The organism is Sorangium sp. So ce836 (genome assembly GCF_028553905.1).
GTDB classification, from domain to species: Bacteria; Myxococcota_A; Polyangia; order Polyangiales; family Polyangiaceae; genus Sorangium; species Sorangium cellulosum_D.
In genome coordinates this window covers 4330001-4387671 of record NZ_CP102233.1, presented here as the reverse complement: position 1 = coordinate 4387671, position 57671 = coordinate 4330001, and the positions used below count along the sequence as shown (strand labels likewise).

Below are 57671 nucleotides of genomic sequence, written 5' to 3'. Positions count from 1 at the left end.
GCGCGTCCCGGAGCGGAAGGGGCGTACGTCGCCGACCCCGCGGAAGTCGACGCGGTCGTCGTAACGAACGCGCCGGCTTCCCCGGCCGGCATCCGCGGGCCACCGACCGCAGGCTGCCGTCAGCACCGGAGAGGTCCTGGACGCGCTCGCCCTGCGTGTGCGCGCATCGGCGCGCCCTCCCCGCGCGGGGCGACTGCTGCTCGGCACGCATGCTCGAACCTTCTGCCGTCGCGCCTTACGCGCGTGCGCGAGCCCCCTCATTGACACGGCTGCGCGCAGAGCACAGAGAGCACAGGGAAGGTCCGAGCCAGAACGAATGCGCTGCCATGGTGCCCCGGCGGGGGCGATCCGGCGAGGCGGAGCGGCCGCTGATCGCCCCCCGCAGCCTCGATCGCCCGGCCCGCGCAGGAGGACGTGTTCATGCGTGTTGCCAGCGATATCGGCGGGACGTTCACCGACCTCGTCGCCTTCGATGAGGAGACAGGAGAGATCTCGCTCGCCAAGGTCCCCACCACACCGGACGATCTCACGCGAGGTGTCCTCGAGACCCTCGATCCGGCGCGGATCGACGCCGCCCGCATAGGGTCCTTCATCCACGGCACCACCCTGATCATCAACGCCCTCACCGAGCGCAAAGGCGCCCGGACCGGGCTGCTCACGACGCGGGGCTTTCGCGACGTCCTGGAGATCGGCCGGGCCAACCGGCCGGACATCTACAACTTCTCATTCCACAAACCCGAGCCCTTCGTCCCCCGAGATCTCCGCCTCGAGGTCACCGAGCGGCTGAACCACAAGGGCGAAGTGCTGACGCCGCTCGACGAGGACAGCGTGCGGCGCGGCGTCCGCGCGCTCCTCGACCGGGGCGCCCGCGCGATCGCGATCTGCTTCCTGCACGCCTACCGGAACCCGGCCCACGAGCGCCGCGCCGCCGAGATCGCCCGGGCAGAGGCCCCCGCCACGCCGGTGACCGCGTCGTCCGAGATCACACGGGAGTGGCGCGAGTACGAGCGCACGAGCACCGCGGTGCTGAACGCCTACGTCCAGCCCCTCGCCGCCGCGTACCTGAGCGGCCTGGAGAGCAGATTGACCAGGCGCGGCGCGGCCGGTTCATCGCTCCATGTCATGCAGTCGAGCGGCGGCATCACGACGTTCACCGAGGCGAGCGCCGCGCCCATCCGCCTCGTCGAGTCCGGGCCTGCAGGCAGCGTCCTCGGCGCCATCGCCCTCGGGCAGCTCCTCGGGGAGCGCGACATCATTTCCCTCGATATCGGGGGCACGACCGCCAAGTGCGCCGTCCTCCAGGGCGGAGAGGCGCGCGTCACCACCGAATACAAAGTGGAGTGGACCCCGACGTCCCCCGGATACCCCCTCATGATCCCGGTGATCGATATCGCGGAGATCGGCGCAGGCGGCGGCTCGATCGCCCGTATCGACGAGGCCGGACGGCTGGAGGTCGGCCCGCGATCGGCAGGCGCTGTGCCGGGGCCGGCCTGCTACGGTCGAGGTGGAGAGGAGCCGACCACCACCGACGCGAACCTCCTGTGTGGCCGCATCAACCCCGCGTACTTCCTCGGCGGCCGCATCCTGCTCGACGTGCAGGCCGCCCGCAGGGCGATCCACCGCATCGCCGCGCCCTGCGGCGTCACCGAGGCCGAGGCCGCGCGCGGGGTCGTCCGCCTGGCAAACGCGATGACGGAGAGCCTGCTCAGGCGCGTGACCGTCCGCCGCGGGCACGATCCGCGGGAGTTCGCGCTCGTCGCCTTCGGCGGCGGCGGCTCGATGCACGCCGCGGCCCTGGCGCGAAGCCTCCGGATCCGACGGGTCATCATCCCGGTCGCACCCGCGCATTTCTCGGCCTGGGGCATGCTCATGGCCGACGCGCGGGCCGACCTCGTGCGGACCGCGCTGGTGCGCGCCGAGCCCTCGCAGTCAGCCGCGCTCGCCGCTCTCCTCCGGGAGCTCGAGCACGAGAGCAGCGCCCTCGTCTGTCGGGGAGGGCTCGATCCGGCCCGCGTCTCCGCGCGCCGCTTCGCCGAGATGCGTTATGCCGGTCAGGAGCATACCGTCAAGGTCCCCCTCCCCGACGGCACGCTGGACAGCGCTGCGCTGAACGAGACCCTGGGGCGCTTCCAGGCCCTCCACGAGCAGCGTTACACGTTTCGCCTGGACGCGGCCGTGGAGATCGTGAGCCTCCACGTCGCAGCCGTCGGCGCCGTGGACAGGCCGCGTCCGGCGCGGCTCGATCGCTCTCCGCCGGATCCCACGCCCGCGCGCAAGGGCGCGCGCGCCATCGACTTCGACGAGCTCGGCGTGCTGGAGAGCCCCGTGTACGAGCGCGCTCGTCTGAGGCCGGGCATGCGCGTCGAAGGACCGGCCGTCGTCGAGGAGCCGGCCGCCTCGACGATCCTGTCTCCAGGAGATCGCCTCACCGTGCACGAGCAGGGCAGCTTCCTCGTCGACATCGACGCCTCCGCCCGGTGAAGCGCGCCTCGACCCCTCAGCCGACGGATTTGTCATGAGCACGAGAACGAGGATCGATCCCTTCACGCTCGAGATCATCAAGAACGAGCTCATCGCTGCGGGCGACGAGATGTTCCACGCGCTGCAGCGGGCCGCCATGAGCCCCATCATCTACGAGGTCCTCGACTATGCCGCCGGGCTCACGGATGCGCGCGGAGACCTCCTCACCCAGGGCAACGGGGTCGCCGACTTCATCGGCGCGCTGAGCTTCGGCGTGGCCCACGTCCTCGACAAGTTCGGGAAAGAGCGCCTGGCCAGCGGCGATGTCGTCCTCCTGAACGATCCCTACGTGGGCGGCGGCACGCACCTCTCCGACGTCGCGCTGATCATGCCGATCTTCCACGAGGGCGAGCTCGTCGCGTTCGCCGTGGACAAGGCGCATTGGACCGAGGTGGGCGGCAAGGATCCGGGCTCCTGGACCACGGACGCGACCGATGTGTTCCAGGAGGGGCTCCAGTTTCCTGGCATCAAGCTCTTCAATGCCGGCAGGCCCGACGAGGGGCTCCTCGAGCTCATCCGGGCCAACGTGCGCACGCCCGACGCGACGCTCGGCGACCTGTACGCCTGCGTGGGCGCGCTGCGCGTGGGCGAGCGCGCGCTGCACCGTATCCTCCGCAAGTTCGGCGAGGGGACCGTCCTCCACGCCATGCAGGAGCTCCTCGGCGAGGGAGAGCGCAGGGCTCGCCTGGAGCTGGAGAGGCTCCCCCGCGGGACGTACGAGGCGACCGACTTCATCGACGACGACGGCGTCGGGAACGGGCCGTTCGAGGTGCGGGTGAAGGTGACGATCGACGACAGCTTCCTCTGCGACTTCACAGGGACGAGCGCGCAGGTGCCGGGGCCGATCAACTGCGGCCGCACCGGCCTGCATTCCGCGGTACGCCAGGCCTGGAAGGCGATCACCGATCCGCTGCTCCCGACCAATGAAGGCGTATTCCGGCTCGTCCGGGTCGTATGCCCTCCGGGGACGATCTTCACGGCCGACAGGCCGGCCCCGGTCTCCACCTACTGGGAGACCATGCAGTACGCGACGGATCTCGTCTGGAAAGCCCTGGCGCACCTCGCCCCGCGCCGCCTGACCGCCGGACACTTCCTCTCCGTCTGCGGGACGATCATCCATGGCATTCACCCCGACGACGGCACCCCCTACCTCCTCGTCGAGCCGCAGGCGGGCGGCTGGGGGGCCGGCGCGGACAAGGACGGCGAGAACGGCCTCGTCTGCGCCGGCGACGGAGAGACCTACATGATCCCCGTCGAGATCTGCGAGGCCCGCTACGGGCTCCGCGTCGAGCAGTATGCGCTGGATATCGTGGACGGCGGGGCCGGCGAGCGGCGCGGCGGGCGAGGCCTAGTGCGCGACTACCGCATCACGTCGGCGTGGGCCAAGGTGACCGCGACCTTCGGTCGGCATCGATTCCCGCCATGGGGCCTGAACGGCGGCCAGCAGGGCTCGCCCAACTACCTGGAGCTCGTGCACGAGGACGGCAGTCGGACCGCGCTGGGCAAATGCGCCCGCCACCTCCTCAAGCGGGGTGAGCTCTGCCGGCTGCACACGGGCACCGGCGGCGGGTACGGCGATCCGGCGCGGCGGAGCCGCGAGCGCGTGCTCGAGGATCTGCGCTGCGGCTACATCACCGAGGAGCAGGCCAGGCGCGATTACGGCCTCGACCCTGCGCATGAGCCAGCAGCCAGGGCCCTCCCCTCCGAGGAGGGATGAGCCTCACGGCGTCCTGCGGAGGTGACCGCTCATGCGCATGGGCATCGACGTCGGCGGGACCAACACCGACGCTGTCATGATGGACGGCAGCGAGGTCGTGGCGAAGGTCAAGGTGCCGACCACGACCGAGGTGAGCTGCGGTGTCCTCGACGCCGTGACGCGCCTGCTGGCGCGAGCGCGGGTACCGGTCGGCCAGATCCACGGCGTCATGGTCGGCACCACCCACTTCACGAACGCGCTCGTCGAGCGCCGCCGGCTGCAGGAGGTCGCGGCGGTGCGGCTCGGGCTGCCGGCGACCGCGGCCCTGCCGCCCATGGTGGACTGGCCTCTCGATCTGCGGAGCGAGCTCGGCGACCACGGCTTTCTCGTCCACGGAGGCCACGAGTTCGACGGTCGCAGGCTGTCATCCGTCGACGCCGACGAGCTGCGCCGCGTCGCCCGGGAGATCGGCCGAAGGGGCGTTTGCTCCGTCGCGATCACGAGCGTCTTCTCACCGGTCAACCCCGAGGCCGAGCTCGAAGCCGCGGCGATCCTGCGCGAGGTGCTGCCGGACGCGTCGCTCAGCCTGTCGCACGAGATCGGCCGGATGGGCCTCCTCGAGCGCGAGAACGCGTCGATCCTGAACGCATGTCTCAAGGATCTGGCGAAGACGACCATCCGCGCGCTCCGTGAGTCGCTGGCGCAGGCCGGCGTCTCGGCGCCGCTCTACCTCGCCCAGAACGACGGCACCCTGATGAGCGCCGACCGAGCGGAGCATTCTCCGGTGAGCGCCCTGTGCTCCGGTCCCACGAACTCGATGCGCGGCGCCGCGTTCCTCACGGGCCTCACGGACGCGATCGTGGTCGATATCGGCGGCACCACCACCGACGTGGGCGCGCTGCGCCGCGGGCTCCCGCGCGAGGCGTCGATGACGCGAAAGGTGGCCGGCGTGCGCTGCAACCTCCGCATGCCCGATGTGCGCTCCATCGGGCTCGGCGGAGGCACTCGCGTGCTCGACGGCCCTCTCCGGATCGGGCCGCGGAGCGTCGGCCACGAGCTGGCTCGCCGAGCGCTGGTGTTCGGCGGCGACACGTTGACAGCCACCGACATCGCCGTGGCCGCGGGGTTCGCCGCGATCGGCGACCGCGCGAGGGTCGCGCATTTGCCAGGCGAGCTCGTCGCGCGCGCGGCCGAGCGGATCCACGAGATGGTCGAGGCCGCCGTCGACCGGGCCAAGCCGGCGGCGGGAGGCATGCCGGTGGTCCTCGTGGGCGGCGGCGCCTCGCTGATTCGCGGGCCGCTCCAGGGGACCTCCGAGATCATCAGGCCTCAGCACGCCGAGGTCGCCAACGCGGTCGGCGCCGCCATCGCGCAGGTATCCGGCGAGGTGGACCGGATCGTCAGCCTGGAACGCGTCTCCCGGGAAGACGCACTGGCCGAGGCGCAGGCGGAGGCGATCGCGAGGGCCTCCGCCGCCGGCGCCGACCCGGCCAGCGTCCAGCTCGTCGACGTCGAGGAGGTGCCGCTCGCCTACCTGCCGTCGAGCGCGACCCGGATCCGGGTCAAGGCGATCGGCGATCTCCGGAGCGCGTGAGGAGGCCGGCATGGGGCTCGTGCTCGAGCGCAAGGACCTGCGCGACCTGTCCCTCGGCGCCGCCTTCCTCGGCACGGGCGGCGGCGGAGATCCCTACATCGGCCGGCTGATGCTCGAGCGCGTGATGGCGGAAGGGCGCCGCGTGGAGATCGTCCCCCTCGGAGAGGTGTCCGACGGAGATCGCGTGATCCCCACGGCGATGATGGGGGCGCCGACCTGCCTCGTCGAGAAGATACCCAGAGGCGACGAGAGCGCGCTCTCGCTGCGCCGGCTGGAGGCGTTCCTCGGCGTCCAGGCGACGTGCACCATGCCCGTCGAGGCAGGCGGGATGAACGCGACCGTCCCGCTCATCGTGGGAGCGCAGCTCGGGCTGCCTGTCGTCGACGCGGACGGGATGGGCCGGGCCTTTCCCAACCTCTACCAGGATACGTTTCATGTCCACGGCGTCCCCGGGACGCCGATGGCCATCACGGACGAGCACGGCGATACGGTGATCCTGACGGCGTGCGACGACTTCCGCAAGGAGTGGATCGCCCGCGGCGTCACGATCCGCATGGGAGGCTGCGCGCACATCGCCGAGTATCCCATGGATGGGCGGACGGCGCGGCGAACGGCCATCGCTGGCACCCTGAGCGTCTGTCTCGCGATCGGGAGGGCGATCCGTGAGGCGAACGAGCAGCACCGCGATCCGTTCGATCGCCTCGTCGGCACCCTCCGCGACACACCCTACCGTCACGCCCGCGTCCTCTGGACCGGCAAGGTGATCGAGGTCTACCGCCGCACCACCGAGGGCTTCGCCAGGGGCTGGGCGCGGCTCCGGGACACCGAGGGATCCGGGGAGACGCTGGACGTGCTGATCCAGAACGAGAACCTGGTCGCCCGCGCCGGGACGCGCGTCCTGTGCAGCGTGCCCGATCTCCTGTGCATCCTGGATCGCGAGACCGCGGAGCCGATCACCACGGAGGCGCTGCGCTACGGGCAGCAGGTGAAGGTCGTGGGCGTCGCCGCGCCGCCGATCCTGCGCGCGCCCGAGGCGCTGGAGGTCTTCGGGCCGCGCGCCTTCGGCATCGATCTCGACTTCGTTCCCATCGAGGAGAGCGCGCCGTGAGCGCGCGCGACGGGCGCGAGGCTCCGCGCGGGAGCCAGCGCCACGGCCGCGGGGCCGCGGCCCGGGCCTCGATCGGGCGCGACGACTTCCCCCTGGCCCGGGTGCCCGAGGCCGAGCGCTACCCGTGGTGGAGCGTGGCCGTCCAGCGGTTCGGCGAGCTCTCCGCGCTATCTCAGCTCCTCCTCGGCGCCACGCTCGGTTTTCACATGACCTTCTGGAACGCCTTCTGGGCGCTGACGCTGGGTGTCGTCCTCCTGGAGATCACCGCGGTGCTCACCGGAGTCGCCGGCCAGCGAGAGGGCCTGTCCACGTATGTCCTCGCCCAGTGGGCCGGCCTGGAGCGTCACGGCTCCTCCCTGTTCGGACTGTGCACGGCGGTGAGCCTGGTCGGGTGGTTCGGTGTCCAGAACGCCATCTTCGCCGAGGGCCTCGCGGCGCTCGCCGGCGCGGGCCTGCCGCTGTGGGCTTATTGCATCATCACCGGCGCCGCCGTCACGCTGATCGTGATCTACGGGTTCCGCTCAATGGCCTGGACCTCGTACATCACGGTTCCCCTCTTCCTGGCCCTGAGCGCCTGGGCCATCCGGAACGCCCTCGCTCGGCACGAGCTGGCCGATCTCGTAGCGATGCCCCCGAAAGGAGAGCCCATGAGCGTCGCGGCCGGCGCGACCCTGGTGGCCGGCGGGTTCATCGTGGGTGCGGTCATCACCCCGGACATGACCCGCTACAACCGTTCGGCGGCCGACGTGGCCAAGCAGACCCTCGTCGGGGTGACCCTCGGCGAGTACACGATCGGGCTCACCGGCGTGCTCCTGGCGCACGCCGTCCAGAGCGCGAATGTCGTCCACATCGTGACGACGGAGGTCGGGGTCGCCGGAGCGGCGATCCTCGTGACGGGCACGTTGAAGATCAACGACTGGAACCTGTACTCGGCTTCCCTCGGCCTGGTGAACACGATCCATCAGACGGTGGGCCGCCACGTCGGGCGGGGCGCGATGACGCTCGCGGCCGGCGCCGCAGGGACGGCGCTCTCGATCGCCGGGATCCTGGAGCACCTCATCGGATTCCTCACGCTGCTCGGGGTCACCTTCCCGCCCGTCGCCGGCATCATGATCGCCGACTACTACGTTGTCCGCCGGCATCGCGCGGCGCTCGAGCGCACCCGGTCCGCCGGCTCGCTTCCCCCGCAGGTGGAACCCCCGAGCCTTCGCCCGCTCCTCGCCTGGGCAGGCGGGGTGGCGGCGGGATACCTCGTCCCTGTCGGCATCCCGGCCATCAACGCGCTCCTGGGCGGCTTCCTCGCCCACGTCGCGTTGAGCCCGGGACGTGGACCTCGATGGCCTCGGGCGCTCGCTGGCCTCGGGCGCGCTACTCGGGCGCGCGATACCTCGCCACGACGATCGTGATGTCGTCGTCCGGGCTCGGGCACCAGCCCTCGACCGCCTCGAGGATCCGGTCGCGGATCACCTCGACGGGCGCCGTCTGGACAGCCTCGATGATGGCGCACAGCCGCTCCAGCCCGAACTGCTCGTGCTGCGCGTTGCGCGCCTCGGTCACGCCGTCGCTGTAGAGCACGAGCACGTCCCCGTCCTCCAGGAAGAGCTCCGCGTCCCGTGTCATCGCCCCGATCTCGGGCAGCGCGCCGATCCAGACCCCGGAGCTCGCGATGCACGTACAGCGTCGGGTGCGTGCCGAACACACGATCATGTCGTCGTGCGCGCCGGCGAACGTCACGCGCCCGCTGCGCTCGTAACGGAGCAAGAGGAGCGTCGCGTGCTCGTCGCGGTCCAGCCGGCCGCGGACGTTCTTGTAAACCGCCTTGTTGAGCGCGACGACGACCCTCGCCGGGCTCGCGCTCGGGTCGTTGGACGTCAGCGCCGACACCATGCTCTGGATCATCAGCATGATGAGGCCCGCCGCGAGCCCGTGCCCGGCCACGTCGCCGATCCCGAGCCAACCGCCTCCGGGGGTCGCGAGCACGTCGTAGTAGTCACCGCCGACCTCGGCCGCCGGCTGCATGGCCGCGCAGAGCTCGAGCCCCTCGATCGAGAGCTGCTTCGGCACCAGCGCGGTCTGGATGCGCGCCGCGACATGGCTCTCCTGGCGCACTCGCTCCTGCTCCAGGCGCTCGCGCAGCTCCACCTCGCGCACGACCTCCCGGTGCAGCGCCGCGGCCTTGACCGCGGAGCCGAGCTGGACCCGCAGCACGTCGTAGCTCATGGCGCTGGCGCGGCTGTCGAGCACCGCGACGCCGAACGTCTCGACGTCGCCGAACGCGACCGGGAGCACGACCATGCTGCTGCGCTCCGCGCCGCCGAGGAACCCCGGCGGCGCGAGGCGGCGCGCCGGGAAGCTCAGGGGCGGCGCCTCGACCTCGCGGCCATGATCCATCAGGAACAGCGGCCGCAGCGAGGCGCGCTGGGCGTCGTCGTAGAGCGACACCGCCACGTGCGAGAGCTGCATCCGCGGCAGCTCCGACGCCAGCAGGCCCTTGAGGACAGGCAGGCTCAAGCACGCGGCGAACCCCCGCGCGCCGTAGATCACGTCGATCGCGGCGAGCTCCACGCGGAGCCGCTGCTCGCCCTCGACGTGCACGGATTCGCTCCCGATCAGGAGCCGCGCGGCGTGCCAGAGCGGCTCCAGGGCCGCCGCGTCGCCGCCCGCGGGGGCCGGCCGAACCCGCTCGCGCAGGAGGGAGATCACGGCCTGGAACTGGTCGAGGAGCACGCCCTCGCGCCTCGCCTCGTCGAGGAGCGCCTGGAGCGCGCGCAGGAAGCGGCCCCGGTCGCCCGCGAGCTCCTCCTCCAGCGCGGTCAGCAGGTCGCCCGCCCAGCCGTCGAGGGCGCCGATCGGGATCGCCACGCTCCTCCTGAGCGCGCTCTCCAGAGGCGCCCGCTGGTCGGAGACCGGGCGCGGATAGCCCTGCACGGGCGGCGACGGCGGGAGGATCGCGTCGCCCGCGCGGTAGCCGCAGCCGCAGGACTCGCGCTGCGTGAGCTCGACCTTTGCGAGCTCCAGCGCCGGGACGGCCTCGCCGCCGATCAGGCGGAGGATCGTGCTCACCGCCATCCCCCCGAGGCGCTTGATCGGCTGATGCACCGTGGTGAGCGACGGCTTCGTGAAGCGGGCAATGCCGACGTCATCGAAACCGCACACGAGGACGTCCTCGGGGATGCGGAGCCCCTCCGCCTTGAGCACCTCGATCGCCGCGAGCGCCATCTTGTCGTTGGCGGCCACCACGGCGTCGAACTCGGCCCCGCGCGCCACGATCTCGCGCATCGCCTCGCGCCCGGTCGGTATCGTGAACGCGCCGACCGCCACGAGGCGCTCGTCGCAAGGGAGCGCCCGCGCCGCGAGCGCCCTCCGGTACCCGCCGGCGCGCAGCTGCGCCTCCTCGCTGCTCGACGGCCCGCCGATATACGCGATTCGCCGGCGCCCGTGCTCGTCGGCCAGGTGCGCGACCGAGATCTCGCTCCCGAGGGCGTTGTCGACCATGAGGCTCGGGACTCCATCGATCGCCATCCCGATGCTGCACACCGGCAGCGGCGCGAAGGACCGGCAGAACGCCCGCATGACGTCGACGCCGCCGTAGCCGGAGAGCGTCGACGAGGCGACGATGACGCCGTCGGCCGTGTCCGGACCGATGAGGTGATAGAAGGTGCTCCGGTCCGTCTCGTCCGGCCGGAGGGCGCTCGACGGGTCGCCGAACGCCGTCAGCAGGTTGACGTCGTGCGCCTCGGCCGCGCGCTCGACCCCGGCGCGCAGCTCCGACTGGTAATCGCCGACGACATTGTCGACCAAAAACGCGATCGTCCGGCGCTTCCTCGTCATGGCCTCGGGCCCTCGGCTCATGCGTCGGCGATCGAGACGAGCTCCGGGCACATGCGATCCAGGGGCCTGAGGCTCCGGCGCTGCCACGCGAGCTGCGCGTCCGTCACGAACCGTATCCTGCATTTCATGCCGTGACCGACGAGGCTGCAGATGAGGCTGACGAACGCCTTGAGGCAGCTCGAGCTCATGAAGCACAGCCCGCGCACGTCGAGCTCGAGCGTGCTCACCGAGAGGCGCGCCACCTCGCCCTCCAGGGCCTTGACGTACCTGCTGAGCGGCGCGGCCGCCGCCATGTCCCCCCTCCCGGTGAGCTTGACGCTGAGGGTGTCGTCCCTCAGGGCCGGCTCGATCCCGAAGCTGTCGGTGACGAGAGGGTCCACGCGCAAGCTCCTCATAGCGTCTTCATCCCTCGACCGGCGCGCCATGCCCGCCAGGTCGCCTCCCTCGGTCATGCAGCCACAGCTGGCCCGGTGGTCGATACGAGCCCTCCAGCCTACAGCGTCCTCGCGCTGGATCCAATCCCCTCCTGCGCGCACCGCCGTTCGGAGCGCGACCCGCGCGCGCAATTCGTGCTCTCCATCACAGCCGAGCCCGTCCCCCCGCTCCGCCGATGCCGCGATCCCCGCCGGCGCCGGCGACGCGGTCCACCGGCGCTGAGCGCGACTCACGTAACTCGCGCAACTCAAGTAACTCACGCAGACGAGCGATCACGCCGCCTCGCCTCCCGCGTCGCGCACGCGTCCAGCGGCGGCGACGCGCCGCACCGCGCGCCGCCGCTGTCGAGGCCTACATCAGCGACAGCTACGCAAGATCTGCGAGAGCACGAGAGCACGAGAGCGCGAAAGCACGAGAGCACGCCCATTTGCAGAAAATCGCACCGAGCTTCTTTGCATGCTTGAACAATCATTTGATCTTGTCTTACAGTCTTGGATTGTCGTTGTGGCTGGGGAGCCACTCGACACCACGGAGGCATCCATGACTCGATTGCCCGGTTCACGGTGGGCGACGCTAGGCGCTCTCGTCGCATCCCTGACTGCAGTATCGCTCTCCGGGGCCCCGGCGCTCGCCGCGCCGTCGTTCACCGCCTTCGAGAGCGGCCAGGTCCGCCCGCTGGCCATCTCACCCGACGGGAAGCTGCTCTTCGCCGTCAATACGCCGGACAACCGCCTCGAGGTGTTCCGCATCGGCAGCGGTGGCCTGGAACACCGCACGTCGATATCGGTCGGCCTGGAGCCGGTGGCCGTCGCCGCCCGTAGCAATAACGAGGTCTGGGTCGTCAACCACCTGTCGGACAGCGTGAGCGTCGTCCAGCTGGGCCTCGGCGGGCAGACCGGGCGCGTCGTGCGCACGCTCCTCGTGGGCGACGAGCCGCGCGACATCGTGTTCGCCGGTCCGGGGCGAAACCGCGCCTTCATCACGACGGCCCACCGCGGCCAGAACGTCCCCTACGACCCTCAGTTCACGACGCCCGGCGTCGGCCGCGCCGACGTGTGGGTCTTCAACGCAAACCAGCTCGGCCTCTCGCTCGGGGGTAATCCGCTCAACATCATCACCCTCTTCAGCGACACGCCGCGCGCCCTCGCCGTGACCCCGGACGGCACCCGCGTGTACGCGGCGGCGTTCCACTCCGGCAACCGCACCGCCACCGTCAACGAGGCGCTGGTCCCCGACGGCTTCGGGCCGAACGGCGCGCCCGGGCCCAGCACCAACTTCGAGGGCGTGCCGGCGCCGGAGGTCGCCGTCATCGTGAAATACGACGGCGGACACTGGTACGACGAGCGGGGCAATCTCTGGGACGACCAGATGAGGTTCTCGCTGCCCGACAAGGACGTCTTCGTCATCGACGCCACGGCGAACCCCCCGGCGTGGATCAGCGGAGAGCAGGGCTTCTTCTCCGGGGTCGGGACGATCCTCTTCAACATGGCCGTCAACCCGGTGAACGGGAAGGTCTACGTCGCGAACACCGAGGCCTTCAGCCAGCAGAACTTCGAGGGGCCCGGCCTCTTCGCCGGCGAGACCACGCGCGGCCACCTGCACGAGAGCCGGATCACCGTCCTCAGCCCGGGGAGCGTCGCGCCGCGGCACCTCAACAAGCACATCGACTACAGCACCTGCTGCGCCCCGGTCCCCAACGCCGAGAACGCGAAGAGCCTCGCCTTCCCGCAGGAGATGGCCGTGACCAGCAACGGCGCGACGCTGTACGTCGCCGCGCTCGGGTCGAGCAAGATCGGCGTCTTCAGCACCGCCGCGCTCGAGAACGACACGTTCGTGCCGAGCACCGCGAACCAGATCCCGGTGAGCGGCGGCGGGCCGACCGGCCTCGTGCTCGACGAGAGCAGGAATCGCCTCTACGTGCTGACGCGCTTCGACAACTCCATCTCGATCATCAACACCACAACGAAGACCGAGGTGGGACACGTCCCGATGTACAACCCCGAGCCGGCCAGCATCGTCAACGGCCGCCGCTTCCTCTATGACGCCTCGCTCACGTCGAGCCACGGCGACTCGGCCTGCGCGAGCTGCCACGTCTTCGGCGATCTCGACGACCTGGCCTGGAACCTCGGCAACCCCGACGCCCCCGTCGTGCCGGACCCGGGCCCCTTCCCGTTCGGCCTCTACGACGTCATCTTCAACCAGGAGATCACGGACCCGATCTTCCACCCGATGAAGGGGCCGATGATGACGCAGAGCCTGCGGGGCCTCGCCAACCACGGGCCGATGCACTGGCGCGGCGACCGCACCGGGGGCAATCTCGAGCCGTCGGCGCAGCCGGACGACGGGGCGTTCGACGAGCGGGAAGCCTTCCGGCAGTTCCAGGTCGCGTTCGCCGACCTGCTCGGGCGCAGCGGGCCCCTCCCCCCCGAGGACATGGAGGCCTTCACCGACTTCATGCTCCAGGTCACCTACCCGCCCAACCCGATCAGGAACCTGGACAACTCGCTCACGCCCGATCAGCAGGCAGGGAAGGACTTCTACAACGGCCCCGTGGTCAACTCGATCGCGAGCTGCGGCGGCTGCCACGTGGTCGACCCGGACGCCAACCCGGGCGACGACTTCCCCGGCTTCTTCGGGACGAGCGGCGCCTCCGTCTTCGACTTCCAGACGCAGCTCTTCAAGGTACCGCAGCTCCGCAACGTGTACACCAAGGTCGGCGCCTTCGGCCTCGCGGATATCCCGTTCGTCTTCCTGTCGCGCGACAACCAGCACGTGGGAGACCAGATCCGCGGGTTCGGCATCCTGAACAACGGCACCGTCGACACGATGTACCGGTTCTTCTCCGCGATCGGCTTCTCCGACCAGTTCCCGAACAACCCCGATGCCCTCCCCTTCACGCCGGCGGGCGACGTGCTGCGCAGGCAGCTCGAGGCCTACGTGCTCGCCATCGAGAGCAACATGGCGCCGATCGTCGGCCAGCAGGTGACGCTCACGCACAACAACAGCGCGGTGGCCGGGCCGCGCATCGACCTGCTCATGGATCGCGCCGACGTCGGGGAGTGCGATCTCGTCGCGAAGACCCAGGGATTCCTGCACGAGGTCGGGTTCCTCTACGTGGGCAACGGCCACTTCCTCGCCGACCGGCAAGTCCTCCCGCCCATCAGCGACGCGGTGCTCCGCCTGCTGTCCACCCAGACGCACCACGATCTGACGTACACGTGCATGCCGCCCGGCTCGGGCGCGCGCGCCGGCATCGATCGCGACAGCGACGGCTTCCTCGACGGGGACGAGCGCGACGCCGGCAGCGACCCCGCCGATCCGAACAGCACGCCCTGACCCTCCCCGACGCCGCCGCGCGCGCCGCGTGCGCGCGCGGCGGCGTCGCCCGCACCACACCTAGGCGGAGCGCGCGCGGCGGCGCCCCGTGATCACGCCTGCCGCGACGCCCCTGGCCGGCGCCCGGACGAGCCGGACAGCCCGTTCGGGCCCAGCGCATACGCGATGCTGCTCTGCAGCGTCCCCATCGTCACGATCGACCCCAGGAAGACGTTCTGCTCCACCAGCGCGCGCGCCACCTCGGGCCGCACCCCCGAGAGCACCGTCTTCGCCCCGAGGAGCTGCAGCGCCTTGGCCGTCTTGATCAGCGCGTCCGCCACCGTGGCGTCGACCTGCGCCACGCCGGTGATGTCCAGGATCACCACCTTGGCCTGCCTCGAATGGAACCCGGTCAGCGCCGTCTCGAGCACCTGCTGCGCGCGGTCCCCGTCCATCGCCCCGACGATCGGCATGACCAGCACGTCGTCCGTGATGGGGATGATCGGCGTCTGCCGGCGCATCATCTCCTGCTGCAAGAGCGCCCGCTCCGCCTCGGACGCGGCGCGCAGCTCGAGCTCCCGCTGCAGCTGCTCGTTCGAGCGCTGCAGCGCCTCGGTGCCCGCGCGGATGCTCGCGATGAGCAGCGCGTTCTCCAGCGCGATGGCCGCCTGCGAGGCGAGGAGCCCGCAGACCTCGACCCTGCCGGGCGTGAACGCCCGCTGCACCACGTTGTTCTCCAGGTACAGGAGCCCCGCCGAGCGCCCCTGGTGCGTCATCGAGAGGCACAGGATCGAGCGCGGCCTCCGCTCCGCGACGTACGCGTCCGCCGCGAAGCGGCTGTCGTGCCGCGCGTCGTTCACCACGACCGGCTCCCGCGTCCTCGCGACGAGCTGGACGACGCTCGTCGGGACCTCCCTGCCGTCGAGCGCCGGGATCGACAGCCCCGTCTCCACCACGTCGGGATCGACGCGCATCGACGCCACGATCGCGAGCTTCCCGTCGCGCTCGAGGATCAGCGCGCCCCGCTGCGCCCCCGCGTTCGCGACCACGCTCCGCATCAGCCGGTCGAGCAGCCGGTCGAGCACGTTCTCGCCCGCGACCGCCTGCATGGCCTTCACGACCGTCGCGACGTCGAACGACTCGGTGCTCCCCCGGCGCGTCACCGTCGTGCCGACCACCCGGGGCGGCTGCGCCTCGCCGAGCGACGCCGGATCGAGCAGCTGCTCGTGCTCCTTCGCGAGGTGCTCCGCCTTCGCGATCGCCCCCCACCTGAGGTACGCCCGGTACGCGTCGACCATGTGCCACCGCGCGATCCGCTCCCGCCCCCGCTGCAGGTAGAACCGCGCGCACAGCTCGTGAGCGAGCGCCTCCTGGTGCGTGAACTGGCTCTGCCGCGCCCCCTCGATCGCCTGATCGTAGAGCTCCGCCGCCTCCGCGTCCTCGCCGAGGACGCGCGCCACCTCCGCCCCGATCAGCCGCTCCTTGTGCGCGTAGTTCTCCGGCGCGTGCCGCGCCCAGCCCGCGATCTTCGCCCGGTGCTCCGCGACGGCCGCGAGGTGCCGCTCCCGCTCCTCCGCCGTCGCCGTCGCGCACAGCGCGATCAGCGCGAGGCTCAGGTAGAAGGGGATGTCGTTCGCGAGGAACAGGCCCATCGCGCTCCCGCTGTGCTTCTCGGCGCGCGCCGCCATCAGGAGCGCGCCCTCGGCGTCGCCGTACAGCACCGCGAGCACGAGCATGTTCACGAAGTACCAGCACCTCGGCAGCTCCTGCGCGGGCGCGAGCCCCGCGAGGAACGCGCCCTCGTCGAACGCGCCGTCGCTCAGGCTCCTCAGCCCGGTCGTCCTGCCCTCCAGGCACGCGATCATCTGCTGCGCGACGACGAGGACCGGCGTGCCGAGCGGATCCTGCGTCCGCTGCAGGAACCGCAAGTACCCGGTCAGCTCCTCGCGGAGCGCGCCGAGCTCGTGGCCCGAGCAGAGCAGGATCGTCACGATGTTCAGGCAGGCGTACGCCCCGAAGCTGAAGTCGCCCGAGCTCAGCCCGGCCTCGTACGCCTTGGCGAGGCACGCGACCGAGGCGCGGACCGGCTCGAAGAGGTGGGACGGCGCGCCGCACACGACGTACGCCTTGCACTGGAGCTCCACCCCCGCGGGCCGCTCGCAGAGCGCCAGCGAGACGCCCTGGAACTGCCGCGCCTCCTCGGGCCGCCCCATCCCGCCCGCGAGCAGCAGGCAGTAGAGGCCGTACGCGCACGCCGCCGCGGGCGAGTTGCCGTACCTCAGCGAGAGGTTGACCTGGGTGGCCGCGATGAGCGCGAGCAGCGCCGGGCTCAGCGTGTACGCCCCCGGGATCATCGCCGCCAGGAGCCGCAGCGCGGCCAGCTGCTCCTCGTCGCCGACCCACGGCGCGTCCGCGAGCTCCTCGATCCGGCGGCCGGCCAGGTGGACCGGCACCTCCGCGAGCGCGGCCCCGAACGCCGCCTGGATCGCCTCGAGCGGCTCCGGCAGCTCGATCCCGAAGAGCGCCACGCCCTCGCGGCCGACCCGCAGCACGTCCTCGAACTCCCCGCGCATCGTGTGCACGAGGATCCGGAGGTTATAGACCTCCGCGCGCTCGAGGCGCGAGCGCGCGTGCACGAGGAGCTCGCGGATCGAGGCCTCCGCCTGCTTCTCGTTGCCGCTCAGCCACTCGGACTCCGCCCGCTCCCGGTGCAGCGCGAAGCAGAGCGCGTAGTCCTCCTCCCACCCCCGCGGCCCGAGCAGCGACAGCCCCGTCCTGAAGTGCTCGGACGCCGCCGCGTGCGCCATGGACGCCTTGGCGCGCTTCCCCACGGTGAGGTTGAGCCGCGCGAGCTCCAGCTGCTCCGCCCGGTCCTCGATCAGCGCCGCGCCGATGTTGCAGTGGCTCGCGACCTTGAACAGATCCTCGTCGCGCGACTCCTCGCTCAGCTGCGCCCGCATGAGGCGGCCGATCCGGAGGTGCACCTCCTGCTTGCGCGCGTCCTCGATCAGGCTGTAGGCCGCCTGCTGCCCCCGGTCGTGCAGGAACCGGTACCGCACCGAGAGCGGCAGCTCCGCCGGCGCGCCGCCCGGCGCGTGCAGAAGCCGGTAATCGGAGTCGAGCGGCAGCACGATCCCCTCGCGCAGCGCCTCCCAGAGATCGGCCGCGACGTCCGCCGACGGCATCTCGCGCACGGTCGCCAGCGTCTTCAGATCGAACTGGTGGCCGATGCACGCGGCGAGCTGGAGCACGAGCTGCGTCGCCGGCGAGAGGCGCTGCATCTTGTCGATGAGCAGATCGTGCACGTTCACGGCGCCCCAGCGCTGCCGGATCGCCTCGAGGTCCCACGTCCACCGCCCGGCGCCCGGGTCGAAGGACACGAGCCCCGCCGCATGGAGCTCCTTGAGCAGCTGGCTCAGGAAGAACGGATTGCCCTTGCTCGTCGCATACAGCACCTCCGCGAGCGCCTGCACCTTCTCCGGGCGCGCGCTCAGCGCGTCCGCGACGAGCCTCTGCACGTCCGCGAGCGAGAGCGGCGGGAGCAGGAGCTCGCGCCGCGGGACGCCCGCAGCCTTGAGCTCGCCGAGCCAGGTCATGAGCGGCTGTCCCGCGATCGCCTCCTGGTCGCGGTAGGCGCCGATGATGAGCAGGTAGGCCCCGCCCGGATCGGTCAGGACGACGTGCAAGAGCTTCAGCGAGGCCGGGTCGGCCCACTGGAGGTCGTCGAGGAAGAGCACCACCGGGTGCTCCGCCGACGTGATGACGCGCAAGAAGTCCTGGAACACCAGGTTGAAGCGGTTCTGCGCCTCGTTCGGCCCGAGCTCGGCCACCGCGGGCTGCGGCCCGATGATGAGCTCGAGCTCCGGGATGAGCTCCACGAGGATCCGCGCGTTCTTCCCCACCGCCGCGAGGAGCTTGTCCTTCCACTGCTCGAGCGACTCGGCCGGCTCGGTCAGGAGCTGTCGGACGCGCTGGCGCAGCGCGCCCGCCACGGGCGCGTGCGGCATGTTCCGGCTCAGCTGATCGAACTTCCCCTCGATGAAGTGCCCGCGCCGCTGCGCGACCTCCTTCTGGAGCTCGTTCACGAGCGCCGATTTCCCGATCCCGGCGCCGCCCGCGATGAGCAGGAGCTCGCACCGGCCCCCGCGCGCCCGCTCGAAGGCCGCGAGCAGCTCGGCCATCTGCGCGTCGCGCCCGTAGAGCTTCTGCGGCAGCCTGAGCTCGCTCGAGACATCGCGCGATCCGAGCTCGAACGGCTCGATGCGGCCGGTCGCATCCAGCGCCGAGAGGCACGCGTCCAGATCGGCCTTGAGGCCGGTCCCGCTCTGGTACCGCTCCTCGGCGACCTTGGACATCAGCTTCTGCACGATGTCGGACACCGCCCTCGGGACCTCCGGCGAGCGCTCGCACAGCGGCGTCGCGACCCGCGCGATGTGGCTGTGCATGAGGTCGACCGGCTCCGCCGCCTGGAAGGGGAGCACCCCGGCGAAGAGCTCGTACAGCGTCACTCCCAGCGAGTAGAGGTCAGTCCGGTAGTCGATGACGCGGTTCATTCGGCCGGTCTGCTCCGGCGACATGTAGGCCAGCGTCCCCTCGAGCAGGTCCGGGCGCTCCGCGGCCAGCGTCTCCTCCGAGAGCCGCGTCGAGCTGCCGAGGTCCGTCAGCTTGACTTGCCACGTCTCCGGGTTGACCAGGATGTTCTGCGGCTTGACGTCCTTGTGGATGACGTGCTTGCCATGCACCGCCGCCAGCGTGCCGGCCAGCGACGCGGCGATACGCAGCTTGACCTTGAGGTCGAGCGCCGCCGAGCGGGCGAGCTTGTCAAGCGGCACCCCCGGGAAGTACTCCATCACGAGCGCCGCCCCGCCCGGGATGCTCTCCAGCCGATGGGCGCGAACGACGCTATCGATGTTGAGGTGACGCGAAATCTCGAGCTCGTGCCGGAGCTGCGCGACATGCCGCTGGCCGGGGCGCTCACCCTTCAGCACCTTGATCGTCACCGGGGTACCGTCGGCGTCGCGCTTCGCGCGGTAGATGACGGTATCCGCGGTCTCATACATCAGCTCAACCAGTGTGAAGGGCAGATCCTCGATCCTGGTCTTGCGCATGGTTTGTCGATGGTTGCATGGGCCGAACGCCCATGGCAAGCGCTTAAGCTCGCTGCGGCGAGGCGGGCGATGTGCGCTGTGGTGCGGTGAACGCGAGTCCGATCGGCGCGATACCGCAGCTCGCGGAGCGTGGGTGGGCCGGAGAACGGTGGGTCTCGGCGCGGGGCGAGTGAGCGCCTCGGAAGGCGCGTTGCCGGCCGGCCGGCGCGCGCGCGGCTACGCGATCCGCGCCCGGCGGCCGACGCCCTTCACCGCGCGGTAGTCGGTGAGCAGCGATCCGAGGATGGTGGCCGCGCCCGTGGCGGCGTGGATGAGCGCGGCGAGCGGCGAGCGCTTCGCGTAGCCGAGCACGAACGGCGCCGCGATCGCGGACGCGCCCCACGCGTGGTCGATGGCCTCGTGCACCTCGATCGGAATCAGCTTCGCCAGGCTCAGGCGATAGTCGGTGAGCAGGGAGACGGACACGACCGACGCGCCGAGGATCGCGCCGGCGATCCGCGCCGACGGCTTGCGCGCGGACAGGCCGGCGAGGGCGACGATGAGGCCATTCGAGTAATCGATGACGGAGTGGACGTCCTGGGGGACGACGCGCGCGAGGGGCAGGACGCCGAGGAGCGGCCTCGAGGGAATCGTCGCCTTCTGCCGCGTCTCCCGCGCGATCAGGCCGGGTCGTTCGAGCTCTGCGGCGGGCCGGTCGTCCGGCGGCAGGCGGGTCGCCGGCAGGTCGTCCGCGCCCAGAGAGACGTTGGATTGTGCCATGGATACCTCCCGTGACGCGGGAGAGGCAATCCGCAGACCGGAGCACAGGCGCACACACCACGTCAGCAGACGAGCCGGCTCTCCCGGGATCAGCGGTGCTAGGCTGCGCGCCCATGGGAGTCCGGATCATTCCTCTCGGCGGCCTCGGCGAGGTCGGGATGAACGCGATGCTGATCGAGGAGGATGGCCGCCGCGTGCTCGTCGACTGCGGCGTCATGTTCCCCAACGACCAGGTGCTCGGCGTCGAGGTGGCGATCCCCGACCTCAGCTACGTGCGCGAGGCGGGCGGGGTCGACGCGGTGATCGTGACGCACGGCCACGAGGATCACATCGGCGGGCTGCCGTCGCTGCTGCGCGAGTTCCCGGTCCCCGTGTACGGGACGCGCTTCACCCTCCGGCTCGTGCGCGAGCGCCTCCTCGAGCACGGCATCGACGTGCCGCTCCGCGAGGTCGAGCCCCAGCAGCACTTCACGGCGGGCCCGTTCCGCGCCGAGCCCCTGCGCGTGACCCACTCCATCCCCGATGCGGTCGGCTACGCGATCGAGACGGGCGAGGGCATCCTCATCCACACCGGCGATTACAAGATCGATCTCACCCCCGTGGGCGGCGAGCGGCTCGATCTCGGCCGCTTCGCCGAGTACGGCCGCGCCGGCGTGGCGGCCCTCCTGTCCGACTCCACCAACTCCGAGCGCGACGGCTGGTCGGTGAGCGAGACCGCGGTGGCCGAGGGGTTCCTCCGGCCGTTTCGCGAGGCCAAGGGCCGCATCCTCGTCGCGCTGTTCGCCTCCAACGTCCACCGGGTCCAGAGCGTCCTCGACCTCGCCGCCCAGCTCGGCCGCAAGGTCGTGCTCGCCGGGCGCAGCCTCGCGACAAACACGCGGATCGCCCAGGAGATCGGCATCCTGACCATCCCCCCCGGCGTGCTCGTCGACGACGCCACCGCGGCCACGCTCCCGCCCGCGCGCCTCATCGTGCTCGCCTCGGGCGCGCAGGGCGAGCCGAACAGCGCGCTCGCGCGCATGGCCGTCGGCGATCACCACCGGCTGCGGGTCGACCCGGGCGACACGGTGATCTTCTCGTCCCGCGCCATCCCCGGCAACGAGATCGCCGTCAGCCAGCTCGCCAACCGCCTGGCGAGGCGCGGCGCCGTGGTGCTCGATCGCGGCCTCGACCCGATCCATGCGAGCGGCCACGCCCAGGCGGAGGAGCAGAAGGTGCTCCTCGACGCGGTCCGGCCGGAGCACTTCGTCCCGATCCACGGCGAGTACCGGATGCTGCTCGCCCACGCGCGCACGGCGCTCCGGATGGGCGTGCCGGCGTCGGGGGTCTTCGTGGTCGAGGACGGCGAGTCGCTGGTCGTCGAGGACGGCCGGATGCGGCTCGGGGACGCGGTGAAGACCGGGCGCGTGTGGCTCGACGCGCGCGGCGGGCTCGACGTCTCCGAGATCGTGCTGCGCGAGCGCGAGCAGATCTCGGATCAGGGCCTCGTGATGGTGCTGGTCGTGGCCGACCGCAAGACGGGCGAGGTCCTGCGCGGCCCCGAGCTCCTGGGGCGCGGGGTGGCGCATTTCGAGGAAGGCGGCCCGCTGTTCGTGGCCGCGCTCGAGAGCGCGCGCGACGCGCTCGCGGCGCTGTCGCCGGCGGCGCGCACGCTGGCGCCGGCGCTGGAGGACGCGCTCAGCCGCGGCGTGCGGCGGGTGTTCCGGCGCGAGGCGTCGCGCCGCCCCGCCGTGCTCCCCCTGGCCGTGCTCCTGTGAGGCGCCGCGGGCGCGCGGCCGGGGCGCGGCGGCGTCCGGCGGCGGACCGGGGGCCTCAGGCGCCGCGTTGCGCGCTGAGGCGCGCCCATCCCCCATCTCCTCACGCTGGGCCCTTTCCTGAGCGCAACGAGTGATTACGGTGCAGGGACCGGCGGAGCCCCTTTGCTCTGCCGTGGCACGGCCGGCGTCGGCTCGTGGTTCCTCCTGGGGATTGCCCTCCAGGGCTTCGCGCTCCGGCGCGCGGCCGGGTGGACCACCGCGGCACGGCCCCATGGTGGAGCGATCGAGATGAAGGAGAAGCCCATGAGCTCGCTCCTGGCGGGCGAGACCGGAACGACAATGAGGGAAGAGAGGGACGCTCGCGACGAGGTGCAGCTCGACGCCGGGCTCGGCGCGGCCTCGCCGTCTCCGTGGGACGCGCCTTCCGGCGCGCGAGCCGCGCCGCCGGGCGAGGACGTGACCGAGATCTACCTGCAGGAGATCTCGCGCAACGCGCCGCTCAGCCGGGATCTCGAGGTGGAGCTCGGCCGGCGGATCGAGTCGGCGGAGCGCGCGGGGATCGAGGCCTGGGCGGCGTCGCCCGTCGCGCTGCGCGAGCTCGCGGCGCTCGCGGACGACCTCCGGGCGGGGCGGATCACCGCGGGCGAGCTGCTGCTGAACGCGGACGCGGACGAGGAGCTGCGCGACGCGGCGTCGGCGCGGCTCGCGCGGCTGCTCGGGCGCGCGCGGTCCGTGGCCGAGGCCGGCGAGGCCGCGTCGCGCAGGGCCCGGGCCGAGCTCTCGGCCGGGCTCACCGACGCGCGCCTGGCCCCCGCGGTGGAGGAGCGGATCGCGCGCGCGCTGCGCGAGGCCGCGGCCGCGGCCGACGGGCCCGCGCGGGCGGCCATCGAGGAGACGCTCTCGGCGATGCGCGACGCCCGCCGCGCGGCGGCGGGAGCGCGGGCCGAGATCGTCCGCGCGAACCTGCGCCTGGTGGCGTCGGCCGCCCGGCAGCTGAGGCACCGCGGCGTGCCGCTGCTCGACCTGATCCAGGAGGGCAACCTCGGGCTGATGCGCGCGGCGGAGAAGTTCGACTACCGGCGCGGGTACCGGTTCAGCACGTACGCCACCTGGTGGATCAAGCAGGCGCTCTCGCGCGCGCTGCTCTACCAGGGCCAGGTCATCAAGGTGCCGGTCCACTTCGCCGAGACCCGGCGCCGGGCGCTGCAAGCGCGCAAGGAGCTCGAGCAGGAGCACGCGCGCGAGGCGGCGCCGGAGGAGGTGGCCGAGCGGAGCGGGCTGCCGATGGAGAAGATCCAGACGCTGCGGGAGATGGCGCTGCCGCTCGTGTACCTGGACGCGCCGGCCGGGGACGACGACGGCGCGCGCGCGGGCGACTTCTTCGCGAGCGAGGACGCGGCGCCGGACGAGCTCCTGGTCCACCGGCGGCTGCACACGCAGGTGCGCTCGCTGCTCCAGTCGCTGACCCCGCGCGAGCGCGAGGTGCTGCGGCTCCGGTTCGGCCTCGACGGCGAGCAGACGCACACGCTCGCCGAGATCGGGGGCATGTTCTCGGTGAGCCGGGAGCGGGTGCGGCAGATCGAGGAGAACGCCCTGAGCAAGCTGCGGACGCTGTCGCGCCGGCAGGCGCTCGACACCCCGCTCGGGGGTTAGGGCCGGCAGCGCAACACGGCCCGATTCACCGCCTCTCCGCGCGCTCCCGATCCAGCCCTCGGTGCGCCTCGCGCGCACCACGTAGCCGCCGTGCGGACACATCCTCAGCAGCAACCCCACAATCAGGAGATTCGCACCGCACATCCCATGTGCCTCGCCTCACTTGTTTTCCAGAGCTGGTGGGCACGCACACCCCCGCGCCATGCCGGAACAGGTGGCCCGGCGCGTCGCCTCGAGGATCGGCCTGGGTCGTTCATACGAGTCGCGACATCGTCGATGTGAGTCGCTAGCACCGTTCCGGGGCATCACCGATGTCGCGGATCAGCGACGTCGTATCGAACGCTTGGCGCGGACGAACCGAGGAGAACGGCCATGAATCATCAGAAGGATCTCTGGAAGCTCGCGTGCGCAGCGTTCGCCATGCTGTCGATGGCGTCGATCGCAGGCTGCGATCAGGGCGTTGGGGAGGAGGTCAGCAGCAAAGGCACCGGCAAAGGGGCTACGACCGAGGTCGTCAAGCTCGCGTTCGTGACGAACGGGTCCAGCGACTTCTGGAAGATCGCGTTCGCCGGCGTCCACAAATACGAGCGAGAGGCCAAAATCCAAGTGGACATCAAGTGCCGCAGAACAGCACGCCCACGGAGCAGAACCAGATCCTCGAGAGCCTCGCCAGCCAGGGCTACGACGCCGTCGGCGTGAGCGTCCTGGCGCCGGACGATCAGGTGACCGTGCTCAACAAGGTCGCGGAGAAGGTCGAGCTGATCACGTTCGACTCCGACGCCCCGAAGTCGAACCGGCTGCTCTACATCGGCACGAACAACTACGAGGCCGACAAGGTGCTCGGCAACGAGATCGTGAAGCTCTTGCCGAACGGCGGGAAGATGGCCGCCTTCGTCGGCATGTTCGCGGTCGACAACGCGGCCCAGCGCCCTAAGGGCATTCAGGACGTGGTCACTCAGCGCGGCATCCAGCTCATCGACAAGCGCGAGGACAACACCGATCTCGCCAAGGCGCGCGCGAACGTGGAGGACATCATCAACGCCCACCCGGACCTCAACGTCGCGATCGGCCTCTGGTCGTACAATGGGCCGGCCATCGCCGCCGCCGTCGATGCGCTCGGGAAGAGGGGCAAGGTCCTCCCGGCCGTGTTCGATGAGGAGGACGCGGCGCTCGCCGGCATCGAGAACGGCACCGTCGCCTGCACCGTCGTGCAGAAGCCGTTCCAGTTCGGATACCTGGGGAGCAAGTGGCTCCACGACCTCGCGACCAAGGGCGACGCGGCCATCGCCGCCATCCCCCCGAGCAAGGTGATCGACACCGGCGTCGACGTGATCAACAAGGAGAACGTCGCGCAGTTCAAGGCCACGCTCGCCGAGATGAAGAAGTAGCCCGTCCCCCGGCGGCCTGGGCTCGACGGTCCGACTCCTGGCCGCCCCGGCTCAGCTCGGCTCAGAATGGCAGGAGGCGCGTGAGCGGCGATAGACGATCTGGCCGCCGGTCTTCGACAGCGCGTAAGCGAACCCGAGCTCCAGGGTCGAGAGGGTGATGAGGCTCCCGAGGTCCACGCCCTGCTCCACCATCAGCCGCGCCGCCGCCGGCGTGATGCCGACGAGCACGACCTCGGCGCCGAGCAGCCGCGCCGCCCGCGCCGCCCGCGCCGCCCGCAGGAGGTGCTCCACCGACGCGGCGTCGACGACCGCCATCCAGCACCCGCCCGATCATCGACCTCGCGTCGAGGGGGGCTCGCTCCTCGCGGTACCCCTCGTTCCCCGCGTCCACGGTGACGAGGAGGAGCTCCTTCTCGCGGCTCTCGTAGGGGAGCTGCTCCCTTCGCTTCGCCGCCTTGCGGTTCGCGTCCAGGGCCAGGTAGTCGGAGAGGGGGAGCGACCAGGGCGTGCGCTCGATGGTCACGACGCCGATGCCGGTGTCGATGAAGCGCAGCGCGGCCCCTCCCCCGGAGCCGGCGCGCGTGGGCAGCCCGGCCAGGGCCGCCTCGACGCCCCTCGATGACATGTCGTGGAGCACCTGCACCGCGCGGTGGCCCATCTCGTGCTCGCGTAGATGCGGAGCTTGCGGGCCGCGGCGTCGCCGCGCGCGCCCCCGGAGGGGCCGTCGCTCAGCAGGACGAGGTGCACGGAGCGCCATTGCGGCTTGAGCTGCACGCTCTTGATGCCTTTCGAGATCATCTCGACGAGCTCATGCGTGCTGGTCTCAAGGGGTGACCGAGCCGCCTCGGGCGCCGCTCGCCTCCTCCGCACGGCGTCCTCGGCAGGATCGCGCTCTCCCTCCGTCGAGGGAAAAACTCGGGTTAGGGGGACAGGGACCCAGAAAGGAGAGCGCCGATGCAGTGAAACGATTGGCACGCTCGGGGCGCGAGCCGCGCGTCGGCGCGGGCTGGATGCGGCGCGAGGCGCGGGCTCAGCGCGGCGAGTCGCCGCGGCGGTACTCCGCAGTCGCCTCGTCGAGCCGGGCCTTCAGCTGCGGATCGAGCGCGAGCTCGGCCGCGGCGAGCGTGGCGTCCAGCTGATCGGGCCGGCTGGCGCCGATGATGGCCGAGGTGATCGCCGGGTTGGCGAGCACCCACGCGACGGCGACGGTCGTGAGGGACTGGCCTGCTTCGGCGACGATGCGCTGCAGCTCCTCGACGGTCGCGAACGCGCGCTCGTTCCAGTAGCGCTGCTGGTAATTGCCCGCCGCCGTGCCCAGCGTGAAGCGCGTGCCCGGCGTGGGCTCGCCGCGGCGGTGCTTGCCCGTGAGGAGCCCGCCGGCGAGCGGGTTGTAGGGGATCACGCCGAGGCCCTCCTCCTGCGCGAGCGGGAGCAGCTCGCGCTCGATCTCGCGGAACAAGAGCGCATAGCGCGGCTGCACGGACACGAACCGCGTGAGCCCGCGCACGTCGGCGCGGCCGAGCGCGCGCGCCAGGCGATAGGCCAGGTAGTTGGATACGCCGATGTACCGCGCCTTGCCGGAGCGCACCACCGTGTCGAGCGCCTCCAGCGTCTCGTCGATCGGCGTGTCGCGATCGTCGGAGTGGAGCTGATAGAGATCCACGTAATCGGTGCCGAGGCGGCGCAGCGAGGCGTCGATGGCGTCCAGGATGTGCTTGCGCGAGGCGCCCTGATCCCATTCGTTCGGGCCGACGCGGCCGACGCACTTGGTGGCGAGGATGAAGCGGTCGCGCTTGCCCTTGAGCCAGCGGCCGACGATCTCCTCGGTGCGCCCGGCGGTCGGCAGGCCGCCGCCCAGCGGGTACACATCGGCCGTATCGAGGAAGTTGACGCCGGCGGAGGCGGCCTTGTCGAGGATGGCGCGGGAGGTCTCCTCGTCCGTCTGGAAACCGAACGTCATCGTGCCCAGGCACAGGCGAGAAACGGTGAGGCCGGTACGGCCGAGGCGGGTGGTCGGGATGCTCATGGTCTTTCGTGGGTTCTTCGGGGGTTGGCCCGTACAGTTTTGGACAGGGCGGCTCGGTGCGTCAATCGGGCACGCCGAGCGGGGTGAAGCGGTGTGAAGGTGAGAGAGATCGACCGCAGAGGCACGGAGAGCACGGAGGGAGAGACGGAGAGGGAGAGAAAGATCCCCGTGCTCTCCGTGACGCTGTGGTCGATCCGTCGGTGGCCCGCGCCGCTCGGCGCGCGAGCCGAGCGGGCAGATCAGTAATAGATCGGCCCGACGCTGCCGCCGCCGGCGACGACGGCGTCGCCGTTGATCGCGACGCTCCTCGGCGAGGCGAGGAACGCGACGACCCACGCGACCTCGCGGGCGTCGACGATGCGGCCGATGCTCACCGAGGCGGCGAGGTCCTTCTCGGGCTCGGGCCGGACGCGCTCGGTGCGCGTCGCGCCGGGGTGCACGACCGTGACGTTGATCCCCTTCGGGCCCAGCTCGTCCGCGAGGTTCTTCGTGATCGCCGCCACGCCGACGTTGCGCAGGGTGGCGACCGGACGGCCGGTCTTGCGCACGGCCAGCCCGCCGATGTTGATGATGCGGCCCCAGCCGTTCGCGATGAGGTGCGGCGCGACGGCGCGCGCGGTCCGCAGGTAGCCCACGACCTTGATGTTGATGTCCTCGATCACCTGCGCATCGACGATCTGATCGAGGCGCGTGGCGGGCGAGATCCCGCCCGGCAAGGCGGCGTTGTTGACCAGGATGTCCACGCCGCCCAGCGCGGCGACGGCGCGCTCGACGAGCGTGTTGACCGAGGTCTCGTCGCCTGTATCGACCACCAGCGGGACGACGCGGCGGCCGGCCTCCGCCGAGAGCTCGGCGGCGGTCGCCTCCAGCTTGTCCTTGCCGCGCGCGGCGATCACGACGTCGGCGCCCTCGCGCGCGAGCTCGCGCGCGATGGCCTTGCCGATGCCGCGGCTGCCGCCGGTGACGATGGCCCGCTTGCCGGTGAGTTCGAGATCCACGATCAGCTCCCTTTCCTTCGCAGACACGACGCCTGCGGCCTCGTACGTGGCGGGAGCCGCGCAGGGGCACGTCTCGTTCCATGCTCGTCTCGCCACGTTCGATCCGGGGAGCGAGCGCGCGCCTCGCCCGGTCCTGGTTCCGGCGCGCCTTCGGGCGGCGCCCGCGACGCCAGCGGGCCCGGCGCCCGCCTGCTTCGCAGGCAGCAGGCTGCTTCCGCCGTGCTGCGGGCGGAGCAGCCCGCGCGCCGCGCGGCTGGATCAGCCGGGGGTGGCCTTCCGGAGGAGCTTCCTCGCGACCGCGCGGGTCATGGACAGGAGGCCGGAGGAGAGGTGCAGCCCGCGGGTCCGGAAGTCGGGCGAGATCCGCAGCTTCCCGCCGACGATGGCCCGGCTCCGAGGCAAGCCGAGGCGCGCGGTCTTCCAGAACTGGAATCCGACGATCGCGCGCGTGTCGGCGCGGCGGAAGACATGGACGACATCGTTGGTCCTGGCGTGGACGCAGAAGTGCTCGAAGCGCTCGGCCATGAGCGCGTTCGAGAGGGCGTGGAGCTCGCGCAGGCGCTGGTCGTCGAAGTCGCGCCGCTCGATGGTCTCGACGCGGACGACGGGGCGCCGCGGGGAGAGCTGGAGAAGGAGGTTCAGCATGATGGCGCCGGCCCGCGGAGGTCGTCTACGCCCCGTACATGGCGAGCAGCGCCCGCCTGGCCTCGTCCGCGGCGGCGTTCACGGGGCCGATCAGCGCCGCGTCCATGCCGAACGTCGTGCGCAGCGGCCTCTGGCCGTGCGGCATCTCGAGGAGCTTCAGCAGCACGTCCGCGAGCTCCGCCGGGTCGGGTCCCTTCAGCGTCTTGACCATCTCGAGCGTGGCGCGCGTCACGCCGTCGAGCGCCCCGTACTCGGCGGAGCGCGCCTCGTCGTCGTTCGGCCAGGTGTTGTGGAAGAGCTTCGTGTGGACCAGCCCCGGCTCCAGGATCACGACGTCGATCCCGAACGACTCGAGGTCGATCTTGTAGCCCTCGGCCATCATCTCCATCGCGGCCTTGGCCGCGCAGTAGTGCGCCGTCTTCGACATGAGGATGCGCCCTCCCACGCTGGACGTGAAGGCGAGCACCCCCGTCTTGCGCCGGCGCATGTGCGGCAACACGGCGCGACAGACGCGCTGCGCCCCGAAGACGTGCGTCTCGAAGAGCCGCCGCAGCTGATCGACGCTGCTGCACTCGGTCAGCCCGATCAGGCCGTTGCCCGCGTTGTTCAGGACCACATCGATCTGCCCCGTCTTCTCGACCACCGTCGCGACCGCGGCGGCGACGGAGGCGTCGTCCGTGACGTCGAGCGCGACCGCCTCGATCGGGGTGCCGGCGGCCGCCAAGGCGGCCACCTCGTCGCGCGCCGCCCGGTTCTTGCCCTCGGGATCGCGCATGCCCGCGAAGGCCACATAGCCGTTCCGCGCGAGCGCCTCCGCCACGCTCCGGCCGATCCCCGTGCTCGCGCCCGTCACCAGCGCCACCCGCTTCGCCGTCATCGTCCCTCGCTTCCTCGAGCGCCGGGGCCTCCCCGGCGCTGGCCGCGCGAGCGATGCTAACACGCGGCCTTTTGGATCGAGGTCGGCGCGCAGCTATGCAACGGCGAAGCCGGCGCTCAGCAGGTCCTGCGGCCGGGACGAGGCTCCGATGTGGACGCGGAACTCCCCCGGCTCGACCACGCGGCGCCCCTCCGCGTCGATGATCGACAGCGCCGAGGCGGGGAGCTCGAACCGCACCGTGCGCGCCTCGCCCGCGGCCAGGCTCAGGCGGCGAAACGCCTTGAGCTCCTTCACCGCCCACGTGGACGACGTCACCAGATCCTCGACGTACAGCTGGGCGATCTCGACCCCCTCGCGCTCTCCAGCGTTGGTGATCGTCACCTCGAACGAGGCCACGCCGTCTCGCCCCACGCTGGGCGTCAGGACCTTCAGGTCGGCATAGGCGAAGCGCGTGTAGCTCAGGCCGAAACCGAAGGCGAACGCCGGCTCCTGCGTGAGGTCGGCGTAACGGCTGCCGTGCTGACCGCGGGCCTGGTTGTAGAACACCGGCTGCTGGCCCACGTGGTAGGGAAACGAGATCGTCAGCTTGCCCGAGGGGTTGATCCGCCCGAAGAGCGCCTCGGCCACGGCTCGCCCGCCCATCATCCCCGGATTGAACGCCTCGACGATGGCCGACGCGCCGAGCACCGAGCGCGGCAGGACGAGCGGCTTGCTGTTGACGAGGACCACGACCGTGGGGACGCCCGTCCTGGCGATCGCGTCCGCCAGGGCCCTTTGCCCGCCCATGAGCTCCAGGGTCGCCGTGCTCCTCGTCTCGCCGATGAACTCGATCCGATCCCCGACGACCAGGACCACCGCGTCGGCGCCCCGGGCGAGCTCCACCGCCGCGGGGATGCCCGACTCGTCCTCGCCGACCACCGAACAGCCTGCCGCGTGCACTACCTCGCACCCCGGCGGCACGAGCTCCCGGATCCCGTCCACGATCGTGACGATGCTCGAGCGGGGGTGCTCGGGGCCGTTGCCGCCGCTCATCTGGCCCGACCCGAGCGACCAGTCGCCCAGCTGGGCGATCGGGTCGTCCGCGTTAGGGCCGATCACGGCGATCCGCCGGAGGGGCCTCGGCCCCGCGCCGTCCGCGAGCGGCAGGAAGCCGTCGTTCTTCAGCAAGACCAGCGAGGCCCGCGCCACCTCCAGGTTGAGCGCCCGGTGGGCCTCGCACCCGATGACCTCCTTGATCCGCCGCTCGCTGCTGTACCCGGGGTCCTCGAAGAGCCCGAGGGAGAACTTGAGCGAGAGCACGCGCCGCACCACCGCGTCGATCTCGGCTTCGGCCAGGAGCCCGCGGCGCACCGCCTCCTGCGCCCCCTCGTAGAACTGCGGGGTCATCATCATCAGGTCGTTGCCGCTCCGGATCGCCACCGTGGCCGCCTCGGCCATGTCCTTGCAGACCTTCTGGTCGAGCACGAGGTTGCCCACGTTGTTCCAGTCGGTCACGACGATCCCCTCGAAGCCCCACTCCTCCTTGAGGACCTCGGTCAGCAGCCAGCGGTTGGCGGTCGCCGGTATCCCGTCCATCGACTGATATCCGGTCATGAACGCCATGCAGCCGCTCTGCGCGGCCCTCTCGAAGGGCGGCAAGAAATACGAGCGCAGGTAGCGCTGCGAGATGTTCGCCTCCGAGGCGTCGCGGCCGCCCAGCGTCTCCGAGTAGCCCGCGTAGTGCTTGGCCGTGGCCAGCACCGCGTCCGGATCGTCGAGGCCCTTGCCCTGATAGCCCTTGACCATCGCGCACGCGAGCTCCCCGATGAGGTAGGGGTCCTCGCCGAACGTCTCCCCCACCCTGCCCCAGCGGAGATCGCGCGTGAGGCACAGGACCGGAGAGAACGTCCACTTGAGCCCCGTGGCCCGCATCTCGGCGGCGGTGACCCGGGCGACCTTCTCCAGGAGCCCCGTGTCCCAGCTGCACGCCATGCCGAGCTGCGTCGGGAAGATCGTGGCGCCCGCCCAGAAGGAATGACCGTGAATCCCGTCGTCGGCCATCAGCACCGGAATGCCGAGCCGGGTGCTCAGCGCGCGCTCGATCGCCGCGTCCGCGTCCTTCCCGTTGCAGTGCAGGAGGCTGCCGACCTTCATGCGCCCGATCGCGTCCTCCAGGTCCCCCTGCGCGTCCAGCTGCATGAGCTGGCCAACCTTCTCATCCAGGGTCATCCGGCTCAGGAGATCTTCCACCCGCTTGCCCACGGGCTGCTTGGCGTCCTTGTAAAGGGGAGCGTCGATCATGAGTCCTCCTGAGCGACTCCTCGAGCCGCCGTTCTGCGAAGCGCAGCGCGCGCTCCTTCAACGCAACGGGCAACGCAACGGGCGCGCCGGGCGGGCCACGGTCGGCCTCGCCGCGGTCAGATCACATGGCGACCTCGCCGCGGTCAATCACATGCGGACCACCGCGCTGCCCCACGTGAGCCCGCCGCCGAGCGCGCACAAGAGCACGTGATGCCCGGGCAAGATCCGCCCGTCGCGGAGCGCCTCGTCGAGCGCGATCGCGACCGAGCCGGCGCTGGCCCCGGCCGCGCTCTCGCCGTCGAGCGCGCCGAGGACGCGCTGCCGCGGGCACCCGAGGCGATCGGCGAGGTGCGCGGCGAGCTGCGCGTCGGCGTGGTGCGGGATCACCCAGTCGACGTCCGCGGGCGCGAGCCCGGCCGAGGCGAGCGCCGCGAGCGCCTGCGCGCCGAGGTGCTCCTCCACGGCCTGGCGCAGCTCGGGCTGCTTCACGCGCAGGTACTGCCGCCGGTCGGCGAGCCGCTCGACCGTGAGCGGCTCCGCGGAGCCGCCGCCGGGGACCTGGAGCACGTCGGCCCTCTTCCCGTCGGCGCGGAGGCTGACGCTCAGGATCCCGCGCCCGTCGCCGGCCGCCGGGCCGACGACGACCGCGCCGGCGCCGTCGCCGAAGAGCTGGGCCGAGGCCCGGTCGCGCGGATCCAGGCGGCGCGAGAGCAGGTCCGCGCCGATCACGAGCACGTGCTTCATGGTCCCCGCCGCGACGAACTGGCTCGCCACGGACAGCCCGTAGAGGAAGCCCGTCAGCGAGGCGGACAGGTCGAACGACGGGATGAGCTCGGCGCCGAGCTTCTGCTGCACGTACACCGCGGTCGCCGGCATCGGCGCGTCACCGCTCGATGTCGCGAGGATGATCATTTCGAGGTCGCGCGGCCCGAGGCCGGCCGCGTCGAGGGCCGCCTTCGCCGCCCTCGTCGCCAGGTCGCTCGTCGTCTCGCCGGCGGCGCCGCGGCGCCGCGCGTCGCCCGCGCTCGCGTCGGCCGCGGCGCCGTCCGCTGGCGGCGCGCCTGCGTGCGCCTCGCCCTCCGGGGCGGCGAGCGGCAGGGAGCGGCCTGTGCCGAGGATGCGCGCGCGGGGATTTCTGGCATCGGACGTCATTGGAAGCGGAGCCTACATCATGGGCTGCGGGTTGGGACGGGCGATCGCGCGCCGGGCCCGGTACACGGAATGCTTGAGTCGCGGACGCGCTCGGGTACATAAAGCGCCGCGATGGCTACGAGCTCCGAAGACAAAGACCGCCCCGACACGGACGACGCACCTTCCGGCGAGGCCGACGCGCAGGACACCAGCAGGGAGGACGGCGAGGGCCGCGCCGACGCAGCGGCCCCCGCGAGGGCCTCGCGCCCTGCGAAGCCGGCGGGCGCCGCGCGGCGCCCGGCGGGCAAGAAGCCCGGGGCGCGGCCTCGCGCGGCCGCCCAGCCGCAGGGCGGCTCGCTCGGCAAGAGCATGATCTTGTTCCTGATCATCATCGGCGGCCTGGCCGCGGCGTTCGCCTATTTCGGGCGCGAGCCCGCGCCCGGCGCGGCCGGTCCGAAGTGGAAGCCGGGCGACAAGGCGCAGGTCGAGGTCACCCTCGTGTCCAGCGACATCAAGGATCTCGCCTGCTGGTCGGCCGAGGAGATCAGCGGCCGGCACTGCGCGTTCGAGTCGCCCACCAAGGGCTGGTCCAAGGGTGACGCGGACGACAAGAAGCTGCTCCGTCCTTACACGACGACCGACCGCGTCCAGTTCCTCGCCTCCGGCCTCTGGAGCGAGCCCGCCCTCACGGGCAAGCTGCCGTCCGCACGGTTCGCGGTGAAGTGCACCTACACCGTCGAAGGCAAGATGAAGAAGCCCGGCATCCGCTGGTCCAGCGAGGGCGCTTGGCTCGACAGGACGGATGACTGGTACACGGGGCTCTTGTCGGAGTGCAAGCTCATCAACCCCTGATGTCGCAGGCGCTGCCGCGTTCGCCTGCGTCGCACGCGGCCCGTGCCGCACGACGCGGCGCATGCGGCGCGCCGAGCGTGCTGCGCCATGGCTCTCGTGTGACCGCGACCCTCCGTGGTAGTGTCATGATCGGCTTGGAGGTGCTCATGCCCAGTCATCGGGTGACCGCATTGGTGTCGTTGACCGCATTGTTCGCCGTTGCTGGATGTGAAGCTGACCCGGGCACCGTGAACGTTCTGCCGATCTACGTCACCGTATCGAGCTCCTCCGGCGGGGGCGAGGGCGGAGCGGCCGGGACGACGACGACCACCACCACCACCGTCTCCACGACGAGCGCCGGCGGCGAGGGCGGCGCGGGGGGCGTGGCGTGCACGTGCGACGCCGGGCTCTCGTGCTGTGGACCGGCCTGCGTCAACCTGGCCAACGATCCGCACAACTGCGGAACGTGCGGCACGCGCTGCCCCGACGAGCAGGCGTGCATCCAGGGCGAGTGCAAGGATCCCTGCGATCCGAACTTCGGGTGCGAAGAGGGCATCTGCTGCGGGGTGCAGTGCTGCCTCGGCGGCGCGATCTGCTGCGACTACGGGACCAACGCCGAGGCGCCCGACCTGCACTGCCAGCAGCCGGAGAATGGGACCTGCCCGCTCGCCTGCACCGGCTGCGGGAGCTGACGGACATCGACAGCGGCGCGCGTCGGCGCCTCGCGCGCCGCTCCCGTGAGCTGCGCGCGGCGCGCCGGCCTGCTGCGCGCCGCGCGCGGCTCCCGTGCGGCGCGCGCCGCCCTGCCGAGCGCGCGCATCGCCCTCGCGCGGCGCTCGCGCGCGGACGGCTCACGCCTTGCCGAAGGCCTTGCCCGGGTACTTCCGCTCGAAGTGCCCCACGACGCCGCGGCCGATCGCCTCGATCGTGAGCCCGGCGATCCCCATCTTGATGGCGGGTCCGACCAAGGGGACGAAGCCGACCGCCCGCGTGGCGAGGACTTTCAAGCCTCGCCCGAGGATGGCGAAGCTCCCGCCGGCGGCGGTCGTCGCCACGGAGCCGACGCTCTCGCCGTAGATCTCGCCGATCATCGTCATCATGTGGGTCTCGATCGCGACGAGCCCGGCGGACGTCGAGATCGGGAGCGGGAGCGCGGCGAACGCGGCGCCGCCGATCGCGTAGCGGTGAACCCAGCGAAGAGCTTCATCCCTGCACGTCGTCATGCCTCGAGGTTGCCGCAAGTCGCGCCGTCCGTCCATCGCGCACCGCGCCGACGCCGCGGGCGCGACATCGGCCCGGGCGCACGGCATGTCGTGTGTGCGCTGCCTTCCCTGCCGGCGGGAATCGCGCATGCATGACCGTCGCTCGGCTCGACCTCCGCGCTCGCGCCCGGAGGGCGGCCCCGAGGCCATGCGACCCCGCGAGGGGATGTCGAGCCGTCGGAGCCCGCGGCGACCCGGGCTCCAGCGAGGTGCCCATGACAGCGCGACCCGCGCCCTTCCGCCTGCCCTACCTCTGCGCCTGCGCCGCCCTCGCGGCGTGCGGCGCGGCGCCACGTCCCGCCACGCCCGGAGCGGAGCCGCCGCCGGGCCACGAGGGCGCGGGGACGCCTTTCGCCGAGCGCGTCCCGCTGTTCGAGGACATCGGCTCGCTCCATCACCCCGGCGCGCCGCTTCCCCGACGATCTCGACGCCAGCGCCCTCTTCGCCGAGGCGCTCATGGACCTGCGCAGGAACCGCGCGAAGGACCTGCTCGAGATCGCCTCGCTCGTGCTGGAGAGCCAGATCGCCTCGGAGCGCGGCCAGGCCGGCGCCGCCGTCCGCATGCTCCAGGCGGCCGTCCGCGTCGAGGACACGCTGCGCTATTTCGAGCCGCCGGACTGGCCCGAGCCGGTCCGCCACACGCTCGGGGCGGCGCTCCTCACAGCGGGTCGGCCGCGCGACACCGAGGCGGCTTATCGCGAGGATCTGGCCCGTAATCCCGACAACGGCTGGTCCCTCTCGGGCCTCGAGCAGAGCCTGCGCGCACAGGGCAGGGAAGAGGAGTCGGCCGCCGCACACGAGCGCTTCGAGCGCGCCTTCGCGCGAGCCGACGTGCAGCTGTCCGGGTCGCGCCCGTGAATGTCCGGCCTCGAGCGGCCGCGGACGACGAGGAAAAGCGCGCTTCGCCGGCATCCGCCTCGATTCAATCTGCTACGTTGATGGGGTGTTGTGCGCGAAGCTTGGACTCTCAGCGCTCCTGTGTCTCTTCTCTTTCACTGTCAGCCTGTGCGCCGCGTCGCTCCTCGGTTGCGAGGACACCGAGCTCCCGCCGTCTACGTACGTCCCGCGGGACGACGCCGGCGAGCCCCCGTGTGCGCCGGGGCAACTCCGCGGCATGAGCGGGTGTATCTCCGTGGGCGTCCAGGGATGTACCGGCGATTTGGTCGGCGAGGACGGGTTCTGCCGTCCCGCGCTCGAGCGGTGCTCGCCCGGGGCCGTCCCGGCGTTCGACGGGGGCTGCGTCGACGTCGGGATCCCCGGGTGTGCAGCGGAGTTCGTGGAGGGCGGCGGCTGTCATCCCACGATGGCCAAGTGCCCGGAAGGGACGTTCGCGGTCCCGCAGAAGGGGTGTATCTCCATCGACGGCCCAGACGGTTGCGGCTCGGGGCCGTGGGGCCAAGTCGCCGAGGCGCCCGGCGACATCCATGTCGATCCGAGCTACGCGGGTGGGGGCGGCGACGGGTCGCGAGACAGGCCGTTCACGACGCTGGCGGAGGCGCTCTCGGCGGTGCAGGCGGACGGCCGCGTCGTCCTGGCCGAGGGCGAGTACGACGAGCCGGTCGAGATCTCGAAGCCCATCGAGCTGGTCGGGCGGTGCGCCTCCCGGGTCGTGCTCCGGGGCGAGCAGAGCGATCCGAGCGGCAACGTCAGCGCGGTCTGGATTCATGACGTCGAGGGCGCCGGCGTGCGCGGCGTGAGCGTGATCAGCCCGTCCATCGGGGTGTTCGTCCAGGCGGCGGAGGTCTCGGTGCGCGACGTCCGCGTGACGGGCGAGAGCGGCAGCGGCGTCGTGGTCGCGCTCCCCGGCGCGAGCCTCGAGCTATCGCGCAGCCTGGTCCAGGCGTCGTGGGCGGGCGAGGGCACGGGCGATCAGTGGACGAGCGTGCTGGTCATGTCCGGGGCGCGGGCGCGGCTCACCGAGAGCGCGTTGATCGACGGCACGGTCCACCTGCGCATCACCTCCGACGCGGAGGGGGTGGTCGCCGAGGGCAACCTCCTGGAGATCACCGACCAGCAGGCGGCAACGACCGACTCGGTCGGCGTGATCCTGGAATCGGGCGCGCTGCAGCTCGACGCGAGCGCCCTCGTCCACCACCGCCTGGGCGCGCTGGTGACGGGCGCCTCCGCGGAGCTTGCCGCGACGCGCGCCCTCTTCGCCGCTCCCCCCGAGGGGGCGCTGGAGGCCGGCGACGTGGTCGTGGAGCAGGGCGCTCGCGCGACGCTCGAGGGCAGCGTGCTGTCCGGCGCGTGCGACGCGCAGCTCGTCGTCGCGGGCGCCGGCACGGCGGTCGAGGTGTCCGGCACCCTCTTCCAGGGCGCGGCCGCCGCGGAGGCGGGCCGCCTCGGGTACGCCGTCGAGCAGCGGGGCGGCGCGCTCTCGCTGTCGTCGAGCGCCGTGCGCCAGGCCGGCGACGCGGGCCTGGTCGTGTCGGGCGGGACGTTCTCCGCCAGGGGCGTGGTCGTCGCGGGCACGCGCGCGCGCCCGATCCATCGGGATCGCGCGGCTGGCGTGCTGGTGCACGGCGCGCGCGCCACGCTGGCGTCGACGATCGTCCTGGGGGCCCATGTTGCGGGCATCGCCGCGTCCCAGGGCGCGGAGCTCGAGCTCACGGAGAGCCTCATCGAGGGAACGCGGCCGGAGGAGCGCGACGGCACCGGCGGCGTCGGCCTGCTGAGCGCCGGGTCGGCGCGGATCGTCGTCCAGCGGTCGGCGGTGCTGGAGAGCCGCGTGGCGGGCATGCTGCTGCTCGCCGCGCCGAGCACGGTGGAAGACACGATCATCCAGGGGGTCGAGAGCGGGACGTTCTCCACGCTGAGCGTCGGCGGGCAGATGGAGTCGGTTTCGGACCTGGGCGATGGGCTCCTCGTCCTCCGTTCGAAGGCGCAGGTGCGCTCGGTGCAGGTGGAGGGCTGCGCGCGCGCCGGGCTGCTCTTCGGCGACAGCGACGGCGCGCTCGCGCACTCTCGCTCCACGGGCAACCGGTTCGGCCTGGTCGTGCAGGGCACGCGGGCGCCGGAGCTGTCGCAGGACAACACCTTCGAGGACAACCAGGAGAGCGATCACGTCACCGAGGGCGCCCTCCCCGTCCCGAGCAGCGCCGCGCCCGCCCCGTGACGCGCGCCCGCTGGACGCAGCGCGCCCCCCGCCGTGTAGCTACACCGAGAAGAACTGACGAATTTTCTCGAGGAGCGCGGTCGTCTTGGCCTCCTCGGCGCCGGCGCGGGCGCGGCGCACCGACACGCTCTCGTCGAGCGCCGACTGCCGCGCGGCCAGCACCTCCGTGATCTTCTCGGCGATGTCGGGCGCCGCCGCGAGGATCTCGTGGAAGGCCTCCTTGTCGACCTTCACGAGCTCGCAATCGCTCACCGCCTGGATGGTCGCGCTGCGCGGCTCCCCGGTCATCAGCGACATCTCGCCGAAGAACTTACCCGGGCCGAGGCGCGCCACCTCGGCCGTGCTGCCGCCCTCGCGCCCCACGACGACCGAGACCTCGCCCGACTGCACGATGAAGAGCTCGTGCCCCGCGGCCCCCTGCCGGATCACGATCTCTCCGGTCATGTAGCTGCACGTCTTCGACAGCGTCGCGAGCCGGTCGAGGAGCGGCGGGGGGAGCGCGGCGAGGAAGTCGACGACGCGCAGCGACTGCAGGCGGCGCTGCCGCTCGTCGGCCTCGCTGCGCGCCTGCGACTCGGACGGCGCCTCGGCCATCCGGACGACGCGGGTGGGGAACGGGACCGCGATGCCCTCGCGGTGGAACGCGTACCAGATCCGCTGACGAACGTCCGAGTCGACGCGATCGCGGCGGGCGAAGTCTTCGATGAAGAAGCAGACCTGATAACCGATGCTGCTCTCGTCGAACCTCGCGGCGAGCACGAACGGCGGCGGCGCGAGCAGCACCCCGGGCGCCGAGGCCACGGCGCCGAGCAGCGCCTGCTCCACGAGCCGCGGCGACACCTCGTAGGGGCCCCGCACCTCGATCGTGCGCCGCGCGATGGCGGTGGGCTTCGTGAAGTTCCGGATCGTGCTCTTCGCGAGCGTGCCGTTCGGGATCGTGAGCTCGATCTGATCGTTCGTGAGGACCGTGGTCGCGCGCCAGTTGATCTCGATGACCCGGCCGATGAGCCTCGGATCCGGGTCGATCTGGATCCAGTCCCCCACCTCGAACGGCCGCTGCGCCTGGATCGCGAGCCCGGCGAACAGGTTCCCGAGCGTCTCCTGGAGCGAGAGGCCGATCACCGCGGTGAGCAGCGCCGAGGTGGTGAGCAGCGATCCCGGCTCGACCCCGGCCGCGCGGAGCGTGATGAGCGCGACGCCCGCGTAGACGAGCCCCTGGATGATGTCGTGGATGATCCTGGAGAGCGGCCGCCCGAGGCGCACGCCGAGGATCAGGTCGACGACGAGGAGGAAGGCGGCGCGACCGAGCGCGGTCAGGAGCAGGAAGAGCGCGACGACCGAGAGCGTCACGCGAAGCGACGACGCCGGATCGAGCGGGATCCGGGCGAGCAGCGCCGCCACGTGGAGGACGAGCAGCGCGACCGGCAGGCGCAGCTTCCCGCGCTGGACTCTCGGCATCAGCAGCCGCAGCGCGAGGAGCAGCGCGGCGGCGATCCCGATGCCGATGGCGCCCGACGACGCGATCCGCACGAGCACGTCCGAGATGGTTGCGGCGCCGCGCATGGCGGCCGATGGTAGAGCTCCGCCTGCCCCTGTCACAATCGCGTCGCGCGCGGGCTTCGGGACCGTCACGGCGCCCCTCATCGGCTGCGCCTGCGGCGCGCGTCGCCTGCCGAGGCCGCCGCGATCGCCGGGCGCGCGCCGGGGCGCCCCGCGCTGCGGCGGATGGCGTCGCCGAGAGCTCGCGTCGATGTCGCCGGAACGACGTCGGTCGGGCCTCACGATCGCGCCGATGACGACGATCGCTCACCTCACGGACTTTCATCTCCTCGAGGCGGATCACGACCGCCGCCGCGGCGCCGAGCGGTGGCGGCTTCGTTATCTGAGCTTCGGCCGCCCCATCGACGCCGCGCAGCGCCGCCGCCGCGCGCTCGCCGCGCTCGTCGAGGCGTGGCGGAGCGGGGCGGACCACCTGGTGCTCACCGGCGACCTCACCGAAGACGGGACGCCCGCCCAGTTCGAGGTGCTCGCCGCGGTGCTCTCGGAGAGCGGCTGGGACCCGGCTCGCGTCACGCTGGTGCCTGGCAACCACGACGCGTATGGCGGGGGCGACGCGTGGGAGCGCGCCCTGGAAGGCTGTCTCCGCCCCTTCGCGGCCACCAGCGGGCGAGGGGCGGTGGTCGCCCTCCCGGGGGCCGCCGTCACGGCGGTATCGACGGCCATGATGCAGCCGGTGACCCGCTCGGCGGGGGCGATCGCGGACCGCGAGCTCGCGCGCGTCGCCGCGCTCGCCGCCGAGACGCGCCGCTCGGGCGACGCGCTCGTGCTCGCCCAGCACCACCCGCCGCTCCCGCACCCGATCGGCGCGATGCAGTGGCTGGACGGCCTCATCAACAGCTCCGAGCTCATGGCGCTGCTCCACGAGCACGATCACCTCCACGTGATCCACGGCCACACGCACCGGGAACACGACGCGCCCGTGCGCTCCGGCGCGCCCCCTCGCATCTTCTGCGCGCAGGCGCTCGTGGACGGACCTTCTCCGCTGCGGTTCTACCGTGTGCGTTACGGGCGCCTTCTCTCGGAGCGCACGCGGGTCCGGAGCGGCGCGTCGACGTTCGCGTTGGCGTAGAATCTCTCACATGCACTGGAGGCGCGATCGCCCCTCACCGCCCTCTTTTCGCCGGAGACGTGGCTCGTATAGAGTCCTCGCCGGATCATGAAATCCTTTGTCTTGCTCAGGGGCACGGTCACCCTCGTTGCTGTCTCGGCGTTCGCGGCCCTCCCGGGCTGCGGCGGCGCCGAGCCCACGCCTGCGGCGCCGGTGATGCGCGACGCCGAGCCTGTCGAGGCGTCGCGTCCGACGATGAGCTCGCGGTCCGAGATCGGCGGCATGAACGAGGAGAAGGTGCAGGCGGCGTTCGAGCGCGCCTCTCTGCGGCTCTCGCGCTGCTACCAGAAGGGCGTCGAGCGGATCCCCTATCTCGGCGGCGAGATCCGCTTCAAGGTCCGGGTGACCGAGGAGGGCACGGCGCGCTGGGCGTTCGTGAAGGACTCGACGCTCGGCGATCGCGAGACCGAGGCGTGCATGCTCAAGGTCCTGAAGGCGACGAAGTGGCCGAAGCCCGTCGGCGGAGAGGGCCTGGCGGAGAACAGCTTCACCTTCGAGCCGAGCAGCGACGAGCGCCCGCCGGTGCCGTGGACGCCCGACCAGCTCGGGACGCCGTACAAGAAGGCGCGGCCGGCGCTCGCGTCGTGCCGGAGCCAGGCGGGCGGCACCCAGCTCAAGGCGACGCTCTACATCGACACCGACGGCAGGCCGCTCAGCGTGGGCGTCTCCAGCGCCGACGAACGGGGCGAGGAGGCGGCCGAGTGTGTCGCCGGCGCGCTCCGCGAGATCACCTTCCCCTCCCCCGGCAGCTACGCGTCGAAGGTGAGCGTCGACATCGACTGACGCCGCTCGCTGCCGGCTGCTCGCACGCCGTGCCGGCGCCGGCGGTCGCGCCGAAAGCCGCCGGATCCCGGCCCGGTCGGGCGTGGAGGACGGCCGCTGGCGCTGTCCACTGGGCGCGAAATCTCCCGCCCTTGCTGGGCGGCGCGCCCCGCGGGACTGCGCTACGCTCCGGTCGTGGGCAAGGTCCTCTGGCAGATCCTGGCGCTCTTGTGGAAGGTGGCTCGCCTCGTCCTGTGGAAGTGGCTGAAGCCGCGGCTGATGAGGCTGATGATGCTCACCGCGGCGTTCGTCGGGGTGATCCTGCTCGTGGTGGCCGTGCTCGGCAGGCTGTAGGGCGGTTCTCGCGGGACGGGCGGGCGCCGCTGGCTTGTCCGCGGTGGCTTCCGGCAAGTAGTCTCTCCGGCTTGCATGGCTAGCTCACCGTCCTCCTTGCTCCTCGCGGCCCTGACGTGCGCGATCGCGTCGGGGGGCGCCGCCGCTTGCTCGGAAGAGAGCCCCGCCGCGGCGACGCCGGCCTCGCTCGAGGCCGATGTGCCGCGCGTCCCTGCCGAAGCCGAAGCCGACGCGCGCCGCGCCCCCGCCGAAGCCGACGCGCCGCGCGCCGCGGTCGTCGAGGCCGACGCGCCGCGCGCCGCGGTCGTCGAGGCCGACGCGCCGCGCGCCGCGGTCGTCGAGGCGGCGCACGTCGCGAACGCGCCGGCCCCGGTCCAGGCGGAGGACGGAGCGACGCCGGCGAGCGCGACGAAGGAGGGCGCGCGCATCTATTCGAAGGCGCGGTTTGCCTGGATCAACCCCGGCCCGTACCCGACGCGGGGCTGGAGCGGTTACCTGGGCCTCGGCGGGTCCGTCGCGCTCCGCGGCGGCAGCGTCGAGGCCGCGCGGACGCCGGGGGAGGGCTGCGACGCGTGGTACGCCGTCGAGCCGCGGGGCTACATCTGCGCCGGCGCCAGCGCCACGGTCGACCCGAGCGACCCGGTCGTGGTCGCGTTGCGGCCGCACGCGCCGAAGATCGACTCGCCGTGGCCCTACGACTACGCGGAGTCGACCGGCGCGCCGCGCTACCCGCGGCTCCCGACCGCGAAGGAGCAGCGGCGCTCCGAGTGGGACCTCGAGGCGCACCTCGCGAGCGTCGCGAAGGTGCGCGCCGCCGAGGGGTTGAGCGACGAAGCTATCCGGGAGATCGACGAGGCGCTCGTGGGCGTCGATCTGAAGCCCGCGGGCGTCTCCGCCCCGGCGCTGTTTCCCTTCGGCGACCTCGTGCGCGAGGCGCGCGACCGGATCGTGAACGGCTCGACGGTGGCGTTCACCCGGGCGTTCGACGCGCAGGACCGGACCTGGGTCGTGACCTCGGACCAGACGTACATGCCGAAGGATCGGCTGAAGCCCTACCCGCGCTCGAGCTTCCAGGGCGTGTGGCTGAAGGACGGGCGTTCGCTCCCGCTCGCGTTCTTCCGCAAGACCGATCGGCCGAAGTACCAGCGGGGCGCCGGCGGCCGCTTCGAGCCCACGGGCGCGTCGTTCGCGCGGCTCGCCTCGGTCGGGCTCACGGGCCGCGCCGAGGTCGAGGACGGCGCGCGGTTCCTCGAGACGCAGGATCCGGGGGTCTACGTGCTCGCCGACGACGCCGTGGTGATCGAGGCGGCGAAGCGCTCGCCGCTCGAGGGCGAGAACGATCCCTCGTCGCCGCCGCGCAAGTGGATCGAGATCAGCGTGCTCGGCGGCTGGTTCGTCGCCTACGAAGAGCTCACCCCGGTCTTCGCCACGCTGATCTCGCCGGGGCGCGGCGGCGTCCCGCGGAAGGGCATCCCCGCCATCGAGACCGCGGCGACGCCGACGGGGCGCTTCCGCATCGACGGGAAGTTCGTGACGGCGACGATGGTGTCGAGCTCGAACGACAGCATCGTCCACTCCGAGGTGCAGTTCGTGCAGAACTTCCACGGCCCCCACGCGCTGCACGGCGCGTACTGGCACGACGCCTGGGGCGAGCTGAAGAGCGGCGGCTGCGTCAACCTCTCCCCCATCGACGCGAAGCAGATGTTCGCCTGGACCGACCCGCCGGTCCCGGACGGGTGGCACGGCCTGCGCGCCTCTCGCGACGCCGGCCGCTCCACGGTCGTCCTCATTCACCGCTGATCGCGCGCGCCATCCGGTCCACGAGCCGCGGCGCGGCCTCCGCGAACGCCTCCGGCTCGAGCAGCAGTCCGACCACGAGGAAGCCGTCGCGCGGCATGTCGAAGAAGTAGCCGGGGTGGACGATGATCCCCTCGTCGCGCACGAGCAGCTCGACCCAGCCGTCCTCGTCGTGCACGCGCGGGACCTCCAGCGTCGCGTACCACCCGCCGTCGATCGGCAGCCGCCGGACCGCGCCCCCGGCGCGCGCCGCGATCGCCGCGTCGAGCGCCGCCAGGTTCGCCTGCACGCGCGACAGGATCGCGCGCTGGACGGGCGCCCGCGCGGCGAGGATCTCCGGCAGCGCGAGCTGCACCGGGGTGCCGACCGAGAGGTAGGTATCGGCGATGATCTCGAGCCGCTCCACCGCCGCGGCGGCGAGCTCCGGCGGCCCCGAGACCGCGATCCAGCCGAGCTTGAGCTGCGGCAAGGCCATCACCTTGGACAGCCCGCTCAACACGAAGGTCAGCGCCTGCCGCCGGCCGGCGAAGCTCGGCAGGCGGTCCGGGGAGAGGTCTCCGTGCGCGTAGTCGCCGAAGACCTCGTCGACGATCAGCGCGAGGCCGCGATCCCGGGCGCACGCCTCGAGCGCCGCGGCGTCGTCGCGGCGCACGAAGGAGCCGGTCGGGTTGTTCGGGTGGACGAGCACCACCCCGCGCGTCCGCTCGCCGGCGGCGCGCTCCAGCGCGCCGAGGTCGATGCGCCACCCCTCCTCCTTGAGGAGCGGGTACGGCGTGAGCGCGACGTCCTCCAGGCAGGCGAGGTACTCGAGGAGCGGGTACGACGGCACCGGGACGAGCACGTCGTCGCCGCGCTCGGCGAGCAGCTTGAGCAGCCAGCCGTACGCCTCGCTGGTGCTCGCCGTCAGCACGACGCCCGCCGGATCCACGTCGATCCCGCGCTCGCTGTAGTACCGCGACACCGCGGCGCGCGCGGCGGGGTCGCCGAGCGGCAGCGGCGCGTACGTGGAGCCGCGCGGCTCGCCCAGGCGCGCGATGAGCGGCGCCGTCTCGACGATCCCGCAGCGCGTCGGGTTCGACTCGGTGAAGTCGACCAGCGAGCGCCCTGCCCGGCGGGCCTCGACGAGGACGGACGCGAGCCGGTTCTCCGAGAGATCCCACCCCGTGCGCGCCGCGAACCGGAGCGGCCTCGGCGCGGGCGCGCGCCCCGCGTCCGCCTCTTCCGTGGAAGGTCGATCTGCGCTCACCCGTCTCTCCATGGTCCCTGATCCATCGTCGTCGTGGTCTGCCCTGTCGTGCCGCCCGGCCACGGTGACATGGGCCGCGCCGGACGGCAGCCGGGGCGCGGGCCTCCGGGCGCGACGCCGAGCCCCGCGGGTGGCGGGCGCTCAGCCGCGGCGCCGTCGGCGCGCCGCGAGCGCGGCGGCCAGGGCGCCCGCGAGCCCGACGGCGACGCGGCTTGCCGGCCCCTCCCGGTCAGCGCCGGCGGCCGCGCAGGTGCACGCGCCGCTCGTCACCTCGAGCTCGCCGTTCGCCATCCACACGTCGCTCCCGACCGGGAGCTCGCGCGCGCCGAGCGAGACGCCGTCGTAGAGCACGTCGACGGCCAGCGTGGCGCCGCCGGAGCCGCGAGGCGCTGCGACCGCGAACCGCCACAGCCCGCGGCGCACCTCCGTGAGCGGCGCGTGCATCGCCCCGCCTTGGAGCGCGACCGTGAGCTTGTCGGCGGGGACCCTCACCGGGGCCCCGTCCGCGCGTCGCAGCTCGATCGTCCCCCAGACGGGCCAGGACGGGTCGGGCCTCGCGTAGGTGCTCGACAGCACGTACCAGCTCCTGTCGAGCGCCGGCGTGTTGTCCCCGGCCTCGGCGGCCTCCAGCGCCAGTCGCGTGCCCTCGAGATCGAGCACGCCGGGCCCGAGCTGCGCCTCGAGCGGCACGGCGCCCCTCGGGTACCGCGCGCCCGCCTGGAGCGCCTCGGTGACCTCTGCCTGGGTCAGGTTCGGGTTGACCTGGAAGAGCAGCGCGATGGCGCCTGCGACCTGCGGGGCCGACATCGACGAGCCCGACGCGATCGCGTGGTAGTCGTCGACGACGAAGCAGGGTTGGTCGTCGGGGCACCCGGGCGTGTCGAACAGCCCTCCGGGGCCATCGCGCGGGTCGACCCCGCTCCCCATCGCGGCCGCGACCAGGCCGCCGGGCGCGCTGATCTCGGGCTTGGCCACCCCGAACGGCGTGGGGCCGGCCGCGCTGAAGTAGCAGGCGCTGTCCTCCTGGATCGCCTCGCCGTCGAGGCTCATGAGACGAATGCTCGTCGAGCTCCCCTGCGGCTGCCAGCGGACGCGGTTGATGGTGCATCCCACGGCGAGCAGGCCGGGGTGGCTGGCGGGCACGTTGATCGTCCCCTGCTTGATGCCGCGCGTGAACTGGAGCCCGAGGTCGTGCGACGCCGAGACGTCGCCGAGCCCCGTCACCCAGAGCTGCGCGTCCCCGCGGCCTTTCAGGTGGATCGCGAACTCGCCCGCCTTCCATGCCCCGCTGAAGGCCACGACGGCGCTGTTCGTGTTCGCGTCGATGGGCTTCCCGTTCGCGATCCGGTTGATCACGGCGCCCGTGGTCTCGCCGTCGTCGGCGGTGTAGCCGGCGCTCTCCCCGGGCTCGATCAGGTCGATCCACGTCTCGCCGCCCGGCCCCTCGAGGCCGACCGACACCTCGTCCCCGGGTCGGAACGTGATCCAGACGTATCCCTCCCCGGTCGACGCCCTCGGCGTGCGGATGGGCACGCGCGTGTCGGCGTACGGCGAGACGTGCGCCTCCGTGTGGATCCCCATCGGTCCTTCGCCGTCGATCTCGTAGAGCGCGCCGCTGTTGCCGGCGGCGACGACGATCGCGCGTCCCGGGTGATTGTCGCCGACCATCGCGGCGAGCCCTGCCTCGAGCGGGCTCGTCCCGTCGTGAGGCCCGAAATCGCTCCCGACGCTCAGGTTGACGACCGCCGGCATGCCGAGCTCCTCCGCGCGGTCGAAGATGAACCGCACCGCCTTGAGGATGTCCGGATCCTCGAAGCCCTCCCCGGGCAGCGAGGGCGCGGCGACGATCAGGGTCGCGGCCGGCGCCACCCCGACGTACCGCGGCCGCGCCGTGACCATCGGCCCGCCGTTGCCCGCCGCGATGGAAGCCACGTGCGTGCCGTGCCCCGCGATGTCGCGGACAACGCGCAGATCCCCGCTCTCGAGCATGGCGTCGAGATCGGCGTCGGAGAGGATAGCGCACCGCGACTGGTTCGGGTCATCGCACCCGTAGTCCTCCTCGAGCTGCGCGTGCAGCCCTTTGGGCCTCCCCGCCTGAAGCAACCATCTGATCCGCGTCTTGCCGTCCTTGCGCCGGAAATCCGGGTGGGCCACGTCGATGCCGGTGTCGACGATGCCGACGATCACCCCGGTGCCGTCCGCCCCGGTGGCCTTCCGGTACGGGTCGACGCGGATCCACACCTTGGACCGATCGAGCTGGGGCTGCCGCGGCGGTCCTGTGAACAGCGAGAGCTCCGGGTGCGCGTCGGCGAAGGCGCCGACGTCGCCGGGCGCGAGCCGGACGGTCCCGAAGCCCGGCGCGACCGGGAGCAGGCCGAGCGACCGCGCGTCGGCGCCGGCGGGCAGCGGCACCAGCACCGGGATGCGCCCGCCCGGATCGGCGAGCGGGTGCCGCCCGAGGCGCGGGCTGAGCAGGCGCGCCACCGCCGGGGCCGGGACGTCGGCGCGCGCCTCGCCTGCCGCGAGAGCGAGGCCGAGCAGCGCGAGGGAGAGCGGGAGCCTGCGGGCGAGCACGCGGCGAGTCTACACCACCTTCGCGCGCGGCCGGCCCAGCGGAGCGCGCGGCCGGCCCAGCGGAGCGCGCGGCCCTCGCGGCGCGCCCTCGCTGACGCCGCGGCGAGCCGCGCGCCGCGCGCCTGCCGGCGCGCCGCTCACACCGGCGGGACGAGGTGCTTCTTGCGCGGCCGCTCTTCGACCTTGCCGGCGTACCGCTCGAAGCGGCGCGCCACCTCGCGGCGGAGGTTCGCCGCCGGCACGACCGCGTCGATCACGAGCTCGCTCGCGAGCTTCTCCAGGTCGACGTCCGCGCGGTACTCGTCGCGCAGCTTCTGGACGAGCGCGTCGCGCTCCGGCCCCGCCGGTATCGCCTGGATCTTGTTGAAGTAAACGGCGTTCACCGCCGCGCTCGGCCCCATCACCGCGATGGACGCCGAGGGCAGCGCGATGCACTCGTCCGGCGCGAACGCCGGCCCGCACATCGCGTAGAGCCCGGCGCCGTACGCCTTGCGCACGACGACGGACAGCTTCGGCACGGTCGCCTCGCTCACCGCGGCGATCATCTTCGCGCCGGCCCGGATGATCCCCTGCCGCTCGACGACGGTCCCGATCATGAAGCCGGGCACGTCGGCGAGGTACAGGAGCGGGATGTTGAAGGCGTCGCACAGCCAGATGAACCGCGCCGCCTTGTCGGCCGAGTCCACGAACAGCACGCCGCCCTTGTACTTCGGCTGGTTCGCGACGATCCCGACCGCCCGCCCCTCGATGCGCGCGAGCCCCGTGACGATCTCCCTCGCGTACAGCTTCTTGATCTCGACGAAGCTGCCCTCGTCGATGACCGCGTCGATCACGGCCATGATGTCGAACGGCTTGTTCTCGTCCGCGGGGATCACGTCCTCGAGCGGCCGTTGCCCTGGCTTCTCCGGCCTCGGCTCGACGCGGGGCGGGGCCTCCGCGGAGCTCTGGGGCATCAACGCGAGGTAGCGCTTCGCGAACGCGATCGCCTCCTCCTCGGTCTTCACGAGCACGTCCCCGCATCCCGAGACCGAGCAGTGCATGCGCGCGCCGCCGAGCTCTTCGAGCGTGACCTTCTCGCCGATCACCATCTCCGCCATCCGCGGCGAGCCCAGGTACATGCTCGCGTTGCTCTCGACCATGCACACGACGTCGCAGAACGCCGGGATGTACGCGCCCCCCGCCGCCGACGGGCCGAACAGCAGGCAGATCTGCGGCACCAGGCCGCTCAGCTCGACCTGGTTGTAGAAGATCCGGCCTGCGCCGCGCCTCCCGGGGAACATCTCGATCTGGTCGGTGATCCGCGCCCCCGCCGAGTCGACGAGGTAGAGCAGCGGGCAGCGGAGGCGCCGCGCGGTCTCCTGTACGCGCAGGATCTTCTCGACGGTGCGGCGCCCCCACGAGCCGGCCTTCACCGTCGAGTCGTTCGCCATCACGCACACCGGGCGTCCGGCCACGGTCCCGCTGCCCGTGATGACGCCGTCGGCCGGCAGCTCGGGATCCAGCGCGTTGGCGAGCGCCGCGTCCTCGATGAAGCTCCCTTCATCGAGGAGCAGCGCGACGCGCTGCCGCGCGAACAGCTTGCCCTGCTCCGCGTTCTTGTCGTGGTATTTCTGCGCGCCCCCCTTCTCGATGCGCGCCGTGAGCTCCCTCAGCTTCTGATCGAGCGACATGGCGCGACCCATAGCCCTAAGCGCGCCGGGCGACCACCTCCCGCGCCGCCGTTTCGAGCTCCCGCGCGGTCCGGGCGACCAGCACCTTGGTCGACGCCGCGGCGTAGCGCAGCATCGCGCTGTCCCCCGTCCCCCAGGCGCCGGGCCCCTCGGGGCAAACCCAGAGCAGCGCCCGCGCCCGGTCGCGGAGCCTCCGCGCGACCTCCGCCTCGTCCGCGAAGTAGTTCGTGCGCCCGTCGCCGAGGATCACGAGGGTCACCCGCCGGTCCACGTCCCGGCCGTACCGCTCCTCGAAGGCGCGGAGGACGCGCCCGTAGTTCGAGTTGTGCGCCCGGCTCACCACCTCGCCGCGCTGGATGCGCTCGAGCGCCGCGCCCACCGGCATCGCCGCGAAGAGCTCGGTCGTCTCGGCGAGCTCGCTCACGAAGACGAACGAGCGCGTCCGGTCGAAGAGCTCCTGCGCCGCGCAGACGAACTCGAGCATGAACCGCGCGGCGACGCGGACCGAATCCGACACGTCGCACAGCACCATGAGGCGCGGCTTGTCGCGCCGGCGCGCCCGCCGGGCGGGCTGGAAGGGGACGCCGCCGGTCTGGAGGCTGCGCCGCAGCGTCCGGTGCGGATCGATCCTGCCGCGCCGCGCGCGGCGCCTCCGGAGCCTCTCGGCGCCGCGGAGCCGCTCGGACAGCGCCCGCACGGCGCGGCGCACCTCGTCCATCTCGCCTTCGCCGAGCGAGGCGAACGGCACGTCCATGCGGCCGGGGGCCGCGGGCTCCTCGCCCTCGAGGCGCCGGAGCGTCAGCGTCACGTGCTCGCGCACGCGGTGCCGCATCCGCTCCATCTCGGCGGCGAGCGCGTCGGCGAGGGCCCTCCCCCGGTCCTCGCCGAGCGCTTCCTCGAGCGCGCTCCGGATCCGCCGCAGCGCGCTGGCGACGGCGGGCACCCCGAGCTGATCCATCACCCGCTGCGCGAAGAACCCGACCTGGAGCGAGCTCGTCATCGGCGCGAGCACGCGCGCGATCCCCGCCGACCGGAGCGCCTGGTCGAGCTCCCCTGCGGTCCCTGCGAGCGCCTGGAACCCGAGCGCGTCGCCGGACGCGCCGCTCCGCTCCGCCGCCGCGGTCAGCAGATCGCGGAGGGCGGAGAGCTCCCCCTCCGAGAACCCTCGCTCCCGGAGGCGCGCCCACAGGTCGCCGACGTGCGCGCCCTCCGGGGAGAAGAAGCGGTCGAAGCAGGCGCGGTACCGGCAGAGGTCGGCGGCGCGCTCGACGACCACCGCGCCGATGGCGTCCCGCAGCCTCGCGCGGTCGCCGAACCCGACGAGGGCGCACGCGCGCGCGGCCTCGATGGCCTGCGCCGTCGACACCGCGAAGCCGTCGCGCCGCAGCGCCCACAGGAATTCGTCGATGGAGAGGAGCATGGAGGGCCTTGCCCGGTCGCCCGCGGCCCGCGGCGGCTACGGCGCCGGCGCAGGCTCTGCGAGCAGCGCCTGGAGGAGCTTCTCGACCTGGGCGTGCCGGGACGGGTCGTACCCGACCACCACGTCGCGGATGACGCCCTTCTTGTCGATCACGAACATCGTGGGGAGCGCCTTGACGCCGTAGGCCGCGGAGGTCGACTCCGAGGCGTCCGAGGCGACCGCGTAGCGCATGGACAGGGCCTGCGCCGTCTTCGTCGCGACGCCCACGCTGTCGGTCGTCAGGCCGATGACCTGCAGCCCCTGCGCGGCGTACGTCGTGTGCCACTTCGAGAGCTGCGGGGCCATCAGGCGGCACGGCCCGCACCAGGTGGCCCAGAAATCGAGGAGCACCACGTTTCCGCGCAGCGCCCCGATGTTCGCCGGAACGGTCCCCGCCACGGTGGCGAGCGGCTTCCAGCCGGGCGCGAAGGTGCCGATCTTGTCGAGGCGAAGGATCTGATCGTGCCCCGGGAACGGCACCAGCGTCGGCGCGACCTCTCGCTCCTGCCCGCCGCGTCGGATCCGGAGGTTCACCACGTTACCCGGCCCCGCGAGCGCGACGCGGGCGACCAGCTGCTTCGGATCTTCGAGCGGCACGCCATCCGCCGCGACGACCTGGTCCCCGTCCACGATGCCCGCCTTGGCCGCCGGCGAGCTGGTGACGACGTGCTTCGCGACGACCCCCCCGGCCGGTCCGGGCGCCAGCTCCACGCCCAGCCAGGCGCGGCGAGACGCTTCCTGGGCGACCGCCTGTGAGGCCCCTCCCATCAGCGCAGCGCCTGACAGCGCCACCAGCGTTGCAGCGAAGAGGGCGCGCCACGCGCGGCCTCGCCTGGAAGAGGCCAGGTGCATCCTGGCAGTGTAGCATCTCGACCGGTGCGGTCCCGACCCCGCCTCCCTGCGTGGTGCGCGCTCGCTGTGGCGACCCTGGCCTCGCCGATCCTCTCGATGGAGGCGCAGTCCCGTCCCGGGTGGGCGCTCTTGCCCCTCGGCTGTGCGCCGTCGCGCTCCCGGGCGCCCCACGAGGAGGCAACCGCGTGGATCGAGCGCGGCTCCAGCCCCGTCGCCGAGCCGCGCGCATCGGCCGTTGCGCCCGCGGAGCCTGCGCCCGCGGAGCCGTCGGCCTGGGAGCTCGCCGGGCAGCTCGCGAGCTTCACGCCGGCCACGGGGCGGGCTCGCTCCCAGCATTTCACCGGCGAGATGGAGGCGGAGGTGCGTATCAACGCGGCCGCCGCTCCCTACCCGGCGCTCGGCCCGGCTCGCGCGCTCCCGCCGGGCGCGGCCTTGGTCGAGCTCCACTACCCGGCGGGCTCGCCGGAGCCGGTGACGCTGCTCGCCATGGTGAAGCGCTCGGCCGGCTACGACCCTGACGGCGGCGACTGGGAGTACCTCGTCCTCACGCCGCAGGGCACGTCCACCCACCGCGGCGCCTTATCTCTCTGCAAACGTTGCCACGCGGACGCCCCGCACGACCATCTCTTCGGAGGCCCGCGATAGCGCGTCGCGTCAAGCCGCTTCGTCGACGAGTGGCTCAACTCCGCAAAGATTGCGGGCCACGTCCCCCGGCGCGACACCGCTGCCCGAGCCCTGGTGGTGCGGGGCTCCGTGAGCATCGAGGAAACGGCTTAGAAACCTGAATATTCCGCCGGGGCGTTCCTCTCCGAGGGCCTGCCGGGGTCGACGCCGCGCAATGGCACGGAGGCTGCTCTAGGCGGAATTGACCGTGTTCTTCGCTGTGGGCTGCAGCGTGTCGCGGTCCTCCTCCCTCCTGACGGGCCTCGTTAGCTTGCGCTTGGTCGTGCAGCTGGTGCGACTTCGCCTCGTCTGTCGCGCAGCTGCTGCTTGGCTTACGTCTTTTGCTGTCCTGTCTGCTTGGCCTGCTCGCCTCGTGGTGCGCTTCAGAGCTTCGCTTGTTTTCGAGAGCGTGTGAGAGCGCGCGGCCATTCCGTGACGGAATCGCCGCGCGCCATGTTTTTGTCCTGCGACCGGGTGCCCCGGCGGTCGACTCCGCGCGCGTGGCCGACCACGTCGCTGCGTGGCTCGCTCGCTCGGTCGTCTCGTTCGTACGGCGGTGCGACGGCCGCGAGGCGGGCTCAGCCGTGTACGGGAGCCAATCGACCGGAGGGGGCAACGAGGATCGAGCGGCGTTTGCCCGTAAAAGCCGCGCCCTTGAGCGAGCGACCTCGAGCCTCGATCACTTTTCCTTTGACAGGTCGCTCCGGGGCGTATAAACGCCGGCACTCACTTCGCACGAACGAGTGCGACGCGAGGAGCGCGGTGGCGTAGCCACGTCTTGCTGCTTTTCTTTACAGAGCGCCCATAGCTCAGCTGGATAGAGCATCGGCCTACGAAGCCGGGGGTCGGAAGTTCGAATCTTCCTGGGCGCGCCTGATCGGTTGTGTGACAGATCCAGAGACCCACATGGATGACGGAGCCGAGGCGCTCCTCTCCGCCGTGTCGCGACCGGAGGATACCGGCGTCGAGGATGCTGCTGGCATCGACGTGATGCGGATGCGCGAGGCGCTCGCCGAGGCCGAGGCCGCAGCCGCCGCTGGCGATGTGCCGGTCGGAGCGCTCATCGTCGATGCGGCGGGGGTCGTGCTGGCGCGCGGCCGGAACCGGCGCGAGATCGATCAAGATCCGACCGGACACGCCGAGGTCGACGCGCTGCGGGCGGCGGCGAGGCAGCTGGGCCGGTGGCGGCTCGAAGGGGCGACGGTGTACGCGACGCTGGAGCCGTGTCCCATGTGCGCGGGCGCGCTCGTCAACGCCCGGATTGCGCGGCTCGTCTACGGTTGTCCGGATCCGAAGGCAGGGGCGGTCGACACGCTCTTTGCGATCGGGCGCGACACCCGGCTCAACCATCGCTTCGCGGTCACGTCGGGTGTGCTCGCGGACGAGTGCGCTGCCCTGCTTCGCGCGTTCTTCGCCAAGCTCCGGACGGCCGCGCTGCGGCGCTGACGGCGAGGCCCGCGGGGGCGCGGGTCGGATGCAGCGGCTCGGCTGTGGGGCCCGCCAGAGCGCCGCGCGGGCGCACGTCGTGGTGCGGGTTGACGGCGAAGGCCACGAGGGCGCCGGACGAGGGCCGCGCGGACGCGGGTCAGGGCGCCGTCCAGGCGCCTCCCTGCTCCTCGGGTCGATCCTCGATGGCTTCGCCGCCGTCTCCGGCGGGTTGCCGGGGCGCGAGATGGGGCGCGGGGGAGCCTCGCACGACGGTCTCCTGCAGCCCCTTCTCGAGCTCCTCGTCGGAGATCCGGTTGCGCCTGCGCGCGATCTGCATGAGCTTGCGCAGGTACTCGCTCCATGCGGGCGTCACCTCCCCGCTCGCATCGAAGTGCTGCACGCTCGGGTTGGGCAGGATCGATGCGATGTAGAGCGCCTGTCCGAGCGAGAGCTGCGCCGCCGACGCGTTGAAGTAGTGCCGCGCGGCGGCGCCGATGCCGTAGACCAGCGGTCCGAACTCCACCACGTTCAGGTAGAGCTCCATGATCTGCTCCTTGGTGAGCTCCTGCTCGAGGTACATCGTGAGCAGGGTCTCCTGGAGCTTGCGCGCCACGCTCTTGGTCCGCTCGAGATACAGGTTCTTGGCGAGCTGCATGCTGACGGTGCTCGCCCCCCGCACGAACCGCCTCTTCCGGAGGTTCTCGCGGATCGAGTTCTTGATGGCTTCCTCGTCGAACCCGTGGTGCCGATGGAAGCCGCCGTCCTCCGTGGTCAGCACGGCGACCTCCATGAAGCGGGAGATGTCCTCGTACGGCACCCACTCGGCGGTCCCCGGCCCGGACTCGATCTCGACGCGCTGGCCGCCCGGTCCGTAGACCAGGCGCCGGAACGCGCGCTTGAAGCGATCGACGCTCAGCTCCGGCGGCATCTCGGTCACGCGGCAGGTGTTGGAGATGCCCCAGTCCAGCGAGAAGGTCCGATCCAGGTTGGCGGTATCGAAGCGAAGCTTCCCCTCGATCCCGAACGAGCCGGCGAGCCTCATGCCGTGGAGCTTCGCCACTACCCCCTTGGGCGCCGAGTCCAGCATCGATTGACACGCCGAGAGGGGCACCTCGAAGCTGCCGCGGACCCGGTGCGAAGCCCCGGCTTGCTCGTACTCGCCGCGCGCGATCAGCCGCAGGGCGCCGAGGTCGATCTCGGCGTCCTCTGCGACGATCTTGGACCCGTCGAGCTTGCCGTTCGCCTTCGCCCGCCATGCCAGGTCGAGCCCGGCTATCGGCTCGTCTGCCAGGGCTGCGCTCCGCAAGGAGAGGTTCTTCAGCCTCCCTTCGCCGTCGACGCCCAGCGTCTGGCCATCGGCCGACAGGACCACCCGCGCGCGGCTCACGATCGAGGTCCGCGCCACGTCGAACAGCCCCATGTCGCCCTCATGGACACCGAGGGTCGAGAGCCAGATGGGCCCCCCGTGTACATCGGCGACGATCTCCTGCGGGGTCTCCTTCGCGTCATTGATGGGCACGCGAAGCCGGAAGGTGAGTGCCTGCTGGGCGTCGGAGCCGGCGGTCGAGATCGCCGCCTCGCCGGGAGAGAGCTCCACCACGAGGGAGCCGGCCTCGCGCCGTACGGCGAGGCTGCCCGGTCCCAGGTTGAGCATATCCGTCCTGCGCTTGAGGCGTGCGGTGATCCCTGCGACGTCGACTTTTGCTCCCTCGCCGAGCGCCAGATCGATCATCCGGGCCGCCCGCAGGAGCGCCTCTCGCACCGCGAGCCCGCGGTTCTGGCCCGTGTCGTCCCTCTCGACCGGTTCCGCCGCCCTCTTGATCTGTGCCGGCCGGGTGTTCCCACCCCGCTCGGGCGCCACCTGGGGTTCGGGCTCGACCTCCGGGAGCGTCACCTCGGCGTCGATGGCCGCAGCCGAGAGCTCGCTCACCTGGTAACGAGCCTGCTCTCGGGCGAGCACCAGCCGGCCCTCTCGGACCGAGAAGGCGGCGCGTCCCAGGGATAGCATCGCTTCCTGCGCGAAGATGGAGGTCCGCCCCTCGGCGCGCGCCAGGTGTACCCCGGTCGCGGACAGGCTCTCTCTGGGCGCGTCGGTTCGATCGGTCCAGACGAGCTTCAGCCCCTCCAGGTCGGTGCTCCCGCCCCCCTCGCTCGGGACGACGCCGGTGCGCCCTGGCGTCTGCCCAGCCCGCCATGTCTCGAGCTCGTGGAGGATCGCCTCCTGCGGGCCGATGGCGGAGACCGTGCCCCCGCGCATCGCGACGCGGCGTCCCGAGAAGCCGAGCGCGACGGCGACCTCATCCAGTCGGATGGCGATGCTTGGCGCGCCTCGCAGCCGAACGTCCACGCCTCTCAGCGAGACGCCGTGCCACGTAGGTCGAACCTGCTCGATCGCCAGCGACGCCCCGTATCCTGCGGCAGCTTTCTCCGCCTGGTAGCGCACGAACGGCGCAAACCCGACGATGAGCCCGCAGCCGAGGGCGCCACCGGCGATCACCGCGATGCTCTTGCGCCTGGATCCCAAGGTTCCCCTAGGGTAGCAACGCCTGGCCGCCGGGAGAAAGTCGCTCCGTCACCCAGAGAGCGCCGAACCACTCCCTGCCGGTGCTCACGCCGCCAATCGAAGCCGAGATCGGCCCCGTCGCCGCGCGACGCCGGCAGCTCCCGAGGCCCAACAGAGCCCAGGACAAAAAAAAACCTGCGCACGGCTCGCACCATGCGCAGGTTCGAAGAAAATCCCGGCGGCGTCCTACTCTCCCACCAGGTTGCCCTGGCAGTACCATCGGCTCCAAGAAGCTTAACTTCCGAGTTCGGTATGGGATCGGGTGTGACCTTCTCGATATCACCACCGGAAACTTGTGGGTGCGTCCAATCGGAACCCTACGGAGCCCGCTTTCGCGACGCTCTGCTCTTTTACGCAGGGCCAGCTGTGTCACGCTGCTCGTCACCCGAACTCCGGGCGCGATGCTTCGATGTTTGCCTTAGAAGTATGGTCAAGCCGCACGACCTATTAGTACCGGTTAGCTCCGCCGATTGCTCGGCTTCCACACCCGGCCTATCAACCTCGTGGTCTACGAGGGGTCTTTAGGGGCCTTGCGGCCCGGGACACCTAGTCTTGAGGTCGGCTTCCCGCTTAGATGCTTTCAGCGGTTATCCGTTCCGTACATGGCTACCCGGCTATGCCCTTGGCAGGACAACCGGAGCACCAGAGGTACGTCCACCCAGGTCCTCTCGTACTATGGGCAGCTCCTCTCAAGTGTCCTACGCCCACGGCAGATAGGGACCAAACTGTCTCACGACGTTTTAAACCCAGCTCGCGTACCGCTTTAATCGGCGAACAGCCGAACCCTTGGGACCTGCTCCAGCCCCAGGATGCGATGGGCCGACATCGAGGTGCCAAACCGCGCCGCCGATATGAACTCTCAGGCGCGATCAGCCTGTTATCCCCAGAGTACCTTTTATCCGATGAGCGATGGCCCTTCCATACAGAACCACCGGATCACTAACGCCTGCTTTCGCACCTGTTCGACCTGTCGGTCTCACAGTTAAGCTCCCTTGTGCGTTTGCACTCTACGCCTGGTTTCCAATCAGGCTGAGGGAACCTTCGCACGCCTCCGTTACTTTTTAGGAGGCGACCGCCCCAGTCAAACTGCCCACCAGGCAGTGTCCCCGACCCAGTTCATGGGCCCAGGTTAGATTTCCAGAATACCCAGGGTGGTATTTCAACGTTGGCTCGGCCGAACCCAGAAGCCCGGCTTCATAGCCTCCCACCTATCCTACGCAGAATATCCCGAAAATCACTGCCAAGTTGCAGTAAAGGTTCATGGGGTCTTTCCGTCTTGCCGCGGGTAGAGGGTATCTTCACCCCC

Annotated in this window: 40 protein-coding genes, 1 tRNA gene and 2 rRNA genes (2 of these 43 running past the window's edge); 22 read left to right on the top strand and 21 right to left on the bottom strand. The window is 71.7% G+C overall.

Features of this window, described 5'->3' with window-relative positions:
- The 6 genes from NQZ70_RS16185 to NQZ70_RS16160 form a co-directional block, all read left to right on the top strand.
- Window positions 1-64, top strand: partial view of a hypothetical protein gene (locus tag NQZ70_RS16185; protein ID WP_237245346.1) — the 3' portion only. The gene continues 404 nt to the left of window position 1, outside the view; 64 of the gene's 468 nt are visible here — the last part of the coding sequence; the start codon falls outside the window, past its left edge; it ends in the stop codon at window positions 62-64.
- Between the two features lie 356 nt (window positions 65-420).
- Entirely contained in the window at window positions 421-2481 is a 2061-nt protein-coding gene (locus NQZ70_RS16180) for a hydantoinase/oxoprolinase family protein (RefSeq protein WP_129575006.1), read from the top strand.
- Between the two features lie 34 nt (window positions 2482-2515).
- Window positions 2516-4237: a hydantoinase B/oxoprolinase family protein gene (locus NQZ70_RS16175; RefSeq protein WP_129575005.1), complete on the top strand. Its 1722-nt coding sequence runs from the start codon at window positions 2516-2518 to the stop codon at window positions 4235-4237.
- 31 nt (window positions 4238-4268) lie between these two features.
- Entirely contained in the window at window positions 4269-5810 is a 1542-nt protein-coding gene (locus NQZ70_RS16170; protein ID WP_129575004.1) for a hydantoinase/oxoprolinase N-terminal domain-containing protein, read from the top strand.
- 10 nt (window positions 5811-5820) lie between these two features.
- A complete protein-coding gene (locus tag NQZ70_RS16165; protein ID WP_129575003.1) occupies window positions 5821-6918 on the top strand; it encodes a DUF917 domain-containing protein in 1098 nt (365 codons plus the stop codon).
- Window positions 6919-6989: 71 nt separating this feature from the next.
- Window positions 6990-8324 carry a purine-cytosine permease family protein gene (locus NQZ70_RS16160; protein ID WP_408022431.1) on the top strand — a complete coding sequence of 445 codons (1335 nt, stop codon included), beginning with the start codon at window positions 6990-6992 and terminating at the stop codon, window positions 8322-8324.
- Here the strand turns inward: NQZ70_RS16160 and NQZ70_RS16155 are convergent.
- Both NQZ70_RS16155 and NQZ70_RS16150 read right to left on the bottom strand, forming a co-directional pair.
- On the bottom strand, window positions 8287-10749 hold the full coding sequence (locus tag NQZ70_RS16155) for a SpoIIE family protein phosphatase (protein ID WP_129575001.1): 2463 nt from the start codon (window positions 10747-10749) through the stop codon (window positions 8287-8289). The two genes, NQZ70_RS16160 and NQZ70_RS16155, sit on opposite strands and share 38 nt — an antisense overlap.
- A gap of 17 nt (window positions 10750-10766) precedes the next feature.
- Window positions 10767-11144 (bottom strand): hypothetical protein, encoded by a 378-nt coding sequence (locus tag NQZ70_RS16150; RefSeq protein ID WP_129575000.1) that lies wholly within the window; start codon window positions 11142-11144, stop codon window positions 10767-10769.
- 580 nt (window positions 11145-11724) lie between these two features.
- Between NQZ70_RS16150 and NQZ70_RS16145 the strand changes: the two genes are divergently transcribed.
- Window positions 11725-14520 carry a hypothetical protein gene (locus tag NQZ70_RS16145; RefSeq protein ID WP_237245345.1) on the top strand — a complete coding sequence of 932 codons (2796 nt, stop codon included), beginning with the start codon at window positions 11725-11727 and terminating at the stop codon, window positions 14518-14520.
- Between the two features lie 92 nt (window positions 14521-14612).
- Here the strand turns inward: NQZ70_RS16145 and NQZ70_RS16140 are convergent, their stop codons facing one another.
- Window positions 14613-19607, bottom strand: a complete 4995-nt coding sequence (locus NQZ70_RS16140) for an AAA family ATPase (RefSeq protein WP_129574999.1) — start codon at window positions 19605-19607, stop codon at window positions 14613-14615.
- Window positions 19608-19823: 216 nt separating this feature from the next.
- Window positions 19824-20366, bottom strand: a complete 543-nt coding sequence (locus tag NQZ70_RS16135) for a hypothetical protein (RefSeq protein WP_129574998.1) — start codon at window positions 20364-20366, stop codon at window positions 19824-19826.
- A gap of 113 nt (window positions 20367-20479) precedes the next feature.
- On the opposite strand from NQZ70_RS16135, the gene NQZ70_RS16130 reads away from it, so the two are divergent.
- The 4 genes from NQZ70_RS16130 (at window position 20480) to NQZ70_RS16115 (ending at window position 25164) form a co-directional block, all read left to right on the top strand.
- Window positions 20480-22123: a ribonuclease J gene (locus tag NQZ70_RS16130; protein ID WP_129574997.1), complete on the top strand. Its 1644-nt coding sequence runs from the start codon at window positions 20480-20482 to the stop codon at window positions 22121-22123.
- A 303-nt stretch (window positions 22124-22426) separates the two neighbouring features.
- Window positions 22427-23776, top strand: a complete 1350-nt coding sequence (locus tag NQZ70_RS16125) for an RNA polymerase sigma factor RpoD/SigA (RefSeq protein ID WP_165373987.1) — start codon at window positions 22427-22429, stop codon at window positions 23774-23776.
- A 372-nt stretch (window positions 23777-24148) separates the two neighbouring features.
- Window positions 24149-24475: a hypothetical protein gene (locus NQZ70_RS16120; protein WP_165373986.1), complete on the top strand. Its 327-nt coding sequence runs from the start codon at window positions 24149-24151 to the stop codon at window positions 24473-24475.
- On the top strand, window positions 24394-25164 hold the full coding sequence (locus NQZ70_RS16115) for a substrate-binding domain-containing protein (RefSeq protein WP_165373985.1): 771 nt from the start codon (window positions 24394-24396) through the stop codon (window positions 25162-25164). Before NQZ70_RS16120 ends, NQZ70_RS16115 begins: the two co-directional genes overlap by 82 nt.
- Before the next feature lie 51 nt (window positions 25165-25215).
- On the opposite strand, the gene NQZ70_RS16110 is transcribed toward NQZ70_RS16115, so the two are convergent.
- From NQZ70_RS16110 to NQZ70_RS16080, 7 genes are all read right to left on the bottom strand, one after another.
- Complete coding sequence (locus tag NQZ70_RS16110; RefSeq protein WP_129574994.1) at window positions 25216-25479, bottom strand: hypothetical protein; 264 nt, start codon at window positions 25477-25479, stop codon at window positions 25216-25218.
- Window positions 25480-26194: 715 nt separating this feature from the next.
- Window positions 26195-27190, bottom strand: a complete 996-nt coding sequence (locus NQZ70_RS16105) for an aldo/keto reductase (RefSeq protein WP_129574993.1) — start codon at window positions 27188-27190, stop codon at window positions 26195-26197.
- Between the two features lie 239 nt (window positions 27191-27429).
- Entirely contained in the window at window positions 27430-28188 is a 759-nt protein-coding gene (locus NQZ70_RS16100) for an SDR family NAD(P)-dependent oxidoreductase (protein ID WP_129574992.1), read from the bottom strand.
- A 258-nt stretch (window positions 28189-28446) separates the two neighbouring features.
- Window positions 28447-28833 (bottom strand): hypothetical protein, encoded by a 387-nt coding sequence (locus NQZ70_RS16095; RefSeq protein ID WP_237245344.1) that lies wholly within the window; start codon window positions 28831-28833, stop codon window positions 28447-28449.
- A 25-nt stretch (window positions 28834-28858) separates the two neighbouring features.
- Complete coding sequence (locus NQZ70_RS16090; RefSeq protein WP_129574991.1) at window positions 28859-29710, bottom strand: SDR family NAD(P)-dependent oxidoreductase; 852 nt, start codon at window positions 29708-29710, stop codon at window positions 28859-28861.
- Between the two features lie 93 nt (window positions 29711-29803).
- Window positions 29804-31990: a glycoside hydrolase family 3 N-terminal domain-containing protein gene (locus NQZ70_RS16085; protein ID WP_129574990.1), complete on the bottom strand. Its 2187-nt coding sequence runs from the start codon at window positions 31988-31990 to the stop codon at window positions 29804-29806.
- A gap of 147 nt (window positions 31991-32137) precedes the next feature.
- The gene (locus tag NQZ70_RS16080) at window positions 32138-33142 is read right to left on the bottom strand and encodes a beta-ketoacyl-ACP synthase 3 (RefSeq protein ID WP_129574989.1); all 1005 of its coding nucleotides are present in this window, start codon (window positions 33140-33142) and stop codon (window positions 32138-32140) included.
- A 111-nt stretch (window positions 33143-33253) separates the two neighbouring features.
- Between NQZ70_RS16080 and NQZ70_RS16075 the strand changes: the two genes are divergently transcribed.
- A complete protein-coding gene (locus NQZ70_RS16075) occupies window positions 33254-33973 on the top strand; it encodes a hypothetical protein (RefSeq protein WP_129574988.1) in 720 nt (239 codons plus the stop codon).
- Window positions 33974-34200: 227 nt separating this feature from the next.
- Window positions 34201-34644, top strand: coding sequence for a hypothetical protein (locus NQZ70_RS16070; protein ID WP_129574987.1), 444 nt, complete (start codon window positions 34201-34203; stop codon window positions 34642-34644).
- A gap of 159 nt (window positions 34645-34803) precedes the next feature.
- Here the strand turns inward: NQZ70_RS16070 and NQZ70_RS16065 are convergent, their stop codons facing one another.
- Entirely contained in the window at window positions 34804-35175 is a 372-nt protein-coding gene (locus tag NQZ70_RS16065; protein ID WP_129574986.1) for a hypothetical protein, read from the bottom strand.
- 495 nt (window positions 35176-35670) lie between these two features.
- Between NQZ70_RS16065 and NQZ70_RS16060 the strand changes: the two genes are divergently transcribed.
- Both NQZ70_RS16060 and NQZ70_RS16055 read left to right on the top strand, forming a co-directional pair.
- Window positions 35671-36072, top strand: coding sequence for a hypothetical protein (locus tag NQZ70_RS16060; protein WP_207217864.1), 402 nt, complete (start codon window positions 35671-35673; stop codon window positions 36070-36072).
- 256 nt (window positions 36073-36328) lie between these two features.
- Window positions 36329-38329, top strand: a complete 2001-nt coding sequence (locus NQZ70_RS16055) for a DUF1565 domain-containing protein (protein WP_129574985.1) — start codon at window positions 36329-36331, stop codon at window positions 38327-38329.
- A 39-nt stretch (window positions 38330-38368) separates the two neighbouring features.
- Here NQZ70_RS16055 and NQZ70_RS16050 read toward each other — a convergent pair whose 3' ends face one another.
- Window positions 38369-39892: a mechanosensitive ion channel family protein gene (locus NQZ70_RS16050; protein WP_165373984.1), complete on the bottom strand. Its 1524-nt coding sequence runs from the start codon at window positions 39890-39892 to the stop codon at window positions 38369-38371.
- 229 nt (window positions 39893-40121) lie between these two features.
- Here NQZ70_RS16050 and NQZ70_RS16045 point away from each other — a divergent pair, with 229 nt between their 5' ends.
- The 4 genes from NQZ70_RS16045 (at window position 40122) to NQZ70_RS16030 (ending at window position 43913) form a co-directional block, all read left to right on the top strand.
- Complete coding sequence (locus NQZ70_RS16045) at window positions 40122-40958, top strand: metallophosphoesterase (protein ID WP_165373983.1); 837 nt, start codon at window positions 40122-40124, stop codon at window positions 40956-40958.
- An 87-nt stretch (window positions 40959-41045) separates the two neighbouring features.
- Window positions 41046-41780, top strand: a complete 735-nt coding sequence (locus NQZ70_RS16040; protein ID WP_129574983.1) for an AgmX/PglI C-terminal domain-containing protein — start codon at window positions 41046-41048, stop codon at window positions 41778-41780.
- A gap of 174 nt (window positions 41781-41954) precedes the next feature.
- Window positions 41955-42113: a hypothetical protein gene (locus tag NQZ70_RS16035; protein WP_165373982.1), complete on the top strand. Its 159-nt coding sequence runs from the start codon at window positions 41955-41957 to the stop codon at window positions 42111-42113.
- Window positions 42114-42188: 75 nt separating this feature from the next.
- The gene (locus NQZ70_RS16030; protein ID WP_129574982.1) at window positions 42189-43913 is read left to right on the top strand and encodes a L,D-transpeptidase; all 1725 of its coding nucleotides are present in this window, start codon (window positions 42189-42191) and stop codon (window positions 43911-43913) included.
- Here the strand turns inward: NQZ70_RS16030 and NQZ70_RS16025 are convergent.
- The 5 genes from NQZ70_RS16025 to NQZ70_RS16005 form a co-directional block, all read right to left on the bottom strand.
- Entirely contained in the window at window positions 43900-45156 is a 1257-nt protein-coding gene (locus NQZ70_RS16025) for a pyridoxal phosphate-dependent aminotransferase (RefSeq protein ID WP_237245343.1), read from the bottom strand. The two genes, NQZ70_RS16030 and NQZ70_RS16025, sit on opposite strands and share 14 nt — an antisense overlap.
- 141 nt (window positions 45157-45297) lie before the next feature.
- Complete coding sequence (locus NQZ70_RS16020; RefSeq protein WP_129574980.1) at window positions 45298-47730, bottom strand: S8 family serine peptidase; 2433 nt, start codon at window positions 47728-47730, stop codon at window positions 45298-45300.
- Between the two features lie 137 nt (window positions 47731-47867).
- The gene (locus NQZ70_RS16015; RefSeq protein WP_129574979.1) at window positions 47868-49400 is read right to left on the bottom strand and encodes an acyl-CoA carboxylase subunit beta; all 1533 of its coding nucleotides are present in this window, start codon (window positions 49398-49400) and stop codon (window positions 47868-47870) included.
- A 16-nt stretch (window positions 49401-49416) separates the two neighbouring features.
- Window positions 49417-50820, bottom strand: coding sequence for a VWA domain-containing protein (locus NQZ70_RS16010; protein WP_129574978.1), 1404 nt, complete (start codon window positions 50818-50820; stop codon window positions 49417-49419).
- A 36-nt stretch (window positions 50821-50856) separates the two neighbouring features.
- Complete coding sequence (locus tag NQZ70_RS16005; protein ID WP_165373981.1) at window positions 50857-51627, bottom strand: redoxin domain-containing protein; 771 nt, start codon at window positions 51625-51627, stop codon at window positions 50857-50859.
- A gap of 108 nt (window positions 51628-51735) precedes the next feature.
- Between NQZ70_RS16005 and NQZ70_RS16000 the strand changes: the two genes are divergently transcribed.
- From NQZ70_RS16000 to NQZ70_RS15990, 3 genes are all read left to right on the top strand, one after another.
- Complete coding sequence (locus tag NQZ70_RS16000; protein WP_165373980.1) at window positions 51736-52356, top strand: hypothetical protein; 621 nt, start codon at window positions 51736-51738, stop codon at window positions 52354-52356.
- Between the two features lie 816 nt (window positions 52357-53172).
- Window positions 53173-53246, top strand: a tRNA-Arg gene (locus NQZ70_RS15995).
- 34 nt (window positions 53247-53280) lie between these two features.
- Window positions 53281-53820, top strand: a complete 540-nt coding sequence (locus tag NQZ70_RS15990) for a nucleoside deaminase (RefSeq protein WP_129574975.1) — start codon at window positions 53281-53283, stop codon at window positions 53818-53820.
- 139 nt (window positions 53821-53959) lie between these two features.
- Here the strand turns inward: NQZ70_RS15990 and NQZ70_RS15985 are convergent, their stop codons facing one another.
- From NQZ70_RS15985 to NQZ70_RS15975, 3 genes are all read right to left on the bottom strand, one after another.
- Window positions 53960-56326: a biosynthetic peptidoglycan transglycosylase gene (locus tag NQZ70_RS15985; protein ID WP_237245342.1), complete on the bottom strand. Its 2367-nt coding sequence runs from the start codon at window positions 56324-56326 to the stop codon at window positions 53960-53962.
- Between the two features lie 212 nt (window positions 56327-56538).
- Window positions 56539-56655, bottom strand: a 5S ribosomal RNA gene (gene rrf, locus NQZ70_RS15980).
- A gap of 136 nt (window positions 56656-56791) precedes the next feature.
- Window positions 56792-57671, bottom strand: a 23S ribosomal RNA gene (locus NQZ70_RS15975) (it continues 2127 nt past the right edge of the window).

Excerpts from the sequence above, each read along its gene's own strand:
- NQZ70_RS16090 (WP_129574991.1), bottom strand. The coding sequence starts at position 29,710 with ATGACGGCGAAGCGGGTGGCGCTGGTGACGGGCGCGAGCACGGGGATC.
- NQZ70_RS16120 (WP_165373986.1), top strand. The coding sequence starts at position 24,149 with ATGAATCATCAGAAGGATCTCTGGAAGCTCGCGTGCGCAGCGTTCGCC.
- NQZ70_RS16065 (WP_129574986.1), bottom strand. The coding sequence starts at position 35,175 with ATGACGACGTGCAGGGATGAAGCTCTTCGCTGGGTTCACCGCTACGCG.
- NQZ70_RS16060 (WP_207217864.1), top strand. The coding sequence starts at position 35,671 with ATGGACCTGCGCAGGAACCGCGCGAAGGACCTGCTCGAGATCGCCTCG.
- NQZ70_RS16175 (WP_129575005.1), top strand. The coding sequence starts at position 2,516 with ATGAGCACGAGAACGAGGATCGATCCCTTCACGCTCGAGATCATCAAG.
- NQZ70_RS16145 (WP_237245345.1), top strand. The coding sequence starts at position 11,725 with ATGACTCGATTGCCCGGTTCACGGTGGGCGACGCTAGGCGCTCTCGTC.
- NQZ70_RS16170 (WP_129575004.1), top strand. The coding sequence starts at position 4,269 with ATGCGCATGGGCATCGACGTCGGCGGGACCAACACCGACGCTGTCATG.
- NQZ70_RS16110 (WP_129574994.1), bottom strand. The coding sequence starts at position 25,479 with ATGGCGGTCGTCGACGCCGCGTCGGTGGAGCACCTCCTGCGGGCGGCG.
- NQZ70_RS16095 (WP_237245344.1), bottom strand. The coding sequence starts at position 28,833 with ATGCTGAACCTCCTTCTCCAGCTCTCCCCGCGGCGCCCCGTCGTCCGC.
- NQZ70_RS16055 (WP_129574985.1), top strand. The coding sequence starts at position 36,329 with ATGAGCGGGTGTATCTCCGTGGGCGTCCAGGGATGTACCGGCGATTTG.
- NQZ70_RS16135 (WP_129574998.1), bottom strand. The coding sequence starts at position 20,366 with ATGGCACAATCCAACGTCTCTCTGGGCGCGGACGACCTGCCGGCGACC.
- NQZ70_RS15990 (WP_129574975.1), top strand. The coding sequence starts at position 53,281 with ATGGATGACGGAGCCGAGGCGCTCCTCTCCGCCGTGTCGCGACCGGAG.
- NQZ70_RS16150 (WP_129575000.1), bottom strand. The coding sequence starts at position 11,144 with ATGAGGAGCTTGCGCGTGGACCCTCTCGTCACCGACAGCTTCGGGATC.
- NQZ70_RS16075 (WP_129574988.1), top strand. The coding sequence starts at position 33,254 with ATGGCTACGAGCTCCGAAGACAAAGACCGCCCCGACACGGACGACGCA.
- NQZ70_RS16080 (WP_129574989.1), bottom strand. The coding sequence starts at position 33,142 with ATGACGTCCGATGCCAGAAATCCCCGCGCGCGCATCCTCGGCACAGGC.
- NQZ70_RS16030 (WP_129574982.1), top strand. The coding sequence starts at position 42,189 with ATGGCTAGCTCACCGTCCTCCTTGCTCCTCGCGGCCCTGACGTGCGCG.
- NQZ70_RS16040 (WP_129574983.1), top strand. The coding sequence starts at position 41,046 with ATGAAATCCTTTGTCTTGCTCAGGGGCACGGTCACCCTCGTTGCTGTC.
- NQZ70_RS16180 (WP_129575006.1), top strand. The coding sequence starts at position 421 with ATGCGTGTTGCCAGCGATATCGGCGGGACGTTCACCGACCTCGTCGCC.
- NQZ70_RS16005 (WP_165373981.1), bottom strand. The coding sequence starts at position 51,627 with ATGGGAGGGGCCTCACAGGCGGTCGCCCAGGAAGCGTCTCGCCGCGCC.
- NQZ70_RS16085 (WP_129574990.1), bottom strand. The coding sequence starts at position 31,990 with ATGATCGACGCTCCCCTTTACAAGGACGCCAAGCAGCCCGTGGGCAAG.
- NQZ70_RS16155 (WP_129575001.1), bottom strand. The coding sequence starts at position 10,749 with ATGACGAGGAAGCGCCGGACGATCGCGTTTTTGGTCGACAATGTCGTC.
- NQZ70_RS16045 (WP_165373983.1), top strand. The coding sequence starts at position 40,122 with ATGACGACGATCGCTCACCTCACGGACTTTCATCTCCTCGAGGCGGAT.
- NQZ70_RS16130 (WP_129574997.1), top strand. The coding sequence starts at position 20,480 with ATGGGAGTCCGGATCATTCCTCTCGGCGGCCTCGGCGAGGTCGGGATG.
- NQZ70_RS16105 (WP_129574993.1), bottom strand. The coding sequence starts at position 27,190 with ATGAGCATCCCGACCACCCGCCTCGGCCGTACCGGCCTCACCGTTTCT.
- NQZ70_RS16010 (WP_129574978.1), bottom strand. The coding sequence starts at position 50,820 with ATGCTCCTCTCCATCGACGAATTCCTGTGGGCGCTGCGGCGCGACGGC.
- NQZ70_RS16140 (WP_129574999.1), bottom strand. The coding sequence starts at position 19,607 with ATGCGCAAGACCAGGATCGAGGATCTGCCCTTCACACTGGTTGAGCTG.
- NQZ70_RS16015 (WP_129574979.1), bottom strand. The coding sequence starts at position 49,400 with ATGTCGCTCGATCAGAAGCTGAGGGAGCTCACGGCGCGCATCGAGAAG.
- NQZ70_RS16050 (WP_165373984.1), bottom strand. The coding sequence starts at position 39,892 with ATGCGCGGCGCCGCAACCATCTCGGACGTGCTCGTGCGGATCGCGTCG.
- NQZ70_RS16165 (WP_129575003.1), top strand. The coding sequence starts at position 5,821 with ATGGGGCTCGTGCTCGAGCGCAAGGACCTGCGCGACCTGTCCCTCGGC.
- NQZ70_RS16125 (WP_165373987.1), top strand. The coding sequence starts at position 22,427 with ATGAGCTCGCTCCTGGCGGGCGAGACCGGAACGACAATGAGGGAAGAG.